The organism is Nonomuraea dietziae (genome assembly GCF_014195505.1).
Taxonomy (GTDB): domain Bacteria; phylum Actinomycetota; class Actinomycetes; order Streptosporangiales; family Streptosporangiaceae; genus Nonomuraea; species Nonomuraea roseola.
Map to the genome: position 1 here is coordinate 2,011,154 of NZ_JACIBV010000001.1, position 56,422 is coordinate 2,067,575.

The 56,422-nt window shown below is 70.2% G+C and carries 57 protein-coding genes and 1 riboswitch (1 of these 58 only partly in view); of the genes, 27 read left to right on the plus strand and 30 right to left on the minus strand.

What is annotated here, in order from left to right:
* Both FHR33_RS09755 and FHR33_RS09760 read right to left on the minus strand, forming a co-directional pair.
* Nucleotides 1-582: the beginning of an ABC transporter permease subunit gene (locus FHR33_RS09755; RefSeq protein WP_183645634.1), read on the minus strand. 987 nt of this gene lie to the left of the window's left edge; only the first 582 of its 1,569 coding nucleotides appear in the window; the start codon lies at nt 580-582; its stop codon lies off the left edge, out of view.
* Between the two features lie 3 nt (nt 583-585).
* Complete coding sequence (locus FHR33_RS09760) at nt 586-1,869, minus strand: sugar ABC transporter substrate-binding protein (protein ID WP_183645635.1); 1,284 nt, start codon at nt 1,867-1,869, stop codon at nt 586-588.
* Nucleotides 1,870-2,147: 278 nt separating this feature from the next.
* On the opposite strand from FHR33_RS09760, the gene FHR33_RS09765 reads away from it, so the two are divergent.
* Nucleotides 2,148-3,638 carry a glycoside hydrolase family 13 protein gene (locus tag FHR33_RS09765; RefSeq protein WP_183645636.1) on the plus strand — a complete coding sequence of 497 codons (1,491 nt, stop codon included), beginning with the start codon at nt 2,148-2,150 and terminating at the stop codon, nt 3,636-3,638.
* Between the two features lie 93 nt (nt 3,639-3,731).
* Nucleotides 3,732-5,033, plus strand: a complete 1,302-nt coding sequence (locus tag FHR33_RS50020) for a sensor histidine kinase (protein ID WP_312895442.1) — start codon at nt 3,732-3,734, stop codon at nt 5,031-5,033.
* A gap of 4 nt (nt 5,034-5,037) precedes the next feature.
* On the opposite strand, the gene FHR33_RS09775 is transcribed toward FHR33_RS50020, so the two are convergent.
* Nucleotides 5,038-6,360, minus strand: a complete 1,323-nt coding sequence (locus FHR33_RS09775) for a cation:dicarboxylate symporter family transporter (protein ID WP_183645638.1) — start codon at nt 6,358-6,360, stop codon at nt 5,038-5,040.
* A 103-nt stretch (nt 6,361-6,463) separates the two neighbouring features.
* On the opposite strand from FHR33_RS09775, the gene FHR33_RS09780 reads away from it, so the two are divergent.
* The 6 genes from FHR33_RS09780 to FHR33_RS09805 all read left to right on the plus strand — a co-directional run bounded on the left by FHR33_RS09780 (nt 6,464) and on the right by FHR33_RS09805 (nt 13,516).
* Nucleotides 6,464-8,047: an ATP-binding protein gene (locus tag FHR33_RS09780; protein WP_312895443.1), complete on the plus strand. Its 1,584-nt coding sequence runs from the start codon at nt 6,464-6,466 to the stop codon at nt 8,045-8,047.
* The gene (locus FHR33_RS09785) at nt 8,044-8,703 is read left to right on the plus strand and encodes a response regulator (RefSeq protein ID WP_183645639.1); all 660 of its coding nucleotides are present in this window, start codon (nt 8,044-8,046) and stop codon (nt 8,701-8,703) included. Before FHR33_RS09780 ends, FHR33_RS09785 begins: the two co-directional genes overlap by 4 nt.
* A gap of 82 nt (nt 8,704-8,785) precedes the next feature.
* Nucleotides 8,786-10,834, plus strand: a complete 2,049-nt coding sequence (locus tag FHR33_RS09790; protein ID WP_246451720.1) for an N-acetylneuraminate synthase family protein — start codon at nt 8,786-8,788, stop codon at nt 10,832-10,834.
* On the plus strand, nt 10,831-11,793 hold the full coding sequence (locus tag FHR33_RS09795) for a glycosyltransferase family 2 protein (protein WP_183645641.1): 963 nt from the start codon (nt 10,831-10,833) through the stop codon (nt 11,791-11,793). Before FHR33_RS09790 ends, FHR33_RS09795 begins: the two co-directional genes overlap by 4 nt.
* Nucleotides 11,790-13,067, plus strand: coding sequence for an alpha-2,8-polysialyltransferase family protein (locus FHR33_RS09800; RefSeq protein WP_183645642.1), 1,278 nt, complete (start codon nt 11,790-11,792; stop codon nt 13,065-13,067). The genes FHR33_RS09795 and FHR33_RS09800 overlap by 4 nt, the downstream gene beginning before the upstream one ends.
* 80 nt (nt 13,068-13,147) lie before the next feature.
* The gene (locus FHR33_RS09805) at nt 13,148-13,516 is read left to right on the plus strand and encodes a hypothetical protein (protein ID WP_183645643.1); all 369 of its coding nucleotides are present in this window, start codon (nt 13,148-13,150) and stop codon (nt 13,514-13,516) included.
* Here the strand turns inward: FHR33_RS09805 and FHR33_RS09810 are convergent.
* A complete protein-coding gene (locus FHR33_RS09810; protein ID WP_312895444.1) occupies nt 13,511-14,434 on the minus strand; it encodes an RNA polymerase sigma-70 factor in 924 nt (307 codons plus the stop codon). The two genes, FHR33_RS09805 and FHR33_RS09810, sit on opposite strands and share 6 nt — an antisense overlap.
* A gap of 445 nt (nt 14,435-14,879) precedes the next feature.
* Here FHR33_RS09810 and FHR33_RS09815 point away from each other — a divergent pair, with 445 nt between their 5' ends.
* The 6 genes from FHR33_RS09815 (at nt 14,880) to FHR33_RS09840 (ending at nt 19,522) form a co-directional block, all read left to right on the plus strand.
* Nucleotides 14,880-15,473, plus strand: coding sequence for an RICIN domain-containing protein (locus FHR33_RS09815; RefSeq protein WP_183645645.1), 594 nt, complete (start codon nt 14,880-14,882; stop codon nt 15,471-15,473).
* A gap of 200 nt (nt 15,474-15,673) precedes the next feature.
* Complete coding sequence (locus FHR33_RS09820) at nt 15,674-15,844, plus strand: hypothetical protein (RefSeq protein WP_183645646.1); 171 nt, start codon at nt 15,674-15,676, stop codon at nt 15,842-15,844.
* 39 nt (nt 15,845-15,883) lie between these two features.
* Nucleotides 15,884-16,705: a pentapeptide repeat-containing protein gene (locus FHR33_RS09825; RefSeq protein ID WP_183645647.1), complete on the plus strand. Its 822-nt coding sequence runs from the start codon at nt 15,884-15,886 to the stop codon at nt 16,703-16,705.
* 122 nt (nt 16,706-16,827) lie between these two features.
* The gene (locus tag FHR33_RS09830; RefSeq protein WP_183645648.1) at nt 16,828-17,583 is read left to right on the plus strand and encodes an SDR family oxidoreductase; all 756 of its coding nucleotides are present in this window, start codon (nt 16,828-16,830) and stop codon (nt 17,581-17,583) included.
* Between the two features lie 38 nt (nt 17,584-17,621).
* The gene (locus FHR33_RS09835) at nt 17,622-18,044 is read left to right on the plus strand and encodes a cupin domain-containing protein (RefSeq protein WP_183645649.1); all 423 of its coding nucleotides are present in this window, start codon (nt 17,622-17,624) and stop codon (nt 18,042-18,044) included.
* Nucleotides 18,045-18,910: 866 nt separating this feature from the next.
* Entirely contained in the window at nt 18,911-19,522 is a 612-nt protein-coding gene (locus FHR33_RS09840; RefSeq protein ID WP_183645650.1) for a hypothetical protein, read from the plus strand.
* A gap of 317 nt (nt 19,523-19,839) precedes the next feature.
* On the opposite strand, the gene FHR33_RS09845 is transcribed toward FHR33_RS09840, so the two are convergent.
* Entirely contained in the window at nt 19,840-21,009 is a 1,170-nt protein-coding gene (locus FHR33_RS09845; protein WP_183645651.1) for a DUF6716 putative glycosyltransferase, read from the minus strand.
* Nucleotides 21,006-21,974, minus strand: a complete 969-nt coding sequence (locus FHR33_RS09850; RefSeq protein WP_312895445.1) for a hypothetical protein — start codon at nt 21,972-21,974, stop codon at nt 21,006-21,008. The genes FHR33_RS09845 and FHR33_RS09850 overlap by 4 nt, the downstream gene beginning before the upstream one ends.
* A gap of 69 nt (nt 21,975-22,043) precedes the next feature.
* Here FHR33_RS09850 and FHR33_RS09855 point away from each other — a divergent pair, with 69 nt between their 5' ends.
* Entirely contained in the window at nt 22,044-22,868 is an 825-nt protein-coding gene (locus FHR33_RS09855) for an aldo/keto reductase (RefSeq protein WP_183645653.1), read from the plus strand.
* Nucleotides 22,869-22,952: 84 nt separating this feature from the next.
* Entirely contained in the window at nt 22,953-23,912 is a 960-nt protein-coding gene (locus FHR33_RS09860) for a Gfo/Idh/MocA family protein (protein WP_183645654.1), read from the plus strand.
* Here the strand turns inward: FHR33_RS09860 and FHR33_RS09865 are convergent.
* Nucleotides 23,893-24,354: a tetratricopeptide repeat protein gene (locus FHR33_RS09865; RefSeq protein WP_183645655.1), complete on the minus strand. Its 462-nt coding sequence runs from the start codon at nt 24,352-24,354 to the stop codon at nt 23,893-23,895. The two genes, FHR33_RS09860 and FHR33_RS09865, sit on opposite strands and share 20 nt — an antisense overlap.
* Nucleotides 24,355-24,489: 135 nt before the next feature.
* Nucleotides 24,490-24,624, plus strand: a riboswitch (cyclic di-AMP (ydaO/yuaA leader).
* 17 nt (nt 24,625-24,641) lie between these two features.
* Between FHR33_RS09865 and FHR33_RS09870 the strand changes: the two genes are divergently transcribed.
* On the plus strand, nt 24,642-25,349 hold the full coding sequence (locus FHR33_RS09870) for a CHAP domain-containing protein (protein ID WP_183645656.1): 708 nt from the start codon (nt 24,642-24,644) through the stop codon (nt 25,347-25,349).
* 243 nt (nt 25,350-25,592) lie between these two features.
* Here FHR33_RS09870 and FHR33_RS09875 read toward each other — a convergent pair whose 3' ends face one another.
* From FHR33_RS09875 to FHR33_RS09890, 4 genes are all read right to left on the minus strand, one after another.
* Nucleotides 25,593-26,132, minus strand: a complete 540-nt coding sequence (locus tag FHR33_RS09875) for an RNA 2'-phosphotransferase (RefSeq protein WP_183645657.1) — start codon at nt 26,130-26,132, stop codon at nt 25,593-25,595.
* A 134-nt stretch (nt 26,133-26,266) separates the two neighbouring features.
* Nucleotides 26,267-27,217, minus strand: a complete 951-nt coding sequence (locus tag FHR33_RS09880) for a WD40 repeat domain-containing protein (protein WP_183645658.1) — start codon at nt 27,215-27,217, stop codon at nt 26,267-26,269.
* Nucleotides 27,218-27,221: 4 nt separating this feature from the next.
* Complete coding sequence (locus FHR33_RS09885) at nt 27,222-28,241, minus strand: hypothetical protein (protein ID WP_183645659.1); 1,020 nt, start codon at nt 28,239-28,241, stop codon at nt 27,222-27,224.
* Between the two features lie 537 nt (nt 28,242-28,778).
* Entirely contained in the window at nt 28,779-29,453 is a 675-nt protein-coding gene (locus FHR33_RS09890; protein ID WP_312895446.1) for a GntR family transcriptional regulator, read from the minus strand.
* A gap of 107 nt (nt 29,454-29,560) precedes the next feature.
* Between FHR33_RS09890 and FHR33_RS09895 the strand changes: the two genes are divergently transcribed.
* Complete coding sequence (locus FHR33_RS09895; RefSeq protein WP_183645661.1) at nt 29,561-30,844, plus strand: MFS transporter; 1,284 nt, start codon at nt 29,561-29,563, stop codon at nt 30,842-30,844.
* Between the two features lie 54 nt (nt 30,845-30,898).
* A complete protein-coding gene (locus FHR33_RS09900) occupies nt 30,899-31,819 on the plus strand; it encodes an SPFH domain-containing protein (RefSeq protein ID WP_312895447.1) in 921 nt (306 codons plus the stop codon).
* A gap of 429 nt (nt 31,820-32,248) precedes the next feature.
* Here the strand turns inward: FHR33_RS09900 and FHR33_RS50025 are convergent, their stop codons facing one another.
* The 4 genes from FHR33_RS50025 to FHR33_RS09920 all read right to left on the minus strand — a co-directional run bounded on the left by FHR33_RS50025 (nt 32,249) and on the right by FHR33_RS09920 (nt 35,755).
* Entirely contained in the window at nt 32,249-32,800 is a 552-nt protein-coding gene (locus FHR33_RS50025; RefSeq protein WP_246451721.1) for a DUF8746 domain-containing protein, read from the minus strand.
* Between the two features lie 419 nt (nt 32,801-33,219).
* Entirely contained in the window at nt 33,220-34,248 is a 1,029-nt protein-coding gene (locus tag FHR33_RS09910) for a TerC/Alx family metal homeostasis membrane protein (protein WP_183645662.1), read from the minus strand.
* Nucleotides 34,249-34,705: 457 nt separating this feature from the next.
* Nucleotides 34,706-35,017 (minus strand): hypothetical protein, encoded by a 312-nt coding sequence (locus tag FHR33_RS09915; protein ID WP_183645663.1) that lies wholly within the window; start codon nt 35,015-35,017, stop codon nt 34,706-34,708.
* Between the two features lie 75 nt (nt 35,018-35,092).
* The gene (locus FHR33_RS09920) at nt 35,093-35,755 is read right to left on the minus strand and encodes a LysR family substrate-binding domain-containing protein (RefSeq protein ID WP_221241035.1); all 663 of its coding nucleotides are present in this window, start codon (nt 35,753-35,755) and stop codon (nt 35,093-35,095) included.
* Here FHR33_RS09920 and FHR33_RS49075 point away from each other — a divergent pair.
* Nucleotides 35,748-36,281 (plus strand): alpha/beta fold hydrolase, encoded by a 534-nt coding sequence (locus FHR33_RS49075; protein ID WP_221241036.1) that lies wholly within the window; start codon nt 35,748-35,750, stop codon nt 36,279-36,281. The two genes, FHR33_RS09920 and FHR33_RS49075, sit on opposite strands and share 8 nt — an antisense overlap.
* Before the next feature lie 76 nt (nt 36,282-36,357).
* Here the strand turns inward: FHR33_RS49075 and FHR33_RS53225 are convergent, their stop codons facing one another.
* The 8 genes from FHR33_RS53225 to FHR33_RS09955 form a co-directional block, all read right to left on the minus strand.
* Nucleotides 36,358-36,432 carry an RbsD/FucU domain-containing protein gene (locus tag FHR33_RS53225; protein ID WP_376773281.1) on the minus strand — a complete coding sequence of 25 codons (75 nt, stop codon included), beginning with the start codon at nt 36,430-36,432 and terminating at the stop codon, nt 36,358-36,360.
* Nucleotides 36,407-36,748 carry a D-ribose pyranase gene (rbsD, locus tag FHR33_RS09930; RefSeq protein WP_221241037.1) on the minus strand — a complete coding sequence of 114 codons (342 nt, stop codon included), beginning with the start codon at nt 36,746-36,748 and terminating at the stop codon, nt 36,407-36,409. The genes FHR33_RS53225 and rbsD overlap by 26 nt, the downstream gene beginning before the upstream one ends.
* On the minus strand, nt 36,745-37,752 hold the full coding sequence (locus FHR33_RS09935; protein WP_183645666.1) for a ribokinase: 1,008 nt from the start codon (nt 37,750-37,752) through the stop codon (nt 36,745-36,747). Before FHR33_RS09935 ends, rbsD begins: the two co-directional genes overlap by 4 nt.
* A 2-nt stretch (nt 37,753-37,754) precedes the next feature.
* Entirely contained in the window at nt 37,755-38,699 is a 945-nt protein-coding gene (locus tag FHR33_RS51680; RefSeq protein WP_281388153.1) for a substrate-binding domain-containing protein, read from the minus strand.
* A 15-nt stretch (nt 38,700-38,714) separates the two neighbouring features.
* A complete protein-coding gene (locus FHR33_RS51685) occupies nt 38,715-39,656 on the minus strand; it encodes an ABC transporter permease (protein ID WP_312895448.1) in 942 nt (313 codons plus the stop codon).
* Nucleotides 39,646-41,148, minus strand: coding sequence for a sugar ABC transporter ATP-binding protein (locus FHR33_RS09945; protein WP_183645667.1), 1,503 nt, complete (start codon nt 41,146-41,148; stop codon nt 39,646-39,648). Before FHR33_RS09945 ends, FHR33_RS51685 begins: the two co-directional genes overlap by 11 nt.
* Nucleotide 41,149: 1 nt before the next feature.
* Nucleotides 41,150-42,148: a LacI family DNA-binding transcriptional regulator gene (locus FHR33_RS09950; protein WP_183645668.1), complete on the minus strand. Its 999-nt coding sequence runs from the start codon at nt 42,146-42,148 to the stop codon at nt 41,150-41,152.
* 97 nt (nt 42,149-42,245) lie between these two features.
* Entirely contained in the window at nt 42,246-43,535 is a 1,290-nt protein-coding gene (locus tag FHR33_RS09955; RefSeq protein WP_183645669.1) for an MFS transporter, read from the minus strand.
* A 273-nt stretch (nt 43,536-43,808) separates the two neighbouring features.
* Here FHR33_RS09955 and FHR33_RS09960 point away from each other — a divergent pair, with 273 nt between their 5' ends.
* The 3 genes from FHR33_RS09960 (at nt 43,809) to FHR33_RS09970 (ending at nt 46,786) form a co-directional block, all read left to right on the plus strand.
* Nucleotides 43,809-44,516, plus strand: a complete 708-nt coding sequence (locus FHR33_RS09960; RefSeq protein ID WP_312895449.1) for a sirohydrochlorin chelatase — start codon at nt 43,809-43,811, stop codon at nt 44,514-44,516.
* Between the two features lie 42 nt (nt 44,517-44,558).
* Nucleotides 44,559-45,107, plus strand: a complete 549-nt coding sequence (locus FHR33_RS09965; protein ID WP_183645670.1) for a GNAT family N-acetyltransferase — start codon at nt 44,559-44,561, stop codon at nt 45,105-45,107.
* A gap of 125 nt (nt 45,108-45,232) precedes the next feature.
* Nucleotides 45,233-46,786, plus strand: a complete 1,554-nt coding sequence (locus FHR33_RS09970) for an alpha/beta fold hydrolase (protein WP_183645671.1) — start codon at nt 45,233-45,235, stop codon at nt 46,784-46,786.
* A 247-nt stretch (nt 46,787-47,033) separates the two neighbouring features.
* On the opposite strand, the gene FHR33_RS09975 is transcribed toward FHR33_RS09970, so the two are convergent.
* Complete coding sequence (locus FHR33_RS09975; RefSeq protein WP_183645672.1) at nt 47,034-47,567, minus strand: DEAD/DEAH box helicase family protein; 534 nt, start codon at nt 47,565-47,567, stop codon at nt 47,034-47,036.
* Between the two features lie 107 nt (nt 47,568-47,674).
* Between FHR33_RS09975 and FHR33_RS09980 the strand changes: the two genes are divergently transcribed.
* The gene (locus FHR33_RS09980; RefSeq protein WP_183645673.1) at nt 47,675-48,124 is read left to right on the plus strand and encodes a hypothetical protein; all 450 of its coding nucleotides are present in this window, start codon (nt 47,675-47,677) and stop codon (nt 48,122-48,124) included.
* A 108-nt stretch (nt 48,125-48,232) separates the two neighbouring features.
* Here FHR33_RS09980 and FHR33_RS09985 read toward each other — a convergent pair whose 3' ends face one another.
* Entirely contained in the window at nt 48,233-49,420 is a 1,188-nt protein-coding gene (locus tag FHR33_RS09985) for an MFS transporter (RefSeq protein WP_183645674.1), read from the minus strand.
* A 193-nt stretch (nt 49,421-49,613) separates the two neighbouring features.
* Between FHR33_RS09985 and FHR33_RS09990 the strand changes: the two genes are divergently transcribed.
* Nucleotides 49,614-50,018, plus strand: coding sequence for a nitroreductase family deazaflavin-dependent oxidoreductase (locus FHR33_RS09990; protein ID WP_183645675.1), 405 nt, complete (start codon nt 49,614-49,616; stop codon nt 50,016-50,018).
* Here FHR33_RS09990 and FHR33_RS09995 read toward each other — a convergent pair.
* Both FHR33_RS09995 and FHR33_RS10000 read right to left on the minus strand, forming a co-directional pair.
* On the minus strand, nt 50,011-50,592 hold the full coding sequence (locus FHR33_RS09995) for a GNAT family N-acetyltransferase (RefSeq protein ID WP_221241038.1): 582 nt from the start codon (nt 50,590-50,592) through the stop codon (nt 50,011-50,013). The genes FHR33_RS09990 and FHR33_RS09995 overlap by 8 nt on opposite strands.
* 1 nt (nt 50,593) lies before the next feature.
* Complete coding sequence (locus tag FHR33_RS10000) at nt 50,594-52,087, minus strand: Nramp family divalent metal transporter (protein WP_183645676.1); 1,494 nt, start codon at nt 52,085-52,087, stop codon at nt 50,594-50,596.
* An 85-nt stretch (nt 52,088-52,172) separates the two neighbouring features.
* Here FHR33_RS10000 and FHR33_RS10005 point away from each other — a divergent pair, with 85 nt between their 5' ends.
* Nucleotides 52,173-52,535 carry a PH domain-containing protein gene (locus tag FHR33_RS10005; RefSeq protein ID WP_183645677.1) on the plus strand — a complete coding sequence of 121 codons (363 nt, stop codon included), beginning with the start codon at nt 52,173-52,175 and terminating at the stop codon, nt 52,533-52,535.
* A 7-nt stretch (nt 52,536-52,542) separates the two neighbouring features.
* Here FHR33_RS10005 and pgeF read toward each other — a convergent pair whose 3' ends face one another.
* From pgeF to glgA, 3 genes are all read right to left on the minus strand, one after another.
* Entirely contained in the window at nt 52,543-53,250 is a 708-nt protein-coding gene (gene pgeF, locus FHR33_RS10010; protein WP_183645678.1) for a peptidoglycan editing factor PgeF, read from the minus strand.
* A gap of 53 nt (nt 53,251-53,303) precedes the next feature.
* On the minus strand, nt 53,304-53,618 hold the full coding sequence (locus tag FHR33_RS10015) for a CU044_2847 family protein (protein ID WP_183645679.1): 315 nt from the start codon (nt 53,616-53,618) through the stop codon (nt 53,304-53,306).
* A gap of 66 nt (nt 53,619-53,684) precedes the next feature.
* Entirely contained in the window at nt 53,685-54,851 is a 1,167-nt protein-coding gene (gene glgA / locus FHR33_RS10020; protein WP_312895450.1) for a glycogen synthase, read from the minus strand.
* 73 nt (nt 54,852-54,924) lie between these two features.
* Between glgA and glgC the strand changes: the two genes are divergently transcribed.
* Entirely contained in the window at nt 54,925-56,160 is a 1,236-nt protein-coding gene (gene glgC / locus FHR33_RS10025; RefSeq protein WP_183645681.1) for a glucose-1-phosphate adenylyltransferase, read from the plus strand.
* Nucleotides 56,161-56,422: the final 262 nt, after the last annotated feature.

Below are 56,422 nucleotides of genomic sequence, written 5' to 3' on the forward strand. Positions count from 1 at the left end.
CTGCGGCGCCTTGAGCACCGTGTAGCCGGGCGCCTCCAGCACCTTGCCCGTCACGCCCAGCCTGGCTCCCTGGACGGCTGTCAGCCCGTCGGGCGAGCCCTCCTGCACCTGCTTGGTCTTCGGGTCGACCAGCAGGAAGACCAGGGTGTCGCCCTTGAGCGCGGCGCTCAGGCCGTACTCGGGCGAGCCGGGGGCCTGCCGTACCGACCCCGTCTCGATCGCCGAGATCGCGGCCGCCTTGTCGCCCCTGTGGCCGTCGCCGAAGTTGGTGAAGGCGGTGCTCACCGTGTAGATCACGGGGAAGACCTGGAAGGCGAGCAGGAAGACCGTGCCGGGCACGAGGTACTTGGCGGGCACGAAGCGGCGGGTCAGGTAGAGGTAGCCGATGCCCGCGCCGGCCAGCAGGAGCAGGGTCAGCGAGATCCACGACTCGGCCGCGACCAGCGGCGGCACGGCGTAGAGCAGGATGGCGGCGGCCACGGCCAGCACGGCGATCCTGCTCACCACGAAGGCGGTGGTCAGCTCGCGACGGGGCCGCGGAGGGGTCGTGACCTCCGCGGCCTCACGCACGTCCAGGGACATGGGCTAGTTCTTCAGCGAGCCGTCGATGGTCTTCTGCGCCGACTCGGCGGCCTTGACCGGGTCGCTGCCCTTGACGACGGCGGCCTCGGCGATGCCGAACGGCTCCCAGATGGCCGACATCTGGGGGATGGCCGGCATCGGGATGCCGCCCGCGCCCGCCTCGATGAACTTGCCGGCGTCGGGGTCGGCCGCCTTGACGGTGTCGAGGGCGGCGGTCAGGGCCGGAGGACGCGGGTCGGCGTCGTAGAGGGCCTTGGCGACGTCGGGGTTGGTCACGTAGTTGGTGACGAACTCCTGGGCGAGAGTCTTGCTGGCGCCCTTGGAGGCGACGAAGAAGGCCTGGACTCCCACGAACGGCGTGGCGGGCTTGCCGTCCTTGAAGGCGGGCACGGCGGTGACGTCGTAGGCGACACCGCTCTTCTTGACGTCGGCCATCGCCCACGGGCCGGAGACCAGGAAGGCGCACTTGCCGCCGGCGAAGGTGGGGATGCTGTTCTCGTTGGTGAGCGAGGTCTTCAGGGCCGCGTCGCCCTTCTCGCCGAGTTCGGCGAGCTTCTCGAAGGCGGCCTGCGACTCCTTGGAGCCGACCAGCACCTGCTTGGGGTCGGGGTCGCCGGCGGAGGTGGTGCCGAAGATGGCGCCACCCGCGGAGGAGAAGAGCGGGTAGACGTGGTAGGCGTCGCCCTTGGCGGTGACGGGGAGGCAGAGCACCTCCTTGACCTTGCCGGCCTTCTTCAGCTCCTTGCCCTTGGCGATCACGTCGTCGAAGGTGGCGGGGGCGTCGGGGGCGAGCTTGGTGTTGCGGATCAGCGCGACGTTCTCCATCGCGTACGGCGCGCCGTACACCTGGCCGTTGAAGGTGACGGCCTTGAGCGCGATCGGGGAGAAGGCGGCCTTCTGCTCCTCGGTCAGGTTGACCGGGTCGATGGCGCCGTTCTGCACCAGGTTGCCGATCCAGTCGTGGGCGCCGACCGTGATGTCGGGGCCGCTGCCCTGCTGGGAGGCGGTGAGGAAGGTCTGCTGGTTGTCCTTGCTGATCTCCTTCACCTCCACCGTGACACCGTTCTCGGTGCCGAACTGCTCGGCGAAGGGCTTGAGGGCCTTCGTGCGGTTGGGGTCGGCCCAGATCACGAGCTTGCCGCTGCCCTTGTCGGCGGTGGCCGAGGCGCCGGCCGAGGGCGCGGAGCTGCTCGGCGCGGCCGACGACGTCGGCGCAGAACCACCGCAAGCGGTGGCGCCGAACGCCACGGTGGCCGCTGCGGCCACGCCCAGTGCTCGGATGCGCATGGGACCCTCCTGAGGTCAAGCGGCGCGAGTGCGGCGCGCCACTGAAAGATCCAGAAATAGCCGCCTTTGCGGCTTATGTTTCGGGGACGTTAGCGACTCTTTGCAAGAATTGGAAGAACTTGCGTAAGAGAGTTACCTCACCGCTACCTGGCATGGGACCGCATGGAGGGGGCTTGGAGGGACCTTGACCCGCTTGCAAGTTTCCGTAACTTGCGCTTGACCATCTTCGCGCGGGATCCTCTCCGTGGACATCGTGGACATCGGGGAAGGACTGACCAATGCGTGGCAACGACGACTGGTGGCGCGACGCCGTCGTGTACCAGGTGTACCCCCGGAGCTTCGCCGACGGCAACGGCGACGGAACCGGCGATCTCATCGGGGTTCGCGAGCGCCTGGGCTACCTGTCCGAGCTGGGCGTCGACGCCATCTGGCTGAGCCCCTTCTACACCTCTCCGCTCAACGACGGCGGCTACGACGTGGCCGACTACCGCGACGTCGACCCGCGCTTCGGCACCCTGGCCGACTTCGACGCGATGATCGCCGACGCGCACGCGCGCGGCATCAGGGTGATCGTGGACATCGTGCCCAACCACACCTCCTCCGAGCACCCCTGGTTCAAGGAGGGCCTGCGCGACCGCTACATCTTCCGCGACCAGCCGAACGACTGGGAGTCGATCTTCGGAGGGCCGGCCTGGACACAGGTCGAGGACGGCCAGTGGTACCTGCACCTGTTCGACCCCACCCAGCCCGACCTCAACTGGGACGACCCCGCGGTCCGCGAGGAGTTCCGCGACATCCTGCGCTTCTGGCTCGACAGGGGCGTCGACGGGTTCAGGATCGACGTGGCGCACGGCATGGTCAAGGCGGAGGGCCTGCCCGACGTCGGCGACGACCTGCACGTGGAGATGCTCGGCCACGACAGCGTGCCGTACTTCGACCAGGACGGCGTGCACGAGATCTACCGCGAGTGGCGGCCCATCCTCGACTCCTACCAGGACGGCCGCATGGCGGTGGCCGAGGCGTGGGTCTCCTCCCCCGCCCGCCTGGCCCGCTACGTCGGCCCCGACGAACTGCACCAGGCCTTCAACTTCGAGTTCATGATGGCCGCCTACGGCGCCAAGTCCTTCCGCGACGTCATCGACAAGTCCCTGGCAGAGGCCGAGCTGGTCGGCGCGCCGACGACGTGGGTGCTGTCCAACCACGACAAGCCGCGCCACGTCACCCGCCACGGCGGGCTGGCCCGCGCCCGCGCGGCCACCCAGCTCATGCTGTCGCTGCCGGGCTCGGCCTACCTCTACAACGGCGAGGAGCTCGGCCTGCCCGAGGTACTCGACCTGCCCGACGAGCTGAGGCAGGACCCCGCCTTCCTGCGTTCGGGCGAGAGCCGCGACGGCTGCAGGGTGCCGCTGCCCTGGACCTGCTCGGACGGCTTCGGCTGGCACTCCCCCTGGCTGCCGATCCCCTCCACGTGGGGCCCGCTGAGCAGGGAGGCGCAGGAGGGCGACCCCGGCTCGACCCTGGCCTTCTACCGGGCCGCGCTGAAGCTGCGCAAGGAGCATCCGGCGCTCGGCGGCGGCGAGCTGACCTGGCTCGACTCGCCCAAGGACGTGCTGGCCTTCAGGCGCGAGCCCGGCCTGGTCGTGCTGGTCAACTTCGGCGAGACCCCCGTCGCCGGCCCCGGCGAGGTGCTGCTGTCCAGCGGCCCGCTCGCGGCCGACGGCTCGGTTCCTCCCGACACCGCGGTCTGGGCGAGCGCTGGGGAAGGATGACCTAATTTTTCCCTGATCGCGAGCTTTCGCGAAGGGGGTGGTGAGTAATCTCGGGGCGTGTCACGGATATGGGCGAGATCCCTCCGCGGACGGGTGACGCTCATCGCGACTGCCGTCGCGGCCATCGTGCTTGTCCCCACGGGGATCGGCGGCGCGGCGGTCACCAGGACCGTGGTGACCGCCAGCGTGTGGAAGGACACCAGGGACGCCGCCGCCGCGGTCACCCCAGACTTGCGCGAAGGCCGTTTCGTGTCGGGCCGGATCCCGGTGACCGTCGACGAGGTGGACCTCATCCAGGTCGTCACCCCCGACCGCAGGGTGATCGCCTCCAGCAGCGCCGCCGCCCTGCAACCGCCGCTCACCGACATCTGGCCCACGCCCGACGACCGGGCCGTCAGCACCATCAGTTGCAGTAACGGTGACTGCGTCCACCTCACCGCGATCAGGGTGTCCAGGGCGGCGGACTCGCCCGTGGTCTACGCGGCCAGGCCGACGCCGGGCGTGCTCGGCACCCGCGTCCTGGAGATCGCCATCGCCGCCCAGGTGGCGCTGGTGCTCGCCCTGGTGGCCTGGGTGACCTGGCTGGTCACGGGCCGCACGCTCAGCCCGGTGGCCGAGATGCGCAGCGAGCTCGACGCGGTCAACGCCACGGACCTGAGCAGGCGGGTGACCGTGCCCAAGGGCGAGGACGAGGTGGCGCAGCTGGCCAGGTCGGTCAACGGCACCCTGGCCCGGCTGGAGCGCTCGGCCGAGCAGCAGCGGCAGTTCGCCTCCGACGCCTCCCACGAGCTGCGCACCCCGATCGCGGGACTCAGGGCGCAGCTGGAGAGCGCACAGCTCTATCCGGAGGACACCGACCTCGAGAAGCTGCTGGACGGCGCGCTGAACGACACCGACCGGCTGGAGGCCATCGTCAGCGACCTGCTGCTTCTCGCGCGGATCGGCTCGCGGGTGGACGTGGTCAAGGAGCGGGTGGACCTGGCGCAGCTGGTGCGTGAAGGTCTTTCCGGCCGTCAGGACAGGATCCCCGTACGGTGCGACCTGGCCGAGGGCGCCTTCGTCGAGGGCGTCGTCGTGCAGTTGCGGCGGGTGATCGACAACCTGCTCGACAACGCCCAGCGGCACGCCGACGGCTCGGTCACGGTGTCGCTCCGCACCGAGGACGGCTCGGCCGTGCTCACCGTGCAGGACGACGGGACGGGCATCGCCCCCCAGGACAGGAACCGAATCTTCGAGCGCTTCACCAGGCTCGACGCGGCCCGCAGCAGGGACGCCGGGGGCACGGGGCTCGGCCTGGCGATCGCCAGAGAGGTGGCGGTCGCGCACCGAGGGGCCGTCTGCGTGGCAGACAGCCCCCGCGGCGCGCGCTTCGTGATGCGACTGCCGCTTGCCTGAGCGCTCAGACGCCCGACATCTCGACGTCCTTGGCGGGCGGCTGCTGTTCCTCGTCGAGGAGCGTGGCCTCGTCGAAGGGCAGCCTGCCCGCCAGCACCTCGCCGGCCCGCGCCCTGTCGAACTCGCCCGTCCAGGTGCCCACCAGCACGGTGGCCACCGCGTTGCCCGCGAAGTTGGTCAGCGCGCGGGCCTCGGACATGAACCTGTCGATGCCGACGATGAGGCCGACGCCGTCCACCAGGTCGGGCCTGTGCGACTGCAGGCCGCCCGCGAGCGTGGCGAGGCCCGCCCCCGTCACACCCGCCGCGCCCTTCGACGCGATGATCATGAAGAGCAGCAGCGAGACCTGCTCGCCGACCGCCAGCGGCGCCCCCGTGGCCGAGGCGACGAAGAGCGTGGCCATGGTCAGGTAGATCGCGGTGCCGTCGAGGTTGAAGGAGTATCCGGTCGGCACCGTGATGCCCACCACCGGCTTGGAGACGCCGAGGTGCTCCATCTTGGCGATGAGCCTGGGCAGCGCGGACTCCGACGAGGACGTGGAGAGGATCAGCAGGAACTCCCTGCCGAGGTAGCGCAGCAGCGACCAGAGCCCGACCCTGGCCACCAGCCACAGCAGGGGGCCGAGCACCAGGCCGACGAAGAGCGCGCAGGTGGCGTAGAAGCCGACCATGATGACCGCCAGCGACTCCAGCGCCTTGATGCCCGTCGACCCCACGACCGCGGCGATGGCCCCGAACGCGCCGACGGGCGCCGCCCACATGATCATGGCGAGGATGCGGAAGACCAGCCGCTGGATGTGCTCGACGCCCCTCAGGATCGGCGCGCCCCTGCTTCCCATCGCCTGCAGCGCGAAGCCGGCCAGGAGCGCGACGAGCAGCGTCTGCAGGACCTGGCCCTCGGTGAAGGCCGACACCAGCGTGGTGGGGATGATGCCGAGCAGGAAGTCGACGGTGGAGGACTCCCCGCCCTTGGCCGCCTCGGCCACCGCCGCCTGCCTGGCCGCGTCGGTCAGGTGGAGCCCCGCGCCCGGGTCGAGCAGATTGCCGACCACCAGGCCGATGGCCAGCGCTACCGTCGACATGACCAGGAAGTAGCCGAGCGCCAGCCCGCCCACCCTGCCGACCTTGGCCGCCTTGGTGACCGAGCCGACGCCCAGCACGATGGTGCAGAAGATGATCGGGCTGATCATCATCTTGATCAGCGCGACGAAGGCGGTGCCGAGCGGTTTCAGCTCCTTGCCGAGCTCGGGAGCGGCGAAGCCGACGGCGACTCCGGCCACGACAGCCAGGATCACCGCCAGGTACAGGTACCGGGTGCGGTCACGCATAGGGGCTCCTCGCAGATTGAGTCACTTGTCGTGCGACTATGCGTCTGTGAGTGACCCAGGTCACCATTGCGTAAGTTTCGTTCACAGGAGAGGGGAGGCGTCTGTGCGTGACTGGAGCCTGGCCAAACAGATGCTGGTCCTCCAACTGGCCGTCGTGGTGGTGACGCTGGCGGGGGCGGTCACGCTCACGCTGGTGCAGACGCGCGACCTGCTCGTCGAGGAGGCCGAGGGCAGGGCGCTGGCCGTGGCGGAGAGCGTGGCGGTCTCACCCGACGTGCTGTCCGCCCTGGCGGCCCCCGACCCCTCGGCACGGCTGCAGCCGTACGCCGAGCGGGTCCGCGCCGCCACGGGCGTCGACTTCGTCACCATCATGGACACCGCTGGACGGCGCTACACCCACCCCAACCCGTCGCAGATCGGCGGCCTGTTCCTCGGCCACATCGACCGCGCGCTGCTGGGCGAGACGTTCACCGAGACCTACACCGGCACGCTCGGCCCCTCCACCCGCGCCGTGGTCCCCGTGAAGGACCCTGGCGGGGGCGTCCGCGCCCTGGTCAGCGCGGGCATCACGGTCGAGAGGATCGACGCGAGGCTGCGCGAGCAGATCGCGTGGGCGGCGCTGGTCGGGGGCGTGGGCCTCGGGGTGGGTGCGGGCGGCACGTGGCTGGTGGGGGCCAGGCTGCGCCGCCAGACGCACGGCCTCGGTCCGGTGGAGCTGGGACGCATCCACGAGCACCACGACGCCATCCTGCACGCGGTCAGGGAGGGGCTGCTCCTGGTCGCCAGGGACGGCACGCTGACGCTGTGCAACGACGGCGCGCGCACCCTGCTCGGCCTGCCGTCCGACGCCGAGGGCCGCGACGTGCGCGACCTGGGCATCGCCGACCTGGTCCTGCCCCTCCCCCTTGAGACCGGCGAGCCGTCGTCTCCACCCGCCCCATCCGGGGGAAGCGCACCGACGTCGCCGGTCGCGCCAGGCGGGGAAGGCGAGCCCACGTCCGTGCGGGAGCGGGTCCACCTCGTCGGCGAGCGCGTCCTGGTCGTCGACGTCGCGCCCAGCCGCCTCGGCGCCGTCGTCACCCTGCGCGACCGCACCGAGTTGCAGGCCCTCACCGGCCAGCTCGACGCCGAGCGCGGGTTCGCCGACTCCCTCAGGGCCGCCGCGCACGAGGCTGCCAACCGGCTGCACACCGTGATCACCCTGGTCGAGCTCGGCAGGACCGAGCAGGCCGTCGCCTTCGGAACGGCCGAGCTCAGGGCCGCCCAGGAGCTGACCGACAGGGTGATGGGCGCGGTGCGCGAGCCCGTCCTGGCCGCCCTGCTGCTCGGCAAGTCGGCCGAGGCCGCCGAGCGCGGCACCGAGCTGGTCATCGCCCCCGACAGCGAGCTCGACGATCTGAACCTCGACTCCCGAAGGGTGGTGACGATCGTGGGCAACCTCATCGACAACGCGATCGAGGCGGCGAGCAGGGTGGAGGTGCACCTGAGGGCCGACGCGGACACCTTCGTGATCAGGGTGTCCGACGACGGGCCCGGCCTGCCCGACCCCGCGGCCTTCGGCAAGGGCTGGACCTCCAAGGGCGACGGCAGAGGGCTCGGCCTGGCCCTGGTCGGGCAGGCGGTGCGGCAGCTCGGCGGCACGATCGAGGTGGCGGGCTCGGTCTTCACGGTGAGGCTGCCGCTGTGATCAGGGTGCTGGTCGTCGAGGACGAGGAGGTCACCGCCGAGGCCAACCGCCTGTTCGTGGAGCGGGTGGAGGGTTTCACGGTGGCGGGCGTGGCCAGGTCGGGCGGGGAGGCGCTGCGCTTCCTCCGCAGGAGCGAGGTCGACCTGATCCTGCTCGACCTCTACCTGCCCGACATGCACGGGCTCGAGGTGTGCAGGGCCGTCAGGGCGGCTGGGCTGGCCTGCGACGTGATCGTGGTGACCTCGGCCCGCGATCTGGCCGTGGTGCGCAACGCGGTGTCGCTGGGCGTGGCGCAGTACCTGCTCAAGCCGTTCACGTTCGCGACGCTGAGGGAGAAGCTGCTCCGCTACGCGGACTTCAGGGCCAGCGAGGGCGAGGTGACGGGGCAGGGTGACGTCGACAGGGCGCTGGCCACGCTCAGGGGTCACTCCTCGCTGCCGAAGGGGATGACGCAGGACACCCTCGACGCGGTCTGCGCCGAGTTGCGCAGGTCGCCGATGAGCGCGCAGGCCGTGGGCGCGGCGATCGGGGTGTCGCGGGTGACCGCGCGGCGCTACCTGGAGCACCTGGTGGACACGGGAAGCGCGGACCGGGTGCCGCAGTACGGCGGCGTGGGCCGTCCCGAGCTGCTCTACCGGATCCGCACGCAACGTTAACAGGGAGTTCAGCTCCGATCCCCGGCCCGGTCGGATGGTGTGACTAGCTTCCATGGCACCTCAAGCAATTCAAGGAGCCACGTTGCGAGTCCTCGCCGTCATTCCCGCCCGCGGAGGTTCGGCGGGCATTCCCCTGAAGAACCTCGCCCAGGTGGGCGGCGTTCCGCTGGTCGCGCGCGCCGTGAAGGCGGCCCAGCGCGCCGAGCTGATCGACCAGGTCGTGGTCAGCACCGACCACGCGGGGATCGCGCAGGCCGCCCGCGAGGCGGGCGCCACGGTCGTCGAGCGGCCGGCCGAGCTGTCGGGCGCCTCCGCCTCCAGCGAGAGCGCGCTGCTGCACGCCCTCGACGCCCTCGCGGTCGAGCCCGAGGTCGTCGTGCTCGTGCAGTGCACCAGCGCCTTCATCGACCCCGCCGACCTGTCGGAGGCTGTGCGCAAGGTGCTCGAGGGCGAGGCCGACGCGGTGCTGTCCGGCGTGTCCAACCACGCCTTCCTCTGGACGCCCGAGGGCGAGGGGGTCAACCACGACCGCTCCAGCCGGCAGATGCGGCAGGACCGCGCGCCCGAGTTCCGCGAGACGGGCGCCTTCTACGTCATGAGGACGCAGGGCCTGCGCGAGCACGGTCACCGCTTCTTCGGCGACGTCACCGTCCAGCAGGTGCCCACGCGTCACGCGATCGAGATCGACGACCCCGAGGACCTGGAGATCGTGAGAGCGCTCGCGCCGCTGGTCGACCTGCCCGAGCCGATCGACGTCGACGCGGTCATCACCGACTTCGACGGCGTGCACACCGACGACCGCGCCTACGTCGACTCGGACGGCCGGGAGATGGTGCTGGTCAGCCGCTCCGACGGCATGGGCGTCTCGCTGCTTCGCCGCTCGGGGGTGAAGCTGCTGGTGATGTCCACCGAGCACAACCCCGTCGTGGCCGCCCGCGCCCGCAAGCTGGGCGTTCCCGTGCTGCAGGGCCTCGCCGAGAAGCGGACCGTGCTGCGCGACTGGCTGACCATCGAGGGTCTCGACCCCGCCCGCGTGGCGTACGTGGGCAACGACGTCAACGACCTGGGCCCGATGTCGCTGGTCGGCTGGCCGATCGCGGTGCCCGACGCGCACCCCCGCGTGCGGGCGGCGGCGCGGGTCGTGCTCACCAGGCAGGGCGGCGACGGCGCCGTCAGGGAGCTGTGCGAGAGGGTGCTGGCGGCCAGGCCCGAGCTTCCCGAGCCCACCGCCCCCAAGGCCGCGCTCAGGCTCGGCGTCCCCAAGCCCGTCGCGATCGGCGACGTGCTGGTCGGCGACGGCCAGCCCGTCTACGTGATCGGCGAGATCGGCATCAACCACAACGGCGACCTGGACCTGGCTCGCAGGCTCATCGACGTGGCGGCCGACGCCGGATGCCAGGCGGTGAAGTTCCAGAAGCGCACGCCGGAGATCTGCGTGCCTCTCGAGCAGCGCTCGCAGATCAGGCAGACGCCATGGGGCGAGATGACCTACCTGGAGTACAAGGAGCGCACCGAGTTCGGCCGCGACGAGTACACCCAGATCGCCAAGTACTGCGACGAGCGGGGCCTGCACTGGTTCGCCTCGCCGTGGGACGTGCCGTCGGTGGAGTTCCTCGAGGAGATGGACGTCCTCGTCCACAAGATCGCCTCGGCCAGCGTCGCCGACCACGAGCTGCTGCGCGCCCTGGCCTCGACCGGCAAGCCGCTCATCCTGTCGACCGGCATGTCCACGCTGAGCGAGATCGACCAGGCCGTCGAGATCCTCGGCACCGACAAGCTGATCATGATGCACGCCACCTCCACCTACCCGCTGCCGCCGGAGGAGGCCAACCTGCGCGCCATCACCACCCTCAAGGAGCGGTACGGCGTGCCGGTCGGCTACTCGGGTCACGAGCGCGGGCTGCAGATCTCGCTGGCCGCCGTCACGCTCGGCGCGGTCACCGTCGAGCGGCACATCACGCTCGACCGCACGATGTGGGGCTCCGACCACGCCGCCTCCCTGGAGCCCGCGGGTCTGGAGCACCTGGTGCGCGACATCAGGATCATCGAGCAGGCCATGGGCGACGGCGTCAAGCGTGTCTTCCCCGGTGAGGAGGCGCCGAAGGCCAGGCTCCGCAGGGTCACGGTGTGATCACACTCTCGGTCGTCGTCCCCGTCCGCGACGGCGAGCGCTTCATCTCCGACGCGCTCGCCTCGCTGGCCCGCAACGCCAGGCGCGACTTCGAGTTCATCGTGGTGGACGACGGCTCGGTGGACGACACCGCCGCGATCGTCGCCGAGTCGGAGGTGCCCGGGCTCTCGCTGGCGCGCAATCCCACGCCCGTGGGCCTGGCCGACGCGCGCAACACCGGGCTGAAGCTGGCCTCCGGCACCTATGTCACGTTCATGGACGGGGACGACTGGCTCGCCCCCGGCTACCTGTCCGGGCTCGTCGCCGCGATCGACGGGCTCGGCTGCGACTTCGTCCGTACCGACCACGTGCAGGTCGAGGGACGTAAGCGGGTGGTGCACCGGGCCCCTGAGGCGCGCAGGGGCCTGGTGCTCAACCCGCGGGAGACGATCCTGCCCGCCGATGTCAGGACGATGGTCGACTACCCCTACGCGTGGGCGGGGATCTACCGCCGCACGCTGGGTGACCTGCTGCGCTTCCCCGGCTCGCTGCACACGGCCGAGGACAGGCCGTGGATCTGGCGGCTGCACAGGAAGGCCGCCTCGTTCGCGGTGGTGTCGATGGCCGGCCTGTTCTACCGGCGGGGCGTGCAGGGGTCGCTCACACAGATCGGCGACGAACGGCAGCTGCACTTCTTCGACGCCTTCGACCTCGTCTTCGAGGACCTGGAGCCGGAGTTCATGCCCAAGGCGGTGCGCAACTTCTGCGCGCTGTTGGCCCACCATCTGGAGCTCGCCGAGCGGTTCACCCCCGAACTGCGGCGGCGGTTCGAGGCACGGGGCGCGGCGATGGTGCGGGCGCTGCCCGCCGACCTGGTCGCCGCGGCCGTGCCGCGCATGTCGGTCGAGCGCGAGCAGGCGCTGCGCGCCCTGCTCCCTGAGATCCCCGCCGGCGCGCGGGTGCGGAGGGAGGAAGCGTGACGCGGGTCTTCTACGCCTCGACGCTCTTCGGGGCGATGTCCCTTGCGGCGGCGATCGACGCGGGGCGCTTCGGCGAGGGCGGGCGCAGGGTGCTGGTCGTCTCCACCAACACCTTGGTCCCCGAGGTGTCCACGCCGCTGGACCAGACGCCCGGCTTCGCCGCGCTGCGCTCCCGCTTCGACGGGGTGCGCTCGTGGAACGAGCTGATCGCGCCGCTGCATCCCTCGGACTGGAAGGCGCGCGTCATCGAGGTGCCGATGATCAGCAGACTGGTCTCCGAGGCGCTGGGCCTGGACCGGGTCGAGGAGCTGGTCGTCGAGTCCATCGCGGTGCCGCCCGCGCGGACCATCGCGGGGCTCGTGCGCGACTGCCCGATCACCGTCTACTCCGACGGGCTGATGAGCTACGGGCCCACCCGCGACCCGCTGCCCGCCGAGATCTTCCGCCGCGTCACCCGCCTGCTCCACCTCGACCTGGTGCCGGGGCTGACGCCCCTGCTGCTGTCCGAGCACGGCGTGCGGCCCGAGCTCATCGACTCCGACGCCTTCCTCGAGGTGGTCAACCAGGTGGCGGTGACCGCGCCCGACATGCTGGCGGGCGAGGCGGTCATCCTCGGGCAGTACCTGTCGTCGCTCGACATCGTCACGCCCGAGCAGGAGCACGAGCTGCACGAGGCGATGCTGCGCGCCCTGGTCGCGAGGGGACACAGGAGCGTGGTGTTCAAGCCGCACCCGGCGGCCGGCAGCCGTCACACGCGGCTGCTGCGGGCCAGCGCGCAGGAGCTGGGTGTGCGGCTGGTCGTCGCGGGCGAGAGCGTGCCCGCCGAGGTGGTCTTCTCGGCGCTGCGTCCCGAGCTGGTCGTGGGGTGCTTCTCGACGGGGCTGGTCACCGCCTCGCGCTACTTCGGGCTGCGGGTCGCCTCGTACGGCACTCCGCTGGTGCTGGAGCGGCTCACGCCGTACGAGAACAGCAACAGGATCCCCGCCACGATCATCGACGCGCTGCTGCCCAGGCTGTCGCAGGCGGGCGAGCTGGAGACGCCGCCCGCTGTGGAGATCTCCGAGCTGGCGGGCGCGGTGGGCTACTGCATGCAGAGCGAGGCCTATCCGGAGCTGCGCCCCGTCGCCGAGGCCTACCTGTCCGAGCACGGCACGGAGCGCTACTTCAAGAGGCAGCGTCTGGGCGCGCTCGGCCTGGCACCGGGCGGGCGGGCGGCCGGGGACGCCGGCGCCCTCGCACGCCTGCGCCGCCGCCTGGCCCGCTCTCTCAGCTGACTCCTGTAACAGGAGGCGGCAGCCGCACATCCACCCTCTTGTGACTCTTTCTCAGCCAAGAAGGACGGCGAGGGCGCTCCATGTACGTGAGAATCGCCCTCGTCCAGGCTTTCCTGGCGGCCACCATCGGCATCATCCCCGCGCCAGGCCCGGGAGCCGCCGCCGAGCGGCCAGGCGCGGGCGGAACCGACGGCGTGACCCTGCTCACCGGCGACAAGGTCGTGGTCACCGGCAAGATGTCTCGCGTGCGACCCGGCCCGGGCAGGCAGGTGGGCTTCACGAAGCAGGTCGTGGACGGTCACCTGTACTTGGCGCGGCAGCCCCGCCCTCGGCCATCCTGGGCGGGACCTGCGCGCGCAGGCGAGCCATGCGCCGGGCGGCGTGGTGGGCCGCCTGCCTCGGCGGAGTGGGCGAACCCCACGGACGGCGCGGGCGGTGCGGGATCATGAGCCCTGCGCGGGTCGCGGCGCGTCAGGCGGAATGGACACCGCGGTGAGCTTGGCCGGGTTCATCATCCACAGCACCTGGTCGATGCCCTGCTCCGAGGCGTTGACCGTGAGGACGGCGAACGCCTGTCCGTCGCGGCTGAGCAGGGCGGAGGTCTGGCCGTTCATGCTCGCCCAGCCCACGTCGACTCCGGACCAGAAGTGGCCCGCGAACGCCTTGACGTACTTGGCGACCCGCGACGCGCCCGCCACGGGGAAACGAGAGGCACGCACGGCGCCGCCACCGTCGGAGTAGCTGGTCACGTCCGCGGCGAAGAGCTCCTCCAGCGCGGTCAGGTCGCCGGAGCGGGCCGCGGCGACGAAGGCGGTCAGCAGCCTGCGTTGTTCGGCTCCTGTCACGGGCGCGCGACGCTCGACGAGAACGCGCCTGCGGGCCCTGCTGACCAGCTGGCGGACCGCCGCCTCGTTGAGCTGGACGATGTCGGCGATCTGCCGGTAGGGGTAGTCGAACGCCTCCCGCAGCACGTACGCCGCTCGTTCGGTGGGCGAGAGCCGCTCCAGGAGCAGCAGCACCGCGAACTCCAGGGCCTCGCCTCGCTCGGCGCCGAGGTAGGGGTCCGCGCCGGTGTCGACCGGTTCGGGCAGCCACGGGCCGAGATAGGTCTCGCGCCGGACACGGGCGGACTGGGCGGCGTTGATGGCCAGCCGCGTGGTCGTCGTCGCCAGGAACGCGGCCGGGCTGTCCACCGTGGCGCGGTCGTACGCCTGCCAGCGCAGCCAGACGTCCTGCACCAGGTCCTCGGCTTCGGCCGCGCTGCCCAGCATGCGGTACGCGATTCCGAACAGGCGCGGCCGCACCCCGGTGAACACCGCTGTGGCCTGCTCGAGATCCTCAGGACCACCCGATTCGGCGTCCGTCACCGCCATCGCCCTCGCCCCCCACCTGGCCGCACGCCGTCGGCGACCCCATCCTTCCAGTCCCCACCCTGGACCTGTCACCTGCGTCTACCCCTCGAGCAGCAAGGACAGCCCAGCGGGGGTGACAGCCCCGGAAGATTCTCCTGCGGTGCGGCCGGAGGGTCACGTGGCGGACGGCGTTGCGACGTCCCGCGATCCCGGCGCGCCGAAGGCGCGCCCCACCATGCCGCTCCTCGCTAGTGTCATGCGCCTGAAATTTCGCGGGACATTGAACGATAATGTCATAAATTAGTCAGATCTCACCCAGTAGTCGTCTTGGTGAGATATTGAGTGAGCTTTGGCCCGTAGCGAGATGGTCTCCGATATACTGGCGATATCGAATTCCCGAATCTTGCCGGCCCCCCTTAGGCGGCGCATCCCTGCGACAAGAGCGACAGGGGGAATCGACATGTCGAAACCCAAGGCCTGCCTGAACGCGATCAGCGCATCGTTGGTGTTCATCGCTGGGTCACCTCCGGCGCTCGCGGACAGCCATCAACCCACCACCTGGATCACCAACAAGTGGAGGGGCTGGCCAATCATGGTCGACGAGCCTCGCGGATGCGCCTATAACATCGAGGATCCCAGCTGCGTCCTCGGCTCACGCATCCGGCTGAGCCGCAGCAACTACGACTCCTTCATCTTCGAGGACCTGCCGGGAGCAGGCGGAGCGAAGCAGATCAAATGGTTCGGCGCGAATAACACCTTCTGCCTGGATGTCGCGCGCGGTGATAGGACGAACGGCACGCCCGTAATCCTGTGGGGTTGCCATGGAGGCCCCAACCAGCAATGGCGGATCGAGTCGTTCTACAAGGGCCCCAATGAGGGCATCACACGTCTCGTAAGCGTCAGTAGCGGCAGGTGCTTCGACGTCCACAACCCCGCCTCCGTCGCCAGGGCCGTCCTGCCGCCCGATAACGCTCCCTTGCAGATCTGGGACTGCTTCCCGAACAAGTCATATGTCCATTGGCGTATCAACCAATCCTGGCAGTTCCAGTGGTAGGTGCTCCCAAGCGGACGCGGCGGGGACGCCGTGACGAGCGGCCCGACCTGGCCGGGCATCGCGGACGATGTGCGGCACGAGGCATTGCTGTGGCGGCAGCAGGACGCGCAGCAGAGGGTACTCGCGGAAGCCGGTCTTCAGGCTGGAGGCCGATCTCCTACGCGGCACACTCCGCGAGCTGGAGGCCGTGTGGTCGGGAGATGCTTGAGCCGGTGCAGGTGCGGCGCATCCTGGACGGGCTGACGCAGGAGGCGTGTCCGTCGACGTCGGATGCGCTGGAGCGGCTGGAGAAGCGGGCGCGTCAGCTCAGCGAGATCAGACAAGTGCCCGCGCTGCTGTTCGCGCCCGACCATCTGCCCCGAAGGACATAGGCCGAGGTTCGCGACGCTTCTCCACGCGCGAACCCCCACATGGAACACACTAAAGAGCTCGCGGTGGTCGGCGGCCTCGTCTTCACCGGTGCCGGACTCGTCTACACCGCACGCACACTGGAAACACTGGACGCCGTCGCGAAGGCCAGGTCACCCACCGCTACACCGAGGCGGTGGAGCAGCTGGCTCGTCCAGCGTCGACGTTCGCCTCGGCGGCATCCACGCGCTCGAGCGGCTGACCAAAGACTGGCCAAAAACTCGGCACGCGACCGGCCCACCATCATGGAGGTGCTGACTTCCTGCGTCATAATCCACGCCCACCCGCCGAAATCCCAGGTCGTCAGGGGCCAGGCACTGGTGGACGTAGCGGCTGCGATCAACGTGCTCACCTCGCTCGACCCAGCCGCCAAAGCCAAGCGCCGCCTCGACCTCACCGGCGTCGATCTTCACGGGCTGGAGCTGCTACCGAGGGCCTATCTCAACGGTGTGGACATGAGCGCGGCGAATGTGACGAGCACGAACCTGGTCGGCGCGGATTGGAGCGACGCGACCCTGAACGACGCGAAGCTGCTCTTCGCCCACCTGAAACAAGCGATCATGATCCGGGCGCAGCTTGCTGGCGCCGACTTGGGCACGTCGCCGAGCGCCGCTTGGAGAACGTTTCGCCCGCAGCCGCTCCGGGATCGCCCACGCCTGATGGGGTGCGTAGGTGGCGTCGAGGCGCGTCCTGGCCTCGTTCGGGTTGGCGGCTCTGTCCGCGTCGATGAGCGACTCGCCGCTGAGCCGGTCATGGACTTCGCGCCACCACCAGTCTCGTCGCAGGTCAGCGGGTGCGTTCGGGGCAGGGATCCCGGTCGTTGACGAGGGCTTCGTCCCCGGCCAGGAAAAGAATCTCGCGGCGGTTGTCACAAGACCGGGGGCTGCCCTGTCTTAGCTGGCGACCGGTCGGCGACACGTGCCCCGGCGGACAGAGAGGATTTGCCATGAAGATCGTGGTAGTCGGCGGAACCGGCCTGATCGGGTCGAAGCTCGTGACGAAGCTGGGCGAGCACGGTCACGAGGCCGTGGCGGCGTCGCCGAACACCGGGGTCGACACCCTTACCGGCGAAGGGCTGGAAGAGGTGCTGACGGGCGCGCAGGTGGTGATCGACGTGTCGAACTCGCCGTCCTTCGAGCCCGCCGCGGTGCTGGAGTTCTTCGAGACCTCCACCGGCAACCTGCTCGCGGCGGAGGCGGCGGCCGGCGTCGGTCACCACGTCGCGCTGTCGGTCGTGGGGACGGAGCGGATGCCTGAGAACGGCTACTTCCGGGCGAAGATCGCCCAGGAGCAGCTGATCGAGAAGTCGGGAAGGCCGTTCTCGCTCGTGCACGCGACCCAGTTCTTCGAGTTCGTCCGGGGCATCGCCGATGAGGCCACGGACGACGACAAGGTACGGATCGCGCCCGTGCGCTTCCAGCCCATCGCGGGCGACGACGTCGCGCGGGCGGTCGGCAGGGTCGCGGTGGGCTCACCGCTGAACGGCAGGGTCGAGGTCGCCGGGCCCGAGCAGTTCCGCATGGACGAGTTCTTCCGCGAGGCGCTGGCCGGTTGGAACGATCCGCGCGAGGTGGTCACCGACCCGCACGCGCTCTACTTCGGAAGCACGCCGGGCGAGCGGACGCTGGTTCCGGGTGACGGCGCCACCCTGGGCGAGATCCGCTACAGCGACTGGCCAGGCCGGAACGCGACAGGGAAGTAGCCCTGGCTGCTGCCCGTAGCTCACGAGAGGTGGTTCCCATGACTGACAGCAGTCCCAAGCCGCGATCGACCGCGTGGCAGACGGCGCTGACCGTGCTGCAGGAGGCCGAACCGCCGTTCATCCCTGCGGGTGCGCACGCCATGACCGTGGTCATCGAGTTTCCGCCCGGTGACCCCGGCACGCCGCCGCACCGGCACTCCGGGCCCGCGTTCGGCTTCGTCCTGGAGGGCGAGATGCTGCTGGAGGTGGAGGGCGAGCCGGAGCGGGTGGTACGCGCAGGGGAGGCGTTCTGGGAGCCGGGCGGCGACGTCATCCACTACCAGGACGGCAACAACCGCGACGACATCCCGCTCCGATTCACCGTCACCATGCTGTGCGAGCCTGGCAAGCCGATGCTCACGCTGGTGGACGAGGAGGAGCTCGCCCAGCGCAAGGACCGCCGCGCCCCGCGCCCGTCCTGAGCGTGGACCTCCTGAGCCCGTCATCGACCTGACCCCGGCACCACGCCAGACCAGCCAGGCGATGCTCGCCAGACATGGACGGACGTGTCGCGCCCGCCGGTTCGCCGCGGCCTGCGAGCTGGGGACACGGTGGCGCGGCAGCCGGGCCTGGCGGCAGACGCGATGGTCGTGAGCGATGGCGGCGGCGAACTACGTGCCGCCGTCCACACCCGACCCACGGCGCGAACGCGGCCGCCTGGATCGGGACGGCTTTCACCCTCGGCGGGGCCACCGGCCGAGCCCGCTCCGCCGATGGGGCCCTGAAGCTGGGCTCGCCGTGCGGGTGACGGTCGGTGTTGCGCACAACGTCTCGGCCTCACGCCGAGATTCCGGGCGACCTGAGCGTCTGGTCCAACCCGAAGGGGGGTGTCGGCGTGTCGGGGCTGTCTGGGGCCTCTGGGTGTCTGGAGTGCCCATTCTGGTCCGACTTGGCCCAAAGCGACCGTGTCCGCTATGAAATTCAGTGAATATCCCTTCATCGCCATGAATGGCCGCTTTCCTTCAGACGTCCAGGATCCGGCGTCAAAAGGTGTCACCATTCAAGGGGGAATCCCCCATATCGATAGATGACCCAATAGGGTCACCCATTTACCGGATCTTTCCCGGTACGGGGAATTCAACTCCGGCGTGGCGTTGTGGAGCGACTCGCGGTGACTGCAACCATTGTCCTGGTCCCAGCGCTCGCTCTGTGGGTAGGCACAGGCTGCATCACAGCTTGCGGACCAGTCGCGATCACGGTCGCATTCTGAAAGGAACGGTACATGTTCACGCCCACTCCTCGAACGAACTCCACAGCCATTCCAGCCCAGCCGAAGGCGCGTTACTCCATGACGAGAATGGTGATGCTCGCCACGGCCGGCTCCCTTTCTCTGGCATTGGTCACCCCCCTGTCCTCGGCGGCGAACGCGGCAAGCAGGGACGCAGGCGACGAGACGGCGGCCAGCGCCACCACGACCGCTACGGACAAGAGGCGGTGCAAGCCGCGCATCTTCTACAAGATTCACAAACTCTCGCCGAGAAACTTCTTCGTGCCCCGCACCCGCTTCATCGACGGTCCCGGCGGATCGATGACGGCGTCGATCGAGCGAGAGGCCGAAGTGCTCGCATACGTCGAGACCGGGAGCGAAAGGGAGAAGTCTGTCACCACCGAGGATGTGGTCCGCAGCCTGCGAAGGGCGGGAGTTCCCCACCTCGAGCAGCGGCACATGGTCCTCACCGGACACTCGTACACGCGAGAGGTCAGCAAGGGCATGTACGGCAACATGTGGTACCGCGTCTTCGGTTACCGCATCGGCTGGTCGTCATGGTCGGTGCTCGGTACGTGCCGCCACATCAAGGTCGCCAGCGGAATCGCCAACGTGCCCGCCAGGGTGGAAGGCTGGCACTACTGGGAGACCAAGCGCCCGCAGTACAAGGGTCGCGTGCTGTCCCCCAGGTAATGAGACGAAGTGCGACGCTGGCCGGATGAACGAACAGGCACGACCTTCAAAATCATAAGGTTCTTCACGCCGAATGATTGGAGAAGACCGTGCCTGTCCCTCTTGGCCGCGACATAGCCCTTCTCCTCATCGTCCACGGCGTTCACGCCGGGTGATCTGACGGACGTCGACAATACTCCGGCACAGATCAGCCGGTGGCGATCGCCTGAATCCTCATATGTTTTGCCGAGCGGAGGAGTGGCAGTGGCGTGAGCCGATGCTGCCCTCCTATCCGCGTCGGCGGCCTTTTGAAGGCGATCGCCGATTGCCGCCCAGCGTCAGGTGAGCGCTCTGATGTAGCGGCGGACGCGTCGCTTGGCCCGGTAGCCCGCCCTCAGCATCTTCGGCGGGATCTCCACGCGCAGGCGAGCCCTGCGGCGGGCGGCGACGTGCTCGGCTCCGTCGAGCAGGGAGCGCGCGGGCGTGCGAGGACCGATGACCAGGGCGGTGAGCAGCGCGACCCAGTCGCTGCCGCCCTGAGGGTGGAAGTAGTTCTGCGCGCACCACTCGGGCGAGGGTGTCATGAAGGCGCCGCGGGCCAGCTCGTCCAGCGTGCCGAGCACCCCGCTGCCCTCGAACACCAGGTTGATCATCTCGGCGTTCACCCCGAAGTCGGACAGCACCAGCAGCGGCACGTCCTGGGCGATCGCCTCCAGGGCCGCGGTGGAGCTGACCGTGACGAACCCCGCCGAGCTGGCCAGATGCTCGTGCATGGGGCCCGCGGCGAAGCGCACGGGCCCGGCCAGGCCGAGCTCGCGCCACAGCCGCTCGTAGTGGTGGCGCTCGTTGTGGGTCTGCCGCTCGTCCTCGAGCGCTCGCAGTTTCACCACGACGTCGAGGTCGGGGCGGGAGACGGCGAGCCTGTCGAGGGCGCGCAGGATCGACTCCCTGTCCTCGCGGCGCCTGGGCACCTTGGCCTGGGTGGCGAAGACCACCCTGTTCCCGCCCTCGACGGCGGGGACGTCACGCAGGAACGGCAGCCTGGCCAGGCCCACCGCCCCGCCCCCTCCGAGAGTGGCGGCCAGCTCGCCGAACTCGGCGACCTCGCGCCCGCTGTGCACGACGAACAGGTCGCAGCCGCTGCGGTAGAGCCACGCCTTCTCCGTCGCGGGCACCGAGATGCCGGGCAGCCCCGTGACGAACACCGGGCGCGGGCGCAGGCCGTCGAAGACCTCGGCGACCAGCACGTCCACGACAGGTCCTGTGCAGGCCACGAGGATCGCGTCGGGCCTCAGCCGCTCGGCGGCCCTCCGCAGTGCCCTGGCCGACAGCACGGGGACGGCGGAGGCGCGGGTGCCCGCGACGGCGGCGGCGATCTGCTCGGCCGAGGGGGTGATCGGGGTGCGCACGACCGCCAGCTCCGTCACGCAGTCGGGCGGCAGGTCGTCCAGCAGGCTGGCCGCCCACTTCAGGTAGGAGTCGGAGTCGGCCAGGGCCAGAACCTTCAACTGGGAGCTCCCGAGAACATCTGCAGGTGCGAACGGAGGGAAGGCGCCGCCCGGCTGGTCCACCAGTCGTCCGGCACGTGCACGGGCTCGACGGCGACCCCTCGCGGGCTGAGCAGCACCCGCAGCGAGCTGATCGCGGTCGAGGGAAGGCTCAGCACCCGCTGGCCGGCCGACAGCCCGCGCAGCGTCAGCTCGGCGGGCACCCCAGCGGCGTGGACGGTGACGCCTGGCCTCTCGCGGATCAGGGCCAGGTCGACGGGGTCCTCGCGGCGGTGCGGGAAGTAGGCGAACGGTTCGCGTTCGGCCAGCTCCCGCAGCCAGTGCAGGTAGCGCTCGCGGTGCACCAGGCCGTTCCTGACCAGGGAGGTGCCCAGCACGACGGTGCGCTCGGCCGGTCCGGGCACGCTTAGCGGCTGCTCGCGCAGCCAGCCGAAGTCGTGGCCGGTGAGCCCCACCCCCGCCTGCCGTACGGCCTCAGCCAGCTTGTCGGGCACGGGCAGGGCGGTGAAGACCGACAGCGAGCCGCGCCTGGCGGCCGCGCGCAGCCGCAGCGCCGCGAGCAGGCCCAGCGTGCCGCGCCACGCGCTGGGAGTGGCGCGGGCCCGCAGCAGCGGCTTGGCAGGTCCAGAGGACAGCAGTTCGAGCAGCCTGATCGTGGCCAGGCCGTCGTCGACGATCACGACGCGGCCGCTGCGTGAGGTGATCCAGCGCAGCTGCACCCTGCCGGAGAAGGCGTCGCCGACGGCGTTGAGCCTGCGCGGCATGCGCTCCTGCGGCTTGGCCAGCTCCAGCCCTTCGGGCAGGGCGAGCCCCACCAGCTCGCGCCTGGTCGCGGCGAGCGGACGCAGGCCCGCTCGCGGCACCACCAGCGTGCGGTCACCCAGCAGCCCGGCGTGGTGGGCCTCGACCGCGCACAGCATCTGTAGTGGCGACTCCACCCAGGCCACGGATTCCTGTTCTCTCACGACACGCGCCACGGTAGAACGCCCACCCGAAGCGTCAGCCAACTCAGAGTGAACAATGGAGAGATGAACATGAACTCACTGCTTCTCAACACCGACGGCGTTCAGATTCCGCAGCTCGGCTTCGGTGTGTGGCAGGTGCCGGACGACGAGGCCGAGCGGGCGGTGAGCACCGCCATAGCGGCCGGATACACCAGCATCGACACCGCCAAGCTCTACTTCAACGAGGAAGGGGTGGGGCGCGCGATCGCCAAGTCGGGCGTGCCGCGCGAGAAGCTGTTCATCACCACCAAGCTCTGGAACGACGAGCACGACAACGCCGAGGCGGCCTTCGAGACCAGCTTGGGCAAGCTCGGCCTCGACTACCTCGATCTCTACCTGATCCACTGGCCGGTGCCCTCGCAGGACAAGTACGTCCAGGCGTGGAAAACGCTCGAACGGCTCTACCGGGACGGCAGGATCCGCGCGATCGGTGTGTCGAACTTCACCGTCGAGACCCTCGAGCGGCTCATGAACGAGGCCGAGATCGTGCCCTCGATCAACCAGATCGAGCTGCACCCGCACTTCCAGCAGAAGGAGCTGCGCGCCTTCCACGAGGCCAACGGCATCCTCACCGAGGCGTGGAGCCCGCTGGGCCAGGGTAAGGGCCTGCTCGACGATCCGGGGCTGGCCAAGCTCGCGATGAAGCACGCCAAGTCGCCCGCCCAGGTCGTGCTGCGCTGGCACATCCAGCTCGGCAACGTGGTGATCCCCAAGTCCGTCACGCCCGAGCGGATCAGGGAGAACATCGACGTGTTCGATTTCACACTCGACGCCGAGGACATGGCCGCGATCGGCGCCATGAACACCGGCAGGCGCATCGGTCCTGACCCCGCCACCTTCGACTGGATGGGTTGAGCGTCCATGAGCGGGACGGCAGGCGCCCCGCCCGGCGTGAGCCGTCCCGCGATCCTTCATGATTGACCTCTGAAGGAGGCTCTCATGGCTGATCTGGCTTGGGGTATCGCGGCGACCGGTGGGATCGCCAGGACTGTCGGCGCGGTGATCGCCGCCGAGCCCGGGATGCGGGTGGCCGCGGTGGGCTCGCGCGACAGGGGCAGGGCGGCGCAGCTGGCCGCGACCCTGGGCGCGGAGTCGGCCTACGGCTCCTACGCAGAGTTGTGCGCCGATCCCGCGGTGGACGTGGTCTACGTGGCCACCCCGCACGCCCAGCACCTGGAGGTGGCCGAGGCGGCGATCGCGGCGGGCAAGGCCGTGCTGTGCGAGAAGCCGCTGGCGGCCTCGCTGGCCGACGCCGAGCGGATGGTGAAGCTGGCCAGGCAGGCGGGCGTCTTCCTCATGGAGGCCATGTGGATGCGCTTCAACCCGCTGATCAGGGGGTTGCTGACAGAGGAGCGGTTCGGGGCGCTGCGCACCGTCCAGGCCTCGTTCGGCTTCGTCCTGCCCTACCAGGAGGAGCACCGCCTCTGGAATCCCGTGCTGGGCGGTGGGGTCCTGCTCGACCTGGGCATCTACCCGTTCGGACTGGCGCAGTTGCTGCTCGGCGAGCCCGCTGAGACGCATCTCACAGGATCGCTCGCTCCTTCGGGCGTCGACGCCGAGGTGGGGGCGCTGTTGACCTACGAGGGCGGGGCTCGCGCGCTGCTCGACACCTCGCTCATCAGCCCGCTGGCCAACACCGCGACGGTGGTGGGCACGGGGCTGCGCGCCGACATCGCCGCGCCGTTCTGGGCGCCCCAGCGCATCACGCTGTCGGGCCCCGGGTTCGAGACCGAGGAGCACGTGCTCGACCCCGCCCTGAACGGCTACGCGGGCGAGATCCGCGAGGTGCGCGAGGCCCTGGCGGAGGGCAGGACGGAGAGCGCGATCATGCCGCTGGACGAGAGCCTGGCGATGATGCGCATGCTGGAGGAGGCCAGGGTCAGGCTGGGTGCTCGCTGAGCGCCTCGAGGTTGGCGCGGGCCCTCGTGGCCGCCTCCTCATGGCCGGAGCCGACGGCCATCAGGTAGTGGCCGCGGGCCCTGGCGTGGTGGCCCGCCCGGTCCTCCATCAGCCCGAGGTTGAACATCGCCCGGGGGGCGGCCTCCGGGTGGCCACTTTCCACCGCCTTTGCGTACCATTGGCGAGCGGCTTCGGCGTTGCCACAGCCCTCCTCGAGGACCCCGAGGTTGAACATCGCCCGGGGGGTGGCGGCCCTGCCGTACCAGTGCCGGGCCTCGTCGATCCGACCGTCCTCATCCTCGATGAGGGCGAGGTTGAAGGCCGCTCTGCGGGCGGCCTCCTGGTGCCCTGACTCGATGGCCAGGAGATACCATCTTCGAGCTTCGCGTGGACGGCGTCCGTCCTCCTGCAGGCCGTGGTTGAACAGGTCCTGGGGCGACATGACCTGACCGTAGATGATCGCGCGACCTTTATCAATTTGTATCCAACTTGCCTCATGTATTACCTTGGGGTCACTCCAGGCATAAACCGGACGAACCGGACATTGCCTGACATTGCAAAACACTCACAGGTCCTATGCCTGTGACCGCTGAATCCGCACCATGCGGAACCGGGGACCCAATCCTTCTGGGGTGAATCGGCACACCGTGCCGTAGGGCAGCTTCACGCCCGAACCCGTCAGCTAACCCGGTAAGCGGCATGAAGCTGAGCAAGGAGACTCCCCTTTTCATGGCCAAGCACCGTCGTAGCCGTGCCCCCAAGATGACCTACGCCCACGCCGCCCTCGGCGCCGCGGTTCTCGCAGGCACTCTTGTTCCCACGCAGGCCGCCCAGGCCGACACCGCTCCCGCCCCCCAGGACAAGTCCCACGTGGCCGCCATGGCCGCGAAGACCGACGGCAAGCAGGCCGCCGTCAAGCAGCAGCAGCGCGTCCCCGCCATGCCGACCGCCAGCACCGTCCTGGCCGAGGCGAAGAAGCAGATCGGCGTCAAGGAGAACTCCTCCGGCGGCGGCACCAAGTTCCAGCAGTGGTACGTCAACTCCCAGCGCGCCAGGGAGACCGTCGCCCGTGACGGCGGCAGCCCCCGTGCGTACGCCAACGCCGCGTGGTGCGCGATGTTCGTCTCCTGGGTCGGTGAGATGACCGGCGCCCGTCCCCAGGTCGGCTGGGACGCCTACACCGTCGCCCACGCCAAGTGGTTCAAGAGCAACGAGCGCTGGGGCACCACTCCCAAGCCCGGCGCGGTCGTCTTCTTCTCCTGGAGCGGCAGCAAGAGCATCAGCTCCATCAACCACGTCGGTTTCGTGGAGAAGGACAACGGCAACGGCACGATCACCACGATCGAGGGCAACACCGGAAACGGCGCCGTCGAGCAGCGTGTCCGTCCGAAGTCGCAGGTCGTCGGGTACGGCTACCCGCAGTACTCGGGCGCGTAGTCCCCGCGCGATTCCCCTGCCCCGGTCTCCGGGTGCGCCTGCCGGTCTCCTGACCGGCGGATGACACCCGGGGGACCGGGGCGGATCGCGTTCCGGGCGACGATCCCTCGACGCCCGTCCACGGGCCCCGCGTCGACCTCTCACCCGTTCCGGGGCAGGCCCCCGCGCCCCGGCCACCTCGTCACACTCCCGCCGGAGATCCCCCACCCTGCCCCGGCAGGGAATTAGTCACATCCGGCGGTGTCAGCCAGGGAAGCGGAGGAACGCCGGCGGAACGGCTGCCACCAGCCACACCCCGTTGGCGCTGACCCTGAACTCGTGTCCGCCCTCGTGCATCTCCCCCGCCGCGACGACCAGCACCACGGGAACGCCTCGCCTCGCGCCGACCCGCACGGCCGTGTCCCTGTCGGCCGACAGGTGGACGTACTGCCTCGACATCGGCAGCAGCCCCGACGCCTTGATGGCGCCGAGGCTGCGAGGGGCGGTCCCGTGGTAAAGGATCTCCGGAGGCTCGACGGCCTCCAGCCCGAGATCGACCGCCACCGAGTGCCCCTGGCTCGCCCTGATCAGGTCGCCCTCGATGACGTACCGCTGCTTGTCGTTGTCCGACACCACCCGGGAGAGCTCCTGCCTGGTGATGGGGAAGCCGTGGCGGGCCGCCGCCTCCAGCAGATCGTCGATCGGGACCCAGCCCCGCGCGTCCAGCGTGATCCCGATCGCGGCCGGATCGTGGCGCAGGTGCCTGGCGAGGTACTTCGAGATCCGCACGGTCCGGTCCTTCATGCAGGCATTGTGCCGCAGGGCGGCCGGAACCTTCTTCGGATCCACATCCGCGAGCCCGCCGCCCGCCTGCCGTCCGGCGAAGGGCAAGGCCCGCGGCGTCACACGTGGAGCGCAGCGCGGGCCAGGGGTGCCGCTCAGCCGCCGCAGGCGGCGAAGACGAAGGTGTCCTTCAGCATCGAGTAGCTGTCACGGACGCGCGTCGCCCCCGACGTCACGTCGTGCTGCATCACCGTCATCCTGGTCGCCTTGCCCTCCGGGTACTGCGAGACGTGCAGGGTGACCTGGTTGTCGCCCGTCCAGTCCAGCTTGTGGACCGTCCCCTCCTTGGGCAGCTTGATCGGGTGACTGCTGACCATCTGGTCGGAGTGCAGGTCGTACAGCGCGACCTTCGACCCCGCCACATGCACCGCGATGGTCCTGCCGTCGGCGCTGAGCGCGTAGGGGCCGTTGCCGGCGACCAGCTGCGGCGGCGTGCCCGACAGCAGCCGCCTGCCCGCCAGGTCGAAGACATGCATCTCCATCACCGACTCGTCGCCGTCGGCGCTGGTCAGGACCCTGTCTCCATCGCCGCTGAAGCCGATGAAGTTCTGGTACCTGGGCAGCGTCCCCAGCTTGTTCCCCGTCGCCGTGTCGAACAGCCGCACCCTGGACGTGACGACCGCGAGCCGCGCGCCGTCGTCGGAGAGCTGGAGCACCACGTCGTACTGGTTGGTCCTGGGCGGCAGCGCGTCCTTCGGCAGCAGGGTGACGCCCCCGTGCACGGTGCGGACGGCCAGCCTGCCGTCCTTCCTGAAGTAGGCGACCTTCCGCCCGTCGCCGGAGACGGCCAGCGGCGCCACCGCGTAGTCGACCTCCTTGCCGTTCGCGCCGACCGCCCGCAACTGGGCGTCCCTGAGCAGCGTGACCTTGCCTTCGTGGCTGACCAGCCGCCAGGTGCCGCACGGGACGGTGGCGCCGTCCTTCTTCACGCAGCCCTTCGCGGAGGCGTAGCGGATCGCGCCGTGCCCTGGGTCGGCCAGCGCCGTGCCCGGCAGCCCGAGCATCGCCAGTGCGACGGCGATCGCCGCCAGGATTCTGATCTTCATCTCGTCACTCTCCCGCCGTCAGCCAGGTGTAGTTCCTGGCGGTGACCGTGAACGTGTCGGCGGGCTTGACCGCGCCCGTCGTGGTGTCGACGGTGAGCACCCGTACCACCGTCGGCTTCTCGTCCCCGCCCGTGTGCGCCTTGACCGTGAGGCTGCCCTCGCCGGTCCAGTGGGCGAGGTAGACCGTCGCGTCCGGCCTGAGCGGCAGCGTCACCGCCGCCGACAGCCGGTCGGTGGTCAGGTCGTACAGGCGCAGCTTGGGAGGCACGCGCGTGTCGGCGTTGCCGCCGATGAGCACGGCGACGGTGTGACCGTCGGCCGACAGGGCGCGTGTGGAGGCGTTCATCACCACCTGCGGCGGGACCTTGGCGACGCTGTGGCCGTCCAGTCCGTGCGCGACCAGCGTGGTGGTGTTGTCGTTGTTGTGGCGCGTGGCCAGCGCCTCGTCCCCGTCGCCGCTGAACCCCTCGAGATCGTCGGCGGCGGGCAGCTTCACGATCTTCCCCGTGGCGACCGTGACGATCTTGCCAGGCTCGCGCGCCGCCTCGTCGTTGTGCTCCACCAGCACCCTGTCCCCCGCGTGCGAGAGCCAGGCTCGCAGACTGTCGGTGCCCTTCCTGGTCAGCGAGGCCGGCAGGACGGTCCCCCTGCCACCCGCGACCTTCCGCACGACCAGCCGGTGGTCCTTGACGCGCTCGTAGAGGATCCACTGGCCATCGCCGCTGATGGCGAACGCGCCCACGATGTCGGCCTTGCGCCCGCGGGCGTCCACCGCGGTGGCGGAGGCGCCGGCGACGGTGACCGTGCCGCCGGCCCTGAGCCTGAGGCGCCAGGCACCGCACGGGTGGCCGAGTCCGTCCGCGTCCTTGCACGCGCCCACCCACGCCATGCGGGCGGTGGCGGCGTCCGACTCGGCGGCCGTCGCCTTGGTGATGGTGGTCGCGGTGGTGTCCGCGTGTGCCGGGACGGTCGTCCCGCCGACGGCCAGTGCCACGGCCGCCGCTCCCAGAAGTGTCCTTTTCATGACCCCTCTCCTTCTTCAACCGGTTGGACTCCCCCATCGCGGGATCGGTTGGTCACAGGTCAGCCACAGCTGCGGTACGGCCGGCAAAAGCCGTCACGTCGTCCGGGGCGGGCGGGTGTCGCCGAGGCGATCAGAGAGGTCCTCCGGGGAGGGCGAGCCCTTGGGGGAGTCGAGCGGGGCAGAGTTGAGGCGGACGACATCGCCATGGGCGCTACCAGGCGCGACGAGATCTCCCGGGGCGACGTCACCAACGGATGACACCACCCAGCGGGACGAAGTCCATCCGGCAGGGCGAGGTCTCGCGGCCTGATTCGTCGAGCGGGGCAGAACCGAGGCAGACGACACCGCCCGGAGCGCTCTCAGACGAACCGAGATTTATCGGGTCGACGTCACCAGCGGATGGCATCACCAAGCGGGGTGCAGTCGAGCGGTCGGATTCGTGGAGCGGGGCGGTGTCGCGTCGGAACGCGGGGTACCGGCCACCGTGCAGCGAGGCGGCCCGGCGGGTCCGACTCGGAGGTAGAAGACGCCGGCGGGTCAGCCGGCGGGTTCGTACGCCTGGAGGAGCAGCCGTTCGGCGTCGTCGAGGTAGATCTCCAGATACGTCGCCGCGTCCTCCGCCCGCCGCGCCTCCAGCAGCCCCAGGAGCAGCCGGTTGCGTTCGACGAACGGCTCGTGCAGGGATCGGGGGTTGCGCATCGCGTGGAAGACCAGCCGCAGCTCCGCCAGCAGTTGCCGCATCGTCTCGTCCAGGCGCGGGCTTTGGTTGAGGGCGACGAGGGCCTGGTGGAAACGGCTGTTGGCGGTACCGACGTCCTGCCACCTGTCGTCGGAGGCCGAGCGTTCGGCCTCCTCCACCGTCTCCCCGATCAGCCGCAGCGCCTCGGGCGAGGCCTCGGCGCAGCGCCGTACGGCGGCGCCCTCCAGGACCCTGCGCATGCGGTAGAGGTCGGCTACGTCGGCGGCCGACAGGACGCGGACGAACACCCCACGGTTCAGCTTGTGGTCAAGCAGGCGCTCGTGCCCCAGCAGCCTGAAGGCCTCGCGGAGGGTGTTGCGTGAGACGCCGAGCGCGCTGCCGATCGCCTCCTCGGACAGGCGCTCGCCCGGCACGAACAGGCCCTCGATGATGCGCTCGCGCAGGATGTCGGCCACCCGCTCGGCCGTACTGCTGCGCCCCAGGCGGGATCGATCGTGCTCCAGCGCTGCCACCGCGTTATCCACAGTCCAAAGAGAATCATCGAACAAAACTCTTGTCGAATTGTTGAACGATCCTTAGATTCGATCGTAATACCCCCCACGCAGCTAGGAGCCATGACATGCACCAGACGCGGCGGGTGATCCTCGCCAGCCTGATCGGCACGTCGCTGGAGTGGTACGACTTCTTCCTCTACAGCACGGCGGCGTCGCTGGTGTTCGGCAAGCTGTTCTTCCCGACCTTCGACCCGCTCAGCGCGACCCTGCTCGCCCTGGTCACCAACGCGGTCGCCTTCGTCGCCCGCCCGCTCGGCGGCATCGTGTTCGGCCACTTCGGCGACAGGGTCGGGCGCAAGACCGTCCTGGTGGTGACGCTCCTGGTCATGGGCGTCTCGACGTTCCTCATCGGCCTGCTGCCCGGCTACGACGCCATCGGTGTGGCCGCGCCGATCCTGCTCGGCGTGCTCAGGTTCGTCCAGGGCCTCGGGCTGGGCGGCGAGTGGGGCGGCGCCGTCATCATGTCGATCGAGCACGGCGACCCGCGCCGGCGCGGCTTCAACGCCAGCTGGCCCCAGGTGGGCGTGCCCGCGGGCTTCATCATGGCCACCGCGCTGCTCGGCATCCTGAACGCGACACTGTCCGAGGCCGCGTTCCTGTCGTGGGGCTGGAGGGTGCCGTTCCTGCTGTCCGGCGTGCTGGTCCTGGTCGGCCTCTGGGTCCGGGTGAAGATCACCGAGTCGCCGCTGTTCGCCGAGATCGAGCAGAAGGGCGCCAAGGCCAGGATGCCGCTGATCGAGGTGCTGCGCACGCACCCCCGCGCGCTGCTGTCGGCCTTCACCGCGCGCATCGGCGTCGACGTGGCCTTCTACACCTTCACGATCTACATCCTGCTCTACATCACCACTGTGCTGAAGATGGAGCGCTCGGTCGGGCTCAACGCGGTCCTCATCGGCTCGGCCTGCCAGCTGCTGCTGATCCCGCTGTTCGGTGCTCTCTCCGACCGGTACGGCAGGCGCACGGTCTACCTGTCCGGCGTGGTCGGCGCCGCCGTCTGGGTGTTCTTCTTCTTCCCGCTGCTCGACACCAAGTCCTTCCCGCTCATCGTCGTGGCCGCCGTGGTCGCCCTGGTCACCCACGCGGCGATGTACGGCCCGCAGGCCTCCTTCATCGCCGAGCTGTTCAGCACCCGCCTGCGCTACAGCGGCGCGTCCATGGGCTACCAGGTGGCGGGCATCGTCGGCGGCGCCATCGCGCCGATCATCGCCCTGCAGCTCCACGCCACCTACGGCACGACCACCGCCGTGTCCGTCTACGTGGTGATCGCGCTGGCGATCACCGCCTTCGGTCTCGCCATCGCGCCCAGGAGCGCCGAGGCGCAGGCTCAGGCCGTCCAGGCCACGAGGTAGCCGCGAGAAGGGACGTGGGCGGCGGCTGCCACCGCCGCCCACCTGGAGGTGCTCGTGAGAGTCATCCTGATCATCGTCGCCGCCGTGCTCGCGGTCCCCGTCCTGGTCGGCCTGGTCGGCGGGTGGGAGAGCACGGACGGCGGCCAGGTCGCCGTCGTGCGCGACGGCGGGCCGCTCGACGACAACAAGGTCCGCCAGGTCATCCAGCCGGGCTCCGGCCTGACCTGGACCGGCTGGTGGTCGGCCGTCCACACCTACCCCGCCCAGCAGCGCTTCTACACCATCACCGCCGACGCCAAGCGCGCCACCGCCCTCGGCGTGGACGTCGTGACGGTCCCCAGCAGCGACGGGGTGAACCTCGGCATCGAGGGCACGCTCTACTTCACCCTCAATCTCGACCCCGCGACGTTGAAGACCTTCGACGACAGGTACGGCACGCGCACCTACAAGGGCGAGCTGTACGCGTGGGAGGGCGACGAGGGCTGGTCGGCCTTCTTCGGCCAGGCCGTGCGGCCGGTCATCGACAACGCGCTGCGCATCCAGGTCGGGGGCATGCGCTGCGCGGAGCTCGTGCCGTCCTGCGCGCTGCTGGGCAGTTCCACGCTCAAGGCCCAGGACAGCAACGCCACGATCGCCAAGGTGCAGGACGGCGTCAACAGGACACTGGCCCGCGACCTGGCCGCCACGCTCGGCGGCGAGTACCTGACGGGGCTGCGGTTCACGCTGGCCAGGGTGGCGCTGCCCGAGCCTGTGCAGCAGTCGGTGGACCGCTCGCTGGCGGCCAACGCCGCCGTCTCGGAGGCGCAGGCGAGGGTGGCGCAGGCCAGGGCGGAGGCCGAGGCGAACAGGGCCAGACAGGACGGCTACGACAAGTGCCCTGCCTGCGCGGAGATCGAGAAGCTGAGGGCCCTGCCGAAGGGCATCACCGTGTACGCCCCCGGCAACCCCGAGGCGGTGGTGATCCCCTCCCGCTAGCGAACGCTCCCAGGTCCAGCCGCTCGTGAGGGGGAGCGACCGGCCGTGGCTTGTGCCCGACAGTCCTGTGGTCTCCCTGTCAGATGCTGCGATCGGCTTGACGGGGGGTACGGTCGGCGCTCTCGTGGTGCGTGTCGTGCTCGCGGCGCTGGTGGTGGCAGATGGTGGCGGCGGCCAGCGCGGCGCTCCAGATCGGCCGGAAACACTCCGGCCGCCTGCCGCGAAGGTATGGAATCCAGGGCGGGAAGATCTCGCCCCACCGCCGGGTCGGTCCGAGGGGCGCCCGCGCTGCGGGGGGACCAGCGCTCGCGCTCCTGCCGACGTGTGTCGGCCGGCGTCGCGACGGCGGACAGCAGCCGTGACCTTACGGCGGGGGTCGAAAGGCATATGAGTATAAACGTTCCGCCTCAACCCCGGATCGCCCACCCTTCATCGGGCCACCTCCGTGACGGCGGCGGGGCGGGCGCCGTACTCGACGCTGTCCTCGGTGAGCTCCATGAACGCCTCCTCCAGGGAGGCGCTGCGCGGCGTCAGCTCCCGCAGCGCGATCCATGCCCGCAGCGCCAGCTCGCCGATCCCCGCAGCGTCCATGCCCCGCACGGACAGTGCCCGCTCGGACAGCTCTTGCTCAGACAGCTCTTGCTCAGACAGCTCTTGCTCAGACAGCTCTTGCTCAGACAGGCCTTGCATGGACTGGCCTTGCACGGACGGGTCGCCGCCCGCGGCCGTCTCAGGCGTCGGCGGGGCCGTGCGGGGCGTGCCGGGCGTCGGCGGGGCCGCCCGCTCGGCGCTCGCGGCGGTCTCGGCGGCTACGGTCGCGCCGTGCGCGCGCAGGATCTGCGCCAGCCGTTCCGGGTGTGCCGCGCGCAGCAGCACGTCACGCTGGAAGCGTGCGGCGAGCGCGTCCATGGTCGTGTCGGCGATCAGCCAGCCGCGTCCGATGACGACGACGTGGTCGGCGGTGATCGCCAGCTCGTTCATCAGATGGCTGGAGAGCAGGACGGTGCGGCCTTCGGCCGCGAGTGAGCGCAGCAGCTCGCGGATCCATCTGCCTCGGCCTCAGCCCAGATGAAGGCACGTTCTCGCTGGAGAAGCTCCCCAAGAGCCCACTCGGCGTAGGCGACGTACTCGCCAGCGTCACGTGCCATCCCTGCAGCGTGACAGGGCACGCCAACGGCACGCGCCCACATTCCCCCAGCCATCCCCGTTGTGATCCTTTGGGGAGGGACCCCGAACAACTCCTATATCTGGAGCTGCAGTCGGGTGAAACACGTCGCTACCGCCAATTTCTGCACTCAGCCTCCCCGAAGACCTTGTTGTGAGCGTGTGGCCTGCCCCGAGCAGAGAGCTTCGGGGGCCGATCGGGGCAGGCAGCTCACGGCGCATCTGACGCGGGCTGATCACGGTCGCGCGATCGTCTGCCGCTGCGGTACGGCTGCGCGCCGGCGATCGCGCCGGTTGGCGTGCACGCTGGTGAGCGTGACGGCGGCCAGGACCGCGATGATCACTGCGAGCGAGGCCAGGGTGGGGATCTCCGGCACCTGTGGCCAGATGCCGTGCGCCCAGTGCAGGACGAGCTTGACGCCGATGAACGCCAAGATCACGGCGAGTCCGTGGTTGAGGTGGCGCAGCTTGGTCAGCGCGCCGATCAGCACGAAGTACAGCGCTCGCAGGCCCAGCAGCGCGAAGGCGTTGGTGGCGAAGACCAGGAAGGGGTCTTCGGTCACTCCGTACACGGCGGGTACCGAGTCGACGGCGAAGACGATGTCGGTGGCGAAGACGGCCACGATCGCCAGCGCCAGCGGGGTCAGGGCGCGGCGGCCGCCGTCGCGGACGATGAGGTGAGGGCCGCGGTAGTCGTCGGTGACCGGCATGACGCGGCGCAGCAGCCGGATGGAGCGCATGGCGGAGATGTCGACCTGCTGCTCCTGGCCGGTCATCGCGTCCTTGACGAGTTTCCCGGCGGTGACGATCAGGATGGCGCCGAACAGCAGGAACGCCCAGGTGCCGCTCTGCAGGGCGGCCGCTCCCAGCGCGATGAAGATCGCCCGCAGCACCAGGGCGCCGACGATGCCGTACAGCAGGACGCGTTGGGCCAGCGCGTCCGGGACTGCGAAGGCCGACAGCAGCAACATGAACACGAACAGGTTGTCCACCGACAGCGACTTTTCCACCACATATCCGGTGAAGAACTCGAGCGCTGTCCCGGAGCCGAACGCCTGCCACACGTAGGCGCCGAAGGCCAGCGGCAGCGCCAGGTAGAAGATCGACCACCCCAGCGCCTCGCCCATCCGCACACGGTGCGGGCGCCGCGTCAGTATGAAGTCGACGGCCAGCAGCACCGCCAGGCCGGCCACCGTAATGGTCCACAGCTGCGGCGAACCGATAGATTCCGGCGAAAGGGTGATGTGAGTCGTCTGAGCCGACACGGGACCTCCTCGAACAGCCGAGCATGTTCGAGGTCTCCTTCACCCCTGTCGCGCGGGCGGCCGTCCCGGGGACCCTGCCTGAGGTCCGTACTGACCGGGGTCGGCGCTTGGGAAGTACTCCCCTCGCCTTTCAGGGTAGGCCACCTGCTCCGGCACCTCCACCCGCAAGCACTGGCCGACCTACCACGGCTCGGTGACGAGGTTTGACCGTTGGTGCGAGCTGGGCGGATAGTGGAGGCAGCGCGAAGGGGAGTACCCGCCGATCGCCTCGATCGACATCCCGATCGCCACCACGGCCCTGCCAAGGGTCCGGCGGGGTGGCCCTCCCGCCGACGCGGAGGGCGCGGGAAGACCTTCGTCCCCATGACCGCATGGTCGTGGCGAGACGAAGGGAAGGCTCACATGTCCATCATGACCGAGATCCTCATCGGCATCCTGCTGTTGCTGTCCGCGCTCATCAGCGCCGCCGCCCTATGGGTTGGACCACCGCGATCACACGCAGACCACACCGCCGCAACAGGTCCTCCTCGGTCGCCTGCTCAGGCACACGGCAGAAGGCGATGAAGTTCTCGGTCTCTCCCGTCTTGAGGACCTGTTCGATCCGACAGGGGAGCGCATCCGCCGTCTCACTGTTGGTCTCAGGGCGCCTGCGGGACAAGGGCACGCGTTCCATCAGCGTGGTCGTACCACAGACATACCGATAGTCGAACTTGACGGTAGTGCGCGCGTGTGTGTCGCTCACCAGAGATCGGAACAACTCCTCGAGCACGGAGTGCGGTCATAGTCTCGTTCGTACTCGAACGTTCTGCCAAGTTGTCCTGAGCCGCGCGGGCACCGGTGAAGATCACGTCGCGTCGGCCGGGGTCGTGGGCTGCTGAGCCAGGGCGACGGTGCCGATGTCGCGAGCCGTCTGGGCCAGGGCACGGATGTGCGCGCTCTCGCTGCTGATGCGCCAAGTCAGCGCCCATTGGGTGGCCGGGGCGTCGGTGATCGGCAGGAATACGACCCCCGGGTGGCTGTAGTACCGAGTGGTGTGGGCGTTCAGTGGAGAGACGCACCATCCCGCGGCGACGAGGGACAGCACCTCGTGGAAGGTGCGCGCGCTCGCTCCCCGCGGGATGCGGCGGCCGCTCGGGGTGCGCCAGGGAGCCATGGATTCCACCCAGTAGTCGGGCGCGTCCGCGCCGCCGTCGACGACGAGGTGGTCGCCGAGGTCTTCCAGGGACGCCGAGCCCCCGGCGGCCAGGGGGTGGTTGGCGGCCACGGCCAGGACGCGGCCTTCGGTCAGCACGACCGGGCCGACGGTGAGGTCGGGCTCCCTGACGGGCAGCCACAGCAGCTGCAGGTCGGCCTGGCCGGTGCGCAGCTGTGTGAAGGGGGCGCTGAAGTGGAACTCGGCGATCTGGACGTCGCTTCCCGGATAGCGGCTGCGGAAGGTGTCGATGAGGTGGCGGAGCGGCGGCTGGGCCCTGGCCTTCGCCCAGCGCCACCCTGACCGCGTGACCAAGCTCGCCCTGCTCGACGCCACCGGGCTTGACCTGCCCGGCACCTGGATGTGGGAGTCGTTGAAGATCCCCGTCATCGGTGAGCTGGCCGTCAAGCTGTCCACCGGCAAGTCCGCCGTTCGCGGCCTGGCCGAGGGCATGATGGTCAACAAGCAGCGCGTCACCGACCAGCTGCTGGACGAGTGGTGGGCGCCGATGACCTTCCACGACAACATCCGCGCCACCTACCTGCTGGAACGCCGCCTGGACTGGCTGCCGACCGAACGCGCCCTGTCCACCACCGAGACCCTGGTCCTTGTGCTGTGGGGCAGGCAGGACACCGTCCAGCCCGTGGAGCGCGCACACCACTTCGCCGAACTGCTGCCCGACGCCCGGCTCCAGATCCTGGACGGCTGCGGCCACGCCCCCAGCTGGACTGCCCGGAACCGGTCAACCAGCACCTCCAGACCTTCTTCGCCGACTCACCGTGACCATCCTCACCACCTGCCCGTCGTGCTTCAGGGCGATGTTGCCCAGCCTGGCACCTGAGGGTCCAGGCGAACGATCCTGTCAGCCGCGCCGGTCCTCCTGCTCGGGAGATCGCGACGGGGCGAGGGTTCAGGTGTCAGAAGTAGACGCCGCAGTGCAGGATCACGTTGGCGTACGGGCGGGCCTCACCCGTCCGTACCGCCAGCTTCACCTCGCGCGACAGGCGTTTGAGCTCCTCGTGCGGGACGTACTCCAGGCCCGGCAGCCGCTCCCCCAGCAGGGCCGGCGCAGGCCGGGTTGGCCTCGCCGACCTCGCTGGCCGCGACGGCGCCCTCCACGACCAGTTCGGCCAGCAGGCCGTCCAGCACCTCGGCGAAGGACGGCACGCCCGCCACGAAGGCCAGGTCCACCACCTCCACGCCGGCGGGGATCGGCATCCCGCTGTCGCAGACCAGCACCCGGTCGGTGTGGCCGAGCCTGGCCAGCTGGCCGGCCAGCGCCGCGTTGAGTATCCCCGAGCGCTTCACAGCTCCTCCCCGCGGGGATACGAGCTCTGGGCGCCCTCCCTGCGGACGGCGGCGGCGCCCACCTTGGCCGCGAAGCCCGCCGCCTCCGGCAGGGTGTCGCCGAGGGCCAGGCGCCAGGCCAGCGCGCCGGTGAAGGCGTCGCCCGCGCCCGTGGTGTCCACGACGTCCACGACGGGGCTCGGCACCACCGTCACGACCGCCCCTTCCGGACGGCCAGGGGCACCGTCCCCATGAGCCGCGACACCACCCGGCGCGGCCTCCGGAACGCCCGCGTGGTCGGGAGCGCCCGCCGCGGCGTCCACGAAACCAGGCGGCCCGGCGGTCGGGGGCTCGGCCACCACCGCGCCGTCCGCCCCCAAGGTGATCACCACCGATCGCGGTCCCAGCGCGAGCAGCGCGCGCGCCATCCCGGCGGGCTCGGAGACGGCATCAGCCGAGGCCGCGCCCAGCAGGAACGCCGCCTCGTGCTCGTTGACCACCAGCGGATCGGCCAGCGCCAGTAGCTCGCCGGGCAGCTCGCGGGGCGGTGAGGCGTTCAGCACCGCCCTGCGGGCGGCGCGGGCGGCCTCCGTCACGGTGTCGAGCGGGATCTCCAGCATGAGCGAGACCACCGCCGCCCCGCTCACCAGGTCGCCGGCGGCTGTCACGTCCGCGGGGGTGAGGCGCGCGTTGGCGCCGGGCGAGACGATGATGCTGTTGTCGCCCTCGGCGTCGACGGTGATGAGCGCGACGCCGCTGGCCCCCTCGGTCTCCATCACGTGCTCCACGCCGACACCCTCGGCGGCGAGCCCCTCGACCAGGCGAGCGCCGTACTGATCGGTGCCGGTCCTGGCGAGCAGGGCGACGTCCGCGCCGAGCCTGGCGGCGGCGACGGCCTGGTTGGCGCCCTTGCCGCCGGGGAAGGTGTCGAGGTCGGAGCCCATCACGGTCTCGCCGGGCGCGGGCCTGCGCCCGACCCTGACCACGAGGTCGGCGTTGACCGACCCCACGACCACCACGTCCATGGTCAGCTCGCGAACTCGGAGACGTTGTCCTTGGTCGCGACCTTCACCGGCACGGCCACCGTCTGCTGGATGCTCTCGCCCTTGGCGGCCTTCACCGCTCCGGCGATGGCCTGCTGGCCGAGGACCTTGGGCTGCTGGGCGACGGTCGCGGCGAGGGTGCCCGCCTGGACGGCCTTGAGCCCGTCGGGGGTGCCGTCGAAGCCGACGACCTTCACCGCCGAGCCCGCCTTGGCGCCGAGAGCCTTGATCGCGCCGAGCGCCATCTCGTCGTTCTCGGCGAAGACGCCGGTGACGTCGGGGTGCGACTGCAGGAGGTTGGTCATGACGTCCAGGCCCTTGGTGCGGTCGAAGTCCGCGGGCTGGGAGGCGACCACCTGGATGCCGGGGTAGGCCTTGATGCCCTCGGTGAAGCCCTGTCCCCTGTCGCGGGAGGCGGAGGTGCCCGCGACGCCCTGGAGCACCACGACCCTGCCCTTCTCCCCCATCTGCTTGGCCAGCTCCTCGGCCGCCAGCTTGCCGCCCTGGACGTTGTCGGAGGCGACGGTCTGCTTGACCTCGGCGCCGTTGACGCCGCGGTCGGCGGCGATGACCGGGATGTTGCTCCGCTCTGCCGCCTTGACGGCCGGCGCGGCCGCGTCGGAGTCGACCGGGTTGATGACGATCGCCTTCATGTTCTGGCTGGTGAAGTTCTGGACCTGGTTCACCTGCTGCGAGGCGTCGTTCTGGGCGTCGGTGACGGTCAGCGAGACGCCGAGCTTCTTGGCCTCCTCCTCCGCGCCCGCGCGCAGCTGGACGAAGTAGGGGTTGTTCAGTGTGGAGACCGACATGCCGATCTTGATATCCCCCGAGCCGCCGCCCGTGGCGGTAGGCCCGGTGGTGTCGGCCGAACCGCAGGCGGTCAGGCCGAGCGCGAGCGCGGCACCGGCCGCGATGATCCTCAGCTTCATGACTGTTCTCTTCCCTTAATTGCTTGACCTGCGACGCAGGGTGTCGACGAGGACCGCGAGCGCGATCACGACGCCGATCACCACCTGCTGCCAGAAGGCGGAGACGGACAGGAGATTCAGGCCGTTGCGCAGGACGGCGAGGATGAGCGCGCCGACGAAGGTGCCGAAGGCGCGGCCCTTGCCTCCGGACAGGCTGGCCCCTCCGATGACGACGGCGGCGATGGCGTCGAGCTCGTAGCCGGCGGCGGCCTGCGGCTGGGCGGAGGCGAGACGGCTGGCCAGCACGATGCCCGCGACGGCGGCGAAACCGCCCGACAGGGCGTAGGTGACGAGCTTCTGCCTGTTGACCTTGATGCCGGAGAGCCTGGCGGCCTCCTCGTTGCCGCCGATCGCGTACATGGCGCGGCCCGGATAGGTGCGGTTGAGGATGACGGCGGCGATGAGACCCATGACCACCATGACGATCACCGGGATGGGCAGGTAGCCGCCGATGGTGTCGCCGACGTGGGAGACCGCGTCGGGCATGGCGATCGGGCTGCCCTGGGAGATGACCAGAGCGAGGCCCCTGGCGATGCCGAGCATGGCCAGGGTCGCGATGAAGGGGGGCAGCTTGCCGTACGCGATGAGGGCGGCGTTGGCCAGCCCGCACACCACGCCGACGGCCAGCGCGATCACCGTGGCCAGCGGCCACGGCAGGCCCGAGGTCGTGGACAGGTAGGCCAGCGTGATCGCCGACAGGGCGGCCACGGAGCCGACCGACAGGTCGATGCCCGCGGTGATGATGACGAACGTGGCGCCGAAGGCGAGGATCGCGGTGACGGCCGCCTGCACGCCGACGTTGAGCAGGTTGCTCACGCTCAGGAAGTCGCTGGACAGCAGCGACAACGCGACGGCCAGGACCACGAGCGCGACGAGCGCGCCGTTCTCCGAGAACCAGACCTTCGTTCTACTGGACACGAGTTCCCTCCACCTCGGTGACGGCCAGCGCCATCACCGTGTCCTGTGTCGCCTCGCCCGCGGGGAGTTCGCCGACGAGCCTGCCTCTGGCCATGACGAGCACTCTGTCGCTCATGCCGATCACCTCGGGGAGATCGCTGGAGATCATGAGGACGGCGTGGCCCGAGGCCGTCAGAGAGTTGATCAGTTGGTAGATCTCGACCTTGGCGCCGACGTCGATGCCGCGGGTCGGTTCGTCGAGGATGAGGACGCTGACGTCGGCCAGCAGCCACTTGCCGATGACGACCTTCTGCTGGTTGCCGCCCGAGAGCGTGCGGACCTCCTGGCCGAGCCCGCTCATCCTGACCCCGAGCTGGCCGGCGACCTTGGCGGCCGCCTTGCGCTGGCCCGAGCGGTCCACGAAGCCGCCGTGGCTGGCGTCGCCGAGCGTCACCAGGCCGAGGTTCTCGGCGATGTCGGCGCCGAGCACCAGGCCCTGCCCCTTGCGGTCCTCCGGCACCAGGCCGAGGCCCGCGGCCATCGCCGCGTGGATGTCTCCTGCGGGCAGCGGCCTGCCGTCCACCGTGACCTCGCCGGTGTCGTAGCGGTCGGCGCCGAAGATCGCTCTGGCCACCTCCGTACGGCCCGCGCCCACCAGCCCCGCCAGCCCGACGACCTCGCCCGCGCGCACCTCGAAGGAGACGTCGTCGAAGGCGCCGCGCCTGCCGAGCCCGCTCACCTTCAGCAGGGCCCTGCCGGGCTGCTCGGGCTCCCTGGGGTACTGCTGGTCGATGGGGCGGCCGACCATGAGCCTGACGAGCTCGTCCTCCGCTGTGTTCGCCGGCACCTCGGCCACCGAGCGCCCGTCGCGCAGGACGGTCACCCTGTCGCCGATCTGGGCGATCTCCTCGAGGTGGTGGGTGATGAAGACGATCGCCACGCCCTCGTCGCGCAGCTGCCTGACGATGGAGAAGAGCTTGTCCACCTCGCTGGTGGTCAGCACCGCGGTCGGTTCGTCCATGATCAGCACACGGGCGTTCAGCGCGAGCGCCTTGGCGATCTCGACCATCTGCATGCGCGCGATGCCGAGCGTTCCGATCCTCCTGCGCGGGTCGAGGTCGAGCCCGACCCTGTCGAGCAGCTCACGGGCCTGGCGGTGCATGGCCTTGACGTCGATGAAGCCGAACCTGCGGGGCGGGCGGCCGAGCGCGAGGTTCTCCCCCACCGTCAGCTCGGGGACCAGGTTGAACTCCTGGTAGATGGTGGCGATGCCGAGGCGCTGGGCGTCGCCTGCCGTACGGACCTCCACGGGCTGCCCGTCGAGCAGGATGCGGCCCTCGTCGGGGTGGTAGGCGCCGGAGAGCATCTTGATCAGCGTGCTCTTGCCGGCGCCGTTCTCGCCGAGCAGCACGTGGACCTCGCCGGTGCGCAGGGAGAGGTCCACACCGTCCAGCGCGAGGACGCCGGGGAAGCGCTTGCGCAGGCCCTCGACCCTGAGGATCTCCTCGCTCATCTCATGCACCCTTCCTCTCGCAGGACCTGCGGACGACCAGCTCGGCGGGCAGGACCACCGACTGCCCGCTGCGCCCCGCGACGCCCTGCAGCAGCAGCCGTACGGCCGTGCGCCCCATCTCGGCGGTGGGCTGGGCGATCGCGGTGATCGGTGGATCGACGTGGACGAACCACGTCACGTCGTCGAACGAGGCGACCGCCACGTCGCCGGGGATGCTCAGCCCCCTGGCCCTGATCTCGTCCAGCCCGCCGAGTGTCATCAGGTTGTCCCCGAAGAAGATCACCTCAGGCGGCTCGGGGAGGTCCAGGAGGCGCGCCGTGATGGCCCTGCCGCTGCCCTCGCGGAAGTCGCCCGCGGCCATGTACTCGGCCCTGAGGTCGAGGCCCGCCTCGGCCATGGCGGCGGCGAAGGCCTCGGTCCGCTCGCGGCCCGTCGACAGCGTGGCCGGTCCCGAGGCGAAGGCGATCCTGCGGTGCCCCCGCGACTTCAGGTGCGCCACGAGCTCGGCGATGGCCGTGGCCCCGTCGGCGCGCACGGACGGCACGTCGAGGCCGCTGATCGTGCGGTCCAGGAAGACCAGCGGCCTGCCCGTGCGGACCAGCTCCTCCACCAGCGGGGTGACCTCGGCGGTGGGGCAGATCAGCAGTCCGTCGACGCGCTGCTCCACCAGCGTGCGCACGTAGTGGTCCTGCTCCTCCGCCCGTTCGTCGGCGTTGCCGATGATGACGGTGTAGCCCGCCTGCCTGGCCTCGTCCTCCACGCCTCTGGCCAGCTCGGTGAAGAAGGGGTTGAGGATGTCGCCGATGATCAGGCCGAGCGTCCTGGTGGCCTCGGTGCGCAGCGACCGCGCGACGGCGTTGGGGACGTAGCGGAGCTCCTTCATGGCCGCGTAGACGCGGTCGCGGGTCTCCTCGGTGACCGACGGATTGTCGTTCAGGACGCGGGAGACCGTGGCGACGGAGACGCCGGCGTGTGCCGCGACGTCCTTGATGCGTGCCATGAGTCCTCCATGTAATCGATTACATCACCATAGGTAATCGATTACATAGATGTAAACAGCGGGCACTGTGATTCAGGTCACAGCGCCCGCGCCGGGATCAGACGGAAGCGGAGGCGGGCCTGGCCGTACGCCATCTGCCCCTGAAGGCGAGCATGGAGACCAGGAAGACCACCTGTCCCGCGAGGCCGACCAGCAGCCACGCGCTCCACCCGCCGGCGGCCACGACCTGCGGCGACACCAGGAGCAGGACCACGATCATGATGCGCACCACCATGCCCCAGAGGCCGAGCGCGGCGCCCTGCAGGCGGGGCTCCACGTCCTCGGCGTCCTCGGAGAAGTTCGCCATCCACGGCACGTAGGCCACGCCGAGCATCAGGAAGAGCGCGGCGTAGACGGCGACGACCGCCGGGCCCGAGGCCCCCGAGCCGATGAGGGCGACGAACACCCCGAGCGTGGCGATGGTCAGCACGGTGCCCGCGAGCGTGAACGGCTTGCGCAGCTGCAGCCGGTCCGACACCCGCCCGACGACGATGACCGCGACCGCGTTGAGCACGATGCCGAACGCCACGACGCCGTTGGCCTGGGCGGCGCTCATCGCGAAGGAGTCGACCAGGATGGTCTGGCCGAAGATCGCGAAGGTCCAGTAGAGCACCTGCCAGCCGGTGTTGCCGAACACGTGGGCCCACAGGTGGGGGTGCCTGAGCAGCTCGCGGACCTTGCCGGGGTCGATCTTCCCCTCGGTGGCGACCGCCACCTCCGCCGACATCACCTGGGCCCTCAGCGCGGCCGAGGGCTCGGCGATCTGCCAGATGATGACGGCGCAGAGCACCAGCGAGACCACGCCCATGATGATCGCCTGCGACTGCCACGCGTTGCCGAACATCGGCAGCGTCAGGCTCGCGATGACCGAGGCCAGGAAGGAGGCGCCCACCGGCCCCCAGGTCCAGAAGCCGAACGCCTGCGCCCTGCCCACGCGAGGGGAGAAGTCCCGCACCAGGCTGGCGGTGATCGTGATGGCCGCCCCCTCGATGAACAGCATGAGGCAGCGCACGAACATCAGCCCGCCGACGGTGTCGACGGTGGCCAGCAGGAAGTTGCAGGCGGCGGTGACCGTCAGGGTGGGAACCAGGATCGTCACCCTGCCCCACCGGTCGGACAGGATCCCGCCGAATCCGGCCGACAACCCGCCCACCAGCACGGAGAGGGCGGCGATGAGGCCGTAGACCTCCAGCGACATGTCGAGGTCCTCGCGCAGCAGCGGGAGGATCGTGGCCAGCGTGGTCTCGAAGTTGGCCACCAGGCTTGCCAGCACGGCGACCGCCAGCAGGCGGACGCGCCGCGCGCCGACGGGATAGACGGTGAGCTCGCGGACGTAGAACGGCTTCACTCCAACCTCCGAGCGGTGGAAGGTTGCTCTAGAACGCGCTTCTAGATTTCTCAAAGTTTCGCGCCGCGCGCCGTGACGTCAACGTTTCGTCACGTCACGATGTGATCTCGCTCACAGCCTGGAGCTGTCTGACTGGTGAGACTGGTGAGGTTGTAATGGAATCGCGGCCGATTCCGAGCACGCGGTTTTCCAAATAGTCATAAACTCCGCGCCGTGAGCCTGCCTGTACGTGAACGTTCCCCCCGGCCCGGTGGCGGCCGCCATCGGCGGCCCGTGCCCACGTCCCTGCCGCCGGACGCCCCTGCCCTCGTGCTGGCGTGCCCCGCCGACCCCGGCGGCTACGCCGAGGAGATCGTCGGGCTCGTGCGTGTCGACAACCCGCACATCGAGGTGCGCCTGGCCACGTTCGAGGATCTCGCAGACCAGCTCCCGCAGGACCGCGCCGCGATCGTGGTGCCGCTGACGCTCTGGCCCGACCCCGCGGTCACCGAGGAGATCTCCAAGGTCGTCGCGGCCACCGGCGCCGACGCCACCATCACCGACGCGCTCGGCCCGCACCCGCTGCTGGCCGAGGCGCTGCACATCAAGCTGGCCGAGAAGGAGCTCGCCAGGGCCGACAGGATGCGCCTGCTCAGCGTCTCCAGCCCTGTCGACGCGGTCATCCTCGGCACCGTCGGCGGCGAGCAGGCCGTCCACGCCGCCCAGGCCACCGCCGTACTGCTCGCCTCGCGCCTCACCCTGCCCGTCGTGGCGGCCTCGCTCGACAGCGAGCCCGGCGTCGACGTGGCCGCCGCACGGCTGCGCGCCGCGGGCGCCGAGCGCCTGGCGATCTCCCCCTGCCTCATCGGGCACGAGGCCGACGCCTCCGTGCTGGAGTCGGCCGCGGCGAGCGTGGGGGCCGGATTCGCCGACCCGCTGGGCGCGCACGGGGCCGTCGCCGAACTTGTCGCGCGTGCTTACGGCAGTCAACTGGCGACTTGACCGCTCTTGTGAAGATCGCGGCCCAGGCGTTACCGTCTGCGCATGCGCAGCGTCCACGTCACCGGCGAGCGGCTGGGCCTGCGTGAGGTGACCGTCGACGACGTCGACGCGCTGCACGCCGTCTACGGGGATCCGGCCGCCACCCATCATCTGCCCTTCGACCCGCGCACCCGCGAGGAGGTCGCCGAGATCGTCGCCGAGGCGATCACGGCGGCCGCGGCGACCCCTCGCCGCCTGTACGTGCTGGCCGTCACCGACAGCGAGACGCGCGCGGTGATCGGCGTGGCCCGCCTGCACATCGAGGCCGACCACCCGCACAGCGCCGAGATCGGCCTCGGCCTGCGCTCCGACCTGTGGGGACGTGGCATCGGCACGGACCTGATCCGGTTACTGCTGAAGTTCGGCTTCAAGGACCTGGGGCTGCACCGCCTCTGGGGCGCCCGCTCCCCCGCGAACACGGCCGCGCAGCTGGCGATGCTCGTCGCGGGGATGGTGGAGGAGGGGCGCATCCGCCATCACGTGCCCACCCCCGCGGGCTGGCGCGACTCCATCGTGCACTCCGCCCTGGCCGACGAGTGGCCCGCCCACTGAAGCCGATCGGCTCAGCCACTGCCGGAATTGGTCGTTTTAAGAAATTTCTCATCTTTGCTCCGTCGGTCCCACCGACCCGGAATGATCTAGACCGGTCGAGTGCCGACCGATCCGATTGGAGCAATGTGCGAAGAAGTCTTTCTCTCCTTGCCACCGCCTTCGTCGTGGTGGCGGCGGTGCTGCCCGTACCCGCGGCCGGTGCGTCGGCAGGAAACGGAAGCCCGGCTCCTCCGGGGAGCGGCGGCATCGCCTGGGCGCCCTGCCAAGAGGAGCCCACCGCCGAGTGCGGCAAGCTGGCCGTCCCGATCGACTGGTCCAAGCCCGATGGGCCCACCATCGACCTGGCCGTCGCCCGCCGCAAGGCCACCGACCCCGCGGCCCGCGTCGGCTCCCTCGTGATCAACCCGGGCGGGCCCGGCGGTTCCGGCGTGGAAGCCGCCTACGGCGCCCCCGGTTTCTTCACCGAGGAGCTCCAGCGGCGCTTCGACATCGTCGGCTTCGACCCGCGAGGCGTGGGCCGCAGCCACCCGGTCGTGTGCTCGGCGTCGGTGTACAACCAGATGCCGCACGCGGTCATGACGAGCCAGGCCGACTTCGACAGGTGGAGCGCCTACGCCAAGAGGCTGCGCCAGGACTGCCGGGCCCGAACCGGCCCCCTGTACGACCACGTCGACTCGACCAACGTCGCGCGTGACATGGACGCCCTCCGCGCCGCCCTCGGCGAGGAGAAGCTCACCTACTACGGCATCTCGTACGGCACGCTGATCGGCCAGATGTACGCCGAGCTGTTCCCGCACCGGATCAGGGCCATGGCCCTGGACAGCAACATGGACCACAGCCTCGGGGTCAAGGCTTTCCTCGACACCGAGGCGGCCGCCGTCGAGGACGCCTTCGACGAGTTCGCCGGCTGGTGCGCGCAGGAGCCCAGCTGCGCCCTGCACGGCCAGGACGTCCGGGCGGTGTGGGAGAGGCTGCTGGCCAAGGCTCGGAGCGGAAAGCTCTACTACCCGGGCGTGCCTGACCGCCCGATGACCGAGCTGCAGGTCCTGTGGCAGGGCGTGCTCGGCACCGAAGGCCCCGCCTGGCAGCTGCTGAGCGAGATGCTCCGCGCCCTGGACGGCGGCGGACCGCTGCCGCCGTGGGTGCCGCCGCTGCCCGGCCGCCAGCCGGTGGAGGGCGAGCTCGCCCACCTGCCGACCGTGATCCTCTGTGAGGACTACAACCTACGGGTGCGCAACTACAAGCAGTACGCCGCGCTGCTGCGCAGCTCCAACCGCCGCGCCCCCGACATGCGCTACAACCCCATGCCGATCGAGGACCTGCCCGTCTGCCTCAACCACCCCACCACCAATCCGCAGCACAGGCTGCGTTACAGGGGCAGCGCTCCGATCATGCTGGGCAGCTCGCTGCACGACCCCTCCACCCCGTACGGCTGGTCGGCCAACGTGGCCCGCCAGCTCGGCCCCAAGGCGGTGCTGCTCACCTACGAGGGCTGGGGTCACCGCATCTACGGCAAGGAGGAGTGCGCCACCGTGCCCTTCGACCAGTACCTGATCTCGCTGGTCGTGCCCGCGCCAGGCACCCGCTGCCCGGTGGGCGGAGGATCCAGGTCGCTGCTGAAGCAGCGCCAGTCCGAGCTGTGGCGGACGGACAACCTCCACTGGGGCGTCCGCTTCTGATCCACCCCTCGGGGCCCGCCGGAATCCGGCGGGCCCCGAGGCCGCCGTGACGCCGCCCCGCCTTCATCCGGGCTGGGCGTACGGCCGAGCTCCGGCCCGCTCTGACGTGCCCCGGCCGCCTGGCCAGACAGTCAGGCGACGCCTCGCCACCACTCCGCGGTGCACACCCTTCGAGCTGCTCATATTTCCGTCCCCGCACGCCGGCCTGGGCAGGGGCTCATCATCCGGCACAGTGCACCACCGGTCCTCATTGCGCCGGTGGGAGCCAGCCCGTCAGGCGGAGGGCCTGTTCGGCGGCCTCCGGTGCCATGAGGCCGGTGGCGTCGAGGGTGAAGTCCTCGGTCCTGGCCTGTTCGAGGATCGCCTCCAGTTCGCCCGAGCGGTCCAGGTGCCAGCGCAGGCCCTGCTCGTCGAGTTCGTGGCGGCGGGTCAGGCGGCGCCGTACCTCCCCCAGGTCGACGCGGAGCCTGCAGACCGTCAGGTCGTCCACCCCCAGCGCCGCCAGGTATCCCGCTCGCTCCTGGCGCGACTCGACCACGCCCGCGAGAACCAGCCGCTCGGAGCCCGCCTCGAGGTAGTTGCCCGCGACGGCGCGCAGGTTGCGCAGCGTGAGCCCCGTGTTGAACCTGTCGTGCGGCGGGCTGGGCCAGGCGCGGCGCAGCCAGTCGAGGTCGATGACGGCGTTCGGGACCCCGGCTGCGGCGAGCAGGTCACCGGCCGCGTCGGCCACCGAGGTCTTGCCGGAGCCGACGGTGCCGTTGATCAGGAGGGCGGAGGGCATCCTCGGATCCTAGGGCGACGCGCGGATCGGGCCGACACACGGCGACCGGCCGCGGATTGTCGGTGGGGCGGTCTAGCATGAGCGACCTCACGGAGGGATGTTGACTGATGCTCGACTCGTTGATCGTGCCGCTCCTGGTCACCACCGACCTGCCGCCCGAGGCGGATCTGGCCGAGTTCGGTGAGCTGCTCACCGGCGCCACGCGGACCCTCGATCGCCAGGGCTCGAGCTACGCGGCGTTCCTGGCGGGAAAGGTGTTCTGGCTCGACAGTCCCGGCTCGGCCGAGGCGAAGGGCGGCGACCTGCGGTTCGCGGCGCTGATCGGCTACCTGGCCGCCTCGGGCCCCTCGCACGCGGCGCGGGAGGTCGTGGCCGACGCCCGTAGGGCGATCAGCGCCGCGGTCGACGCGCGCTACGGCGACGTCGGCGCGGCGACGCCCGCGGTGATGGCGATCAGGGTGAAGGACGTGCGGGAGCGCACGCCCTCTCCCGCCCTGTTCGTCGAGACCGCCGACGCCCTCCCCGAGCTGGTGGCCGTCGCCAAGCCCTACATCTGAGGCGGGGCGCCCGCCCGCACGCGGGCATGATCGCGCCTCGTACGGGCGGGCGGCCTGATCGTCAGAGCGCGGTCGCGAGGGCCTCGCTGAGGCCGATGCGCGGAACACTCACGGGATCACTTCGGCACGTTCCTGATCCTCCCCGCGCGGTCGGAGCCGGCGCCCGCTTCTCGACAGCACCAGCGCGATCACCAGGTACGGCACGCCGAACAGGGCGAACAGCGCGCTGTGCGGCAGCACGAGCGACGCCGCGCCGTACACGAGGAGGGCGAGGATGGTGCACAGGTCGGTGACCAGGCCCGCCAGTGACGTCACGGTCGCGCGGCTCGGTCCCGTGATGCGCTCCTGCAGCCTGGCGTCGGCCAGCACGCCGCCGAGCTGGAACATCGCGAAGGCCACCGCGATGCCGGCGAACCCCGCCGGGTGCCCGGTGATGGCGCCCAGGCTGAGAGCCAGGCCGCCGACGGCGAGGACGGCGGCGAAGCCGCGGGCGCGCATGCGGCTGCCGTACGTGGCCAGCAGGCCACCGGAGGTGGCGCCGACCCAGACCAGCAGCACCAGCAGGGGCACGGCCGTCGTCGCCGCCCCGCTCTCCCTGGCCAGCAGCGGGACGTACTCCTCCAGCTCGCCCCAGATCGCGGTCACGGCGGGGACCAGCAGCAGCGCGCTCCGTACCTTGGGCGAGGTGCGCGCCTCGGCGAGGCCGGCGCGCAGGGTGTCGAGGTAGCCGGTGGGGTCCTCGTCGTGTGCGGCGGCGCGCCGCTCGGTGAAGGTCAGGGCGACCAGCGCGCAGGCCAGGCAGGCCAGCACGCTGGCGACGCCCACCACGGTGTAGCCGCCCCCGGCGAAGACGGGGCCGGCCACGGCCATCGAGAGCGCGACGGCGACCAGGCCGACGGAGCGGGCCCTGCCCATGACCTTGGCGTACTCCTCGGCCGCGCCGTCGTGGTCGAGGTGGTCGTAGACGAGCGCCTCGAGCGCGCCCGACTCCAGCGCCTCACGAGCGCCCCACAGCACGAACCCGACCGCGAAGGCCCAGTAGGCGGGCACGGCGGTCCACAGCGCGAAGCCGGCGGCGCCGAGCAGGGGGGCCGCGACGAGCAGCGCCCTGCGCGACAGCGTGTCGGCCAGCGCGCCTGACGGCACCTCCAGCAGCAGGCCCGACGCGGCCCAGATGACGAGCAGCGAGGTGATCTCGGGAACGGTCAGCCCGCTGTCGGAGAACAGCAGGGCATAGACCGGATAGAGCAGGATGAAGTCGCCCAGGAACGCGTAGGCGTAGAGCTTCAGAGGCATGAGGTCTTCCTGACGGAGGGATCGGACGTCGGGCGTAAGGCAGCGCGCCCGGGGGTCCGCGTTCACGCGCCCCGCGTCGACCTCTGGTGGTGGATCAATGTCGCCAGGTCATGCCCGGGAGTCTAAACCCTCCAGGCAAGGACCAGCCAGACCGCTGACCCTGTGTTGACCCGATGCCGGGTACGGGATGCACATGCTCTTCGGTAAAGAACACGTGCAGCGCTATCAGGAGACCGACGGCGCCGAGGGTCACGAGTGGAACGGCACCACGACACTGCTCCTGACCACGACAGGCCGCAAGTCGGGCAAGAAGTACACCACCCCGCTGATCTACCAGCGGCACGGCGACTCCTTCCTGGTCGTCGCCTCCAAGGGCGGCGACCCCCGCCACCCCGAGTGGTATCTCAACCTGCAGGCCGATCCCGAGGTCGAGGTGCAGGTGAAGGACGAGAAGTTCAGGGCCAGGGCGCACACCGCGCTGCCGGAGGAGAAGCCGGAGATGTGGCGCATGATGACCAGGGTCTGGCCCGACTACGACACCTACCAGACCAAGACCGACCGCGAGATCCCCGTGGTGGTCCTGGAGCGGCTCAGCTGACCGGCTCCCTCAGCATGGCCCAGACGGTGGGTCCTGCCTTGGGCAGGCGGATCTCCTCTGTGACTTTGAAGCCGTGCTTCTCGTAGAAGGGGACGTTGCTCTCCTTGCTGCTCTCCAGGTAGGCCGCCGTCCCCTCGCTGTCGCAGTGGGCGAGCCTGCCGGCCAGCATGGCGCTGCCCGCCCCGCGGCCCTGCGCCGCGGGGTCGGTGCCGATCTCCGCCAGGTACCAGTGCGGCACCCGCGGCCTGCGCCGGTGGAACTCCGTCTGCAGGAGCTGTCCGTAGGTGACGCGGCCGCCCATCGCCATCAGGAAGCCGGGCAGCGAGCGCAGCGTCTCGAGCGGCGGCTGCCGGTAGCCCGGCGGGTCCCACAGCGCGGCACCGACGAGCTGTTCGCCGTCGATCGCCAGATCGCCGAGGGCGTGGACGTGGCGGGCGAGCGTGACGAACATCCGCTCCCTGCCCTCACCGGAGGGCAGCAGCCAGCGGACGACGGGATCGTCGTGGAAGGCGCGGCTCAGGACCGCGCCGATGCGGGCGGCGTCCGTCTTCTTGTCAGCCGGGCGAATGATCACGTCAGAACGTTACCAGTGGCTCTCCGAGGAAGTCGGCGATGAAGTTGACGAAGAAGAAGCCGAAGAACAGGAAGTTCAGCACCAGGATCACGTAGTGCCACCAGCGCGGCCTGGCCGCCTTCGGCAGCCTGCTGTTGAGGTACATCAGCAGGAACGGGTAGATCAGCGCGCCGAGGTTGGACATGTTGGCCGACCACTGCACCAGCTCGACGGGGACCGCCAGGTGCAGCACGATGCCGATGACCACCAGCAGCGCGAGCATGAACGGGTAGTAGAAGCGCCGGGGGTCGCCCTCGACCAGGCGGCGCAGCCGGGGGCTGGTGGCGTGGGCGGCGTCGGTGGTGACGCGGACCATCGCCTCGAAGATGCCCAGCTGGGTGGAGAAGAGGATCAGCACCCCGATGACCAGCACCAGGATGAACATCGGCCGGCCGTACTCCTCGTTGAGCGCGGTGGCGACGAAGGTCGGCACGTTGGCGGTGGTCGGCCGCTGCCCCGTCATCTCGACGGCACGGGCCATCAGCATGGTGGGCAGCAGCATGCCGAGCATCGCGCCGACGAAGAAGACGCCCCACATGTCGACGAGCAGCAGGCGGTACCACCGCTTCCACAGGGCTGTGTTCTTCGCGTCGTCGGGGAAGGTGACGCCGCTGGCCAGCAGCTCGCTGCGGCTGCCGCGCATGCCGGAGATGAACCCCGCGCGGTAGCCCATGCCGTAGCCCTTGTCGCGGTAGTGGCCCATCACGTACCAGTTCAGTCCTGAGGCCAGCGCGGTGAACCCGGCCAGGCCGCCCAGCTGGGTGGCGGTGATCCCCGCCGGCGGGGCGGCCGGGGTGACGAAGCCCCTGATGGCCTCCCACCACTGCTCGAAGGGCACCACGAACAGGTCGATGACGAGCAGCGTGATGAGGATGGCGCTGACCATCACCCAGTTGGCCAGCTCCAGCACCCTGCTGATGCGGCGGGCGAGCGCGGTGATGACGAAGACGAGCACGAGCAGGGCGATGGCCCACAGCCTGGGCTCCTCGGCTCCCCGGGGCGGCGCGACGCCGTGGACGAGCGCGTAGAGGCCCTGCCCCGCGGAGGCGGCCCATCCACCCGCGATGAAGGCGAAGATCACCACGAAGACGGAGAGCGGCACCCAGAACTTGAAGCCGGGCGGCACCCTGCCCCAGCCCACGACCGGCACCTCGCCCGTGGCCAGGACGTAGCGCGAGCACTCTACGTTGTAGAAGGTCTGCAGGAGCGCCGAGATCGTGATGACCCAGCCGACGCCCACGAAGCCGTACTGCCCGACGGCCTGGGGCCCCAGCAGCCATTCGCCGCTGCCGACGGAGATGCCCAGCGCGATGAGCGAGGGGCCGACGGCGTACTTGAACAGCTCCTTCGGCCCGATGCGCTGGACGCCGAAGACCTCCTCGGGGCGCGGCAGGTCGGTGACGGTGAGATCGGGGCGGCTGACTCCGAGTGGTCTGGACTGCGTGACTTCGGTCATGCTGCGCCTCCTGGTGTGCTCTCGCACCCCCCTATGACCCAGCGTTGTCTGTAACAAAGAGGACGGCAAGACCCATTTCTCAAATATGGACATCGCTTTCGACCGTCAAGAGCAACTGCAGCAGATTCAGAGCGGCTTGCTCCCCGGCGAGCAGGTCATAGCGGTCTACGACGCCATCGGGGCGGGCACGGGCTTCCTCGGCCTCACCGATCGGCGCGTGATCGTGCAGGACAAGTCGTTCGTGGGCAAGAAGGTCGCCATCACGAGCATCCCCTACGCCAAGATCTCAGCGGTGAGCGTGGTGAGCAACAAGTCGTTCGCCGGGTCGTTCTTCTCCTCGGGCGCCATCGCCATCCATGTCGGGACGCACACCTACGAGGTGGAGTTCAGGGGCGAGAACAAGGCCCACCACGTGCACAACGTGATCCTGCACTACATCGCCAGATGAGACGGGGTCAGCCGGCCAGCCAGGCGTAGGCGGCGAAGCGTCCCGTGACGTGCTCGCGCCGGTAGGAGTAGAGCTCGGGCGACTCGATCGTGCAGCGGGCGTCGTGCCGTACGGCCCGCAGACCGGCCGCGGCCAGCTGCGCCGACACTCCCGCGCGGACGTCGAGCGCGGGGGTGCCGTGGCGCGTCACCGAGCGCATCTCCCCCGGCGCGGCGTCGCGCAGCTCGGCGGAGACCTCGTAGCACGAACCGCAGGCCGAGGGGCCGACGAGCGCCGTCATCCGCTCGGGCCTGGCCCCTTGGCCGGCCATCGCCTCCACCAGCGCGGGGACCACGCCCTTGAACGTGCCCTCGCGACCTGAGTGCGCCACGCCGACCAGACCGGCGAAGGGGTCGGCGACGACCACGGGCACGCAGTCGGCCACCAGCACCGCCAGCCCGAGCCCCGGCCGGTCGGTGAAGATCGCGTCGAGCTCGGGCGGGTCGTCGCCGAACGGCTCGCTCACCTGGGCCACGTTCGCGCTGTGGACCTGGCGCATGAAGACCACCTTGCCGGGATCGAGCCCCAGCTCCATGGCGGTGTCGCGGCGGTTGGCCGCCACGCTGTCGCGGGAGTCGCCCACCGCGCCGCCCAGGTTCCTGCTGTCGTACGGCGGGGCGCTGCCTCCTCCGTTCCTGTCGGTGATGACGGCGTGCACGCCCTCGGCCAGCAGCACGTACTCTCCCTCCGGTCGTCGGCTCGGCGTGAGAAAGCGTACGGCAGCGCGGGCTATCCGCCGCTGCGCCAGGCCAGCCGCACCTGGATGTGCCCCTCGCCGCAGGTCTTGGCGATCACCGCGCCCGCCTCGGCGTTGAGCCTGACCGAGAACTCCAGCTCCACCTCGTCGGGTGAGGACCGGCGGAAGACGTCGAGCGCCGCGGCGGCCGCCTCGCCGATGGGACGCAGCGCCACCTGCAGCGACTCCACGGAGGCGTCGATCACCTCGCCGGTGCGGGAGACCCTGCGCGTTCCGGCGCTGCGCTCGGGCACCTCGACGTAGAGCGCGCCCCCGCCGTCCAGGGGCATTCGCATGATCTCGGTCACGGCGGCTCCCGGGGGTGAGGAGGCGGTCAGACTACGATCACATACCCGGGTGATCGGGATGTCCAGTCAGCCGCCGAGCGTGGCATACAGCTCCATGGTGCGGTCGGCGATGCGCTCCCACGAGAAGTGCTCGACGGCACGGGCCCTGCCGGCCAGGCCGAGTCGCCTGGCCCTGGCCGGGTCGCCCAGCAGCGCGTTGACGCGCTCGGCGAGGTCGGCCTCGAACCTCGCCGGATCGTCGGGGGTGCCGTCGCGGCCCTGCTCGATCGGCACCAGCAGCCCCGTCTCCCCGTCGGCCACGACCTCGGGGATGCCGCCCGTCGCGGTGGCGACGACGGCCGTCTCGCAGGCCATCGCCTCCAGGTTGACGATCCCCATGGGCTCGTAGACCGAGGGGCAGACGAACACGGTCGCGTGCGTGAGCAGCTGGATGACCTCGGGCTTGGGCAGCATCTCGGAGATCCAGAACACCCCGTCGCGGCCCAGGCCCTCGACCAGCCCGCGCACCTCCGCGGCGATCTCCGGCGTGTCGGGCGCGCCCGCGCACAGCACGAGCTGCGCCGCCCTGTCGAAGGAGCGGGCCGCGCGCAGCAGGTGGACCAGCCCCTTCTGCCTGGTGATCCGCCCGACGAAGACGACGTACGGCCTGCTCGGGTCGATGCCGTGCTTGTTCAGCACCTCGACCCCGCGGTCGGGGGCGTACTCGACGGTGTCGATGCCGTTGTGGACCACGCTGACCCTGCCAGGCTCGATCTCGGGGTAGGCCTCGAGCACGTCGCGGCGCATGCCCTCCGACACCGCGACGATCGCGTCGGCCGAGGCCAGCGCGGTGCGCTCGGCCCACGACGACAGCGTGTAGCCGCCGCCCAGCTGCTCGGCCTTCCACGGCCGCAGCGGCTCGAGGCTGTGGGTGGTGACGACGTGTGGCGTGCCGTACAGCATCTTGGCGACGTGCCCGGCGAAGTTGGCGTACCAGGTATGGCTGTGCACCAGGTCGGCACCCTCGCAGGCGGCGGCCATCTCCAGGTCGACGCCGAGCACCTGCAGCGCGGCGTTGGCGGTCTCGAGGCCGCCGGGCACCCGGTAGGCGGACACGCCCTCCTCGTCCCTGGCCGCGCCGAAGCAGCGCACCCGTACGTCGGCCAGCCGTCGCAGCTCCCTGGCGAGGTACTCGACATGCACCCCTGCCCCGCCGTACACCTCGGGCGGGTATTCACGACTCAGCAGATCCACGCGCACACCCGCGACCCTAACGCACCGGTGACCGGACCTGCGTTGACCGCCCATTTCGGGGTAGCGTCACGCCATGACGTCGCCCAGGGTTCTCGCAGTCGTGCTAGCCGGTGGAGAAGGTAAGAGATTGATGCCGCTCACGGCCGACCGGGCCAAACCGGCTGTGCCGTTCGGCGGGATGTACCGGCTGATCGACTTCGTGCTGTCGAACCTCGCCAACGGGCACTACCTCAAGATCGTGGTGCTGACGCAGTACAAGAACCACAGTCTCGACAGGCACGTCTCGCAGACCTGGCGGCTGTCGGCGATGCTGGGCAACTACGTGACGCCCGTCCCCGCCCAGCAGCGGCTGGGCCCGCGGTGGTTCTCAGGCTCGGCCGACGCGCTGTTCCAGAACCTGAACCTGATCTACGACGAGATGCCCGAGCACGTCATCGTCTTCGGCGCCGACCACATCTACCGCATGGATCCCCGGCAGATGGTCGACCAGCACGTCGAGTCGGGCTCGGACGTGACGGTGGCGGCGATCAGGCAGCCGCTGTCGCTCGCCGACCAGTTCGGCGTGATCGAGACCGACCCGCAGGGCCGCAGGATCGTGGCGTTCAGGGAGAAGCCGAAGGACGCGGTCGGCCTGCCCGACTCCCCCGACGAGGTCTTCGCCTCGATGGGCAACTACGTCTTCAGGACCCAGGCCATGATCGACGCGCTGCGTGAGGACGCGCTCGACCCGACCAGCAAGCACGACCTCGGGGGGAACATCATCCCGATGCTGGTCAAGTCCGGCGGGGCCGACGTCTACGACTTCGCCGACAACCTCGTGCCGGGCTCCACCGAGCGGGACCGCGGCTACTGGCGCGACGTCGGCACCCTCGACGCCTACTACGAGGCGCACATGGACCTGATCTCCGCGCACCCGGTCTTCAACCTGTACAACGACAGGTGGCCGATCTACACCGGCCACGACCCGCTGCCGCCCGCCAAGTTCGTGCACAACGAGGGCGACCGCGTGGGCCGCGCGATCGACTCGCTGGTCTCGCCGGGCGTCATCATCTCGGGCGGCACCGCCGAGCGCTCGATCCTGTCGCCCCGCGTGGTCCTGCACTCCCACTCCCTGGTGGAGGACTCCGTGCTGATGGAGAACGTGAAGGTGGGCAGGGGCGCCATCGTGCGCAAGGCCATCGTCGACAAGAACGTCGTCATCCCCGACGGCGCGCGCATCGGCTTCGACCTCGACTACGACCGCACCCGCTTCGCCGTCACCAAGGGCGGCGTCGTGGTGATCGGCAAGAACGAGATCGTGGACCGTTAGCGGGAAGGCGGCCGCCGGTCGCGGGAGCCGGGCGGCGGAAGGCGGTGCAGCCCGGTGCAGCCCGGTGGCCGGCGGCATCGGCCACCGGGCCCGGCTGAGGGCCACCGGCGCCAGCCGCAGCCTGCGCCCGAGTTCCGCGGCGCCCGGTCGCGGCCCCGTACGGCACCGCGGCTTGGTACACAGGAGCGAGGGCGGCCAGGGCCGCCGGATCACGGTGGATAACGAGTGGCTCACGATGCGCTACAGGCCGCCGATCTTCGGA

Coding starts and splice junctions, on each gene's coding strand:
- FHR33_RS09760 (WP_183645635.1), bottom strand. CDS start 1,869: ATGCGCATCCGAGCACTGGGCGTGGCCGCAGCGGCCACCGTGGCGTTC.
- FHR33_RS09765 (WP_183645636.1), top strand. CDS start 2,148: ATGCGTGGCAACGACGACTGGTGGCGCGACGCCGTCGTGTACCAGGTG.
- FHR33_RS09775 (WP_183645638.1), bottom strand. CDS start 6,360: ATGCGTGACCGCACCCGGTACCTGTACCTGGCGGTGATCCTGGCTGTC.
- FHR33_RS09805 (WP_183645643.1), top strand. CDS start 13,148: ATGTACGTGAGAATCGCCCTCGTCCAGGCTTTCCTGGCGGCCACCATC.
- FHR33_RS09815 (WP_183645645.1), top strand. CDS start 14,880: ATGTCGAAACCCAAGGCCTGCCTGAACGCGATCAGCGCATCGTTGGTG.
- FHR33_RS09820 (WP_183645646.1), top strand. CDS start 15,674: ATGCTTGAGCCGGTGCAGGTGCGGCGCATCCTGGACGGGCTGACGCAG.
- FHR33_RS09825 (WP_183645647.1), top strand. CDS start 15,884: ATGGAACACACTAAAGAGCTCGCGGTGGTCGGCGGCCTCGTCTTCACC.
- FHR33_RS09830 (WP_183645648.1), top strand. CDS start 16,828: ATGAAGATCGTGGTAGTCGGCGGAACCGGCCTGATCGGGTCGAAGCTC.
- FHR33_RS09835 (WP_183645649.1), top strand. CDS start 17,622: ATGACTGACAGCAGTCCCAAGCCGCGATCGACCGCGTGGCAGACGGCG.
- FHR33_RS09840 (WP_183645650.1), top strand. CDS start 18,911: ATGACGAGAATGGTGATGCTCGCCACGGCCGGCTCCCTTTCTCTGGCA.
- FHR33_RS09855 (WP_183645653.1), top strand. CDS start 22,044: ATGAACTCACTGCTTCTCAACACCGACGGCGTTCAGATTCCGCAGCTC.
- FHR33_RS09860 (WP_183645654.1), top strand. CDS start 22,953: ATGGCTGATCTGGCTTGGGGTATCGCGGCGACCGGTGGGATCGCCAGG.
- FHR33_RS09865 (WP_183645655.1), bottom strand. CDS start 24,354: ATGTCGCCCCAGGACCTGTTCAACCACGGCCTGCAGGAGGACGGACGC.
- FHR33_RS09870 (WP_183645656.1), top strand. CDS start 24,642: ATGGCCAAGCACCGTCGTAGCCGTGCCCCCAAGATGACCTACGCCCAC.
- FHR33_RS09875 (WP_183645657.1), bottom strand. CDS start 26,132: ATGAAGGACCGGACCGTGCGGATCTCGAAGTACCTCGCCAGGCACCTG.
- FHR33_RS09880 (WP_183645658.1), bottom strand. CDS start 27,217: ATGAAGATCAGAATCCTGGCGGCGATCGCCGTCGCACTGGCGATGCTC.
- FHR33_RS09885 (WP_183645659.1), bottom strand. CDS start 28,241: ATGAAAAGGACACTTCTGGGAGCGGCGGCCGTGGCACTGGCCGTCGGC.
- FHR33_RS09895 (WP_183645661.1), top strand. CDS start 29,561: ATGCACCAGACGCGGCGGGTGATCCTCGCCAGCCTGATCGGCACGTCG.
- FHR33_RS50025 (WP_246451721.1), bottom strand. CDS start 32,800: ATGAACGAGCTGGCGATCACCGCCGACCACGTCGTCGTCATCGGACGC.
- FHR33_RS09935 (WP_183645666.1), bottom strand. CDS start 37,752: ATGGACGTGGTGGTCGTGGGGTCGGTCAACGCCGACCTCGTGGTCAGG.
- FHR33_RS51680 (WP_281388153.1), bottom strand. CDS start 38,699: ATGAAGCTGAGGATCATCGCGGCCGGTGCCGCGCTCGCGCTCGGCCTG.
- FHR33_RS09945 (WP_183645667.1), bottom strand. CDS start 41,148: ATGAGCGAGGAGATCCTCAGGGTCGAGGGCCTGCGCAAGCGCTTCCCC.
- FHR33_RS09950 (WP_183645668.1), bottom strand. CDS start 42,148: ATGGCACGCATCAAGGACGTCGCGGCACACGCCGGCGTCTCCGTCGCC.
- FHR33_RS09965 (WP_183645670.1), top strand. CDS start 44,559: ATGCGCAGCGTCCACGTCACCGGCGAGCGGCTGGGCCTGCGTGAGGTG.
- FHR33_RS09975 (WP_183645672.1), bottom strand. CDS start 47,567: ATGCCCTCCGCCCTCCTGATCAACGGCACCGTCGGCTCCGGCAAGACC.
- FHR33_RS09980 (WP_183645673.1), top strand. CDS start 47,675: ATGCTCGACTCGTTGATCGTGCCGCTCCTGGTCACCACCGACCTGCCG.
- FHR33_RS09985 (WP_183645674.1), bottom strand. CDS start 49,420: ATGCCTCTGAAGCTCTACGCCTACGCGTTCCTGGGCGACTTCATCCTG.
- FHR33_RS09990 (WP_183645675.1), top strand. CDS start 49,614: ATGCTCTTCGGTAAAGAACACGTGCAGCGCTATCAGGAGACCGACGGC.
- FHR33_RS10000 (WP_183645676.1), bottom strand. CDS start 52,087: ATGACCGAAGTCACGCAGTCCAGACCACTCGGAGTCAGCCGCCCCGAT.
- FHR33_RS10005 (WP_183645677.1), top strand. CDS start 52,173: ATGGACATCGCTTTCGACCGTCAAGAGCAACTGCAGCAGATTCAGAGC.
- glgC (WP_183645681.1), top strand. CDS start 54,925: ATGACGTCGCCCAGGGTTCTCGCAGTCGTGCTAGCCGGTGGAGAAGGT.